The 57,671-nt window shown below is 64.8% G+C and carries 44 protein-coding genes, 1 pseudogene and 1 riboswitch (1 of these 46 running past the window's edge); of the genes and pseudogenes, 24 read left to right on the forward strand and 21 right to left on the reverse strand.

Annotation, left to right across the window (positions count from 1 at the left end; translation table 11 throughout):
- Nucleotides 1-86 precede the first annotated feature (86 nt).
- The 12 genes from dcd to FB389_RS07225 all read left to right on the forward strand — a co-directional run bounded on the left by dcd (nucleotide 87) and on the right by FB389_RS07225 (nucleotide 14,009).
- Nucleotides 87-662, forward strand: coding sequence for a dCTP deaminase (dcd, locus tag FB389_RS07170; protein WP_142112296.1), 576 nt, complete (start codon nucleotides 87-89; stop codon nucleotides 660-662).
- 45 nt (nucleotides 663-707) lie between these two features.
- Nucleotides 708-1,745: a hypothetical protein gene (locus FB389_RS07175; protein ID WP_142112298.1), complete on the forward strand. Its 1,038-nt coding sequence runs from the start codon at nucleotides 708-710 to the stop codon at nucleotides 1,743-1,745.
- Nucleotides 1,746-1,853: 108 nt separating this feature from the next.
- Nucleotides 1,854-4,817 (forward strand): Na+/H+ antiporter subunit A, encoded by a 2,964-nt coding sequence (locus FB389_RS07180; protein ID WP_246043576.1) that lies wholly within the window; start codon nucleotides 1,854-1,856, stop codon nucleotides 4,815-4,817.
- Complete coding sequence (locus FB389_RS07185; RefSeq protein ID WP_142112299.1) at nucleotides 4,814-5,326, forward strand: Na(+)/H(+) antiporter subunit C; 513 nt, start codon at nucleotides 4,814-4,816, stop codon at nucleotides 5,324-5,326. The genes FB389_RS07180 and FB389_RS07185 overlap by 4 nt, the downstream gene beginning before the upstream one ends.
- The gene (locus tag FB389_RS07190; protein ID WP_142112301.1) at nucleotides 5,323-6,822 is read left to right on the forward strand and encodes a Na+/H+ antiporter subunit D; all 1,500 of its coding nucleotides are present in this window, start codon (nucleotides 5,323-5,325) and stop codon (nucleotides 6,820-6,822) included. Before FB389_RS07185 ends, FB389_RS07190 begins: the two co-directional genes overlap by 4 nt.
- A complete protein-coding gene (locus FB389_RS07195) occupies nucleotides 6,822-7,376 on the forward strand; it encodes a Na+/H+ antiporter subunit E (RefSeq protein ID WP_142112303.1) in 555 nt (184 codons plus the stop codon). Before FB389_RS07190 ends, FB389_RS07195 begins: the two co-directional genes overlap by 1 nt.
- Complete coding sequence (locus tag FB389_RS07200) at nucleotides 7,373-7,756, forward strand: MrpF/PhaF family protein (protein WP_142112305.1); 384 nt, start codon at nucleotides 7,373-7,375, stop codon at nucleotides 7,754-7,756. Before FB389_RS07195 ends, FB389_RS07200 begins: the two co-directional genes overlap by 4 nt.
- The gene (gene mnhG, locus FB389_RS07205; protein WP_142112307.1) at nucleotides 7,753-8,136 is read left to right on the forward strand and encodes a monovalent cation/H(+) antiporter subunit G; all 384 of its coding nucleotides are present in this window, start codon (nucleotides 7,753-7,755) and stop codon (nucleotides 8,134-8,136) included. Before FB389_RS07200 ends, mnhG begins: the two co-directional genes overlap by 4 nt.
- Nucleotides 8,137-8,323: 187 nt before the next feature.
- Nucleotides 8,324-9,244 carry an ABC transporter ATP-binding protein gene (locus FB389_RS07210; protein WP_142112309.1) on the forward strand — a complete coding sequence of 307 codons (921 nt, stop codon included), beginning with the start codon at nucleotides 8,324-8,326 and terminating at the stop codon, nucleotides 9,242-9,244.
- The gene (locus FB389_RS07215; RefSeq protein ID WP_246043689.1) at nucleotides 9,244-11,814 is read left to right on the forward strand and encodes an ABC transporter permease; all 2,571 of its coding nucleotides are present in this window, start codon (nucleotides 9,244-9,246) and stop codon (nucleotides 11,812-11,814) included. The genes FB389_RS07210 and FB389_RS07215 overlap by 1 nt, the downstream gene beginning before the upstream one ends.
- A gap of 136 nt (nucleotides 11,815-11,950) precedes the next feature.
- Nucleotides 11,951-12,295, forward strand: a complete 345-nt coding sequence (locus tag FB389_RS07220; protein WP_142112312.1) for a hypothetical protein — start codon at nucleotides 11,951-11,953, stop codon at nucleotides 12,293-12,295.
- 223 nt (nucleotides 12,296-12,518) lie between these two features.
- Nucleotides 12,519-14,009 (forward strand): endonuclease/exonuclease/phosphatase family protein, encoded by a 1,491-nt coding sequence (locus FB389_RS07225; protein ID WP_142112314.1) that lies wholly within the window; start codon nucleotides 12,519-12,521, stop codon nucleotides 14,007-14,009.
- Nucleotides 14,010-14,175: 166 nt separating this feature from the next.
- On the opposite strand, the gene FB389_RS07230 is transcribed toward FB389_RS07225, so the two are convergent.
- Both FB389_RS07230 and FB389_RS07235 read right to left on the reverse strand, forming a co-directional pair.
- Nucleotides 14,176-15,156: an alpha/beta hydrolase gene (locus FB389_RS07230; RefSeq protein WP_170207920.1), complete on the reverse strand. Its 981-nt coding sequence runs from the start codon at nucleotides 15,154-15,156 to the stop codon at nucleotides 14,176-14,178.
- Between the two features lie 287 nt (nucleotides 15,157-15,443).
- A complete protein-coding gene (locus tag FB389_RS07235; protein WP_142112318.1) occupies nucleotides 15,444-17,204 on the reverse strand; it encodes a DUF222 domain-containing protein in 1,761 nt (586 codons plus the stop codon).
- Nucleotides 17,205-17,919: 715 nt separating this feature from the next.
- Between FB389_RS07235 and clpB the strand changes: the two genes are divergently transcribed.
- Nucleotides 17,920-20,511 (forward strand): ATP-dependent chaperone ClpB, encoded by a 2,592-nt coding sequence (clpB, locus tag FB389_RS07240; RefSeq protein WP_142112320.1) that lies wholly within the window; start codon nucleotides 17,920-17,922, stop codon nucleotides 20,509-20,511.
- Nucleotides 20,512-20,952: 441 nt separating this feature from the next.
- Here clpB and FB389_RS07245 read toward each other — a convergent pair whose 3' ends face one another.
- From FB389_RS07245 to FB389_RS07255, 3 genes are all read right to left on the reverse strand, one after another.
- Entirely contained in the window at nucleotides 20,953-22,107 is a 1,155-nt protein-coding gene (locus tag FB389_RS07245; RefSeq protein WP_142112322.1) for a hypothetical protein, read from the reverse strand.
- Nucleotides 22,108-22,300: 193 nt separating this feature from the next.
- Complete coding sequence (locus tag FB389_RS07250) at nucleotides 22,301-22,825, reverse strand: hypothetical protein (RefSeq protein ID WP_142112324.1); 525 nt, start codon at nucleotides 22,823-22,825, stop codon at nucleotides 22,301-22,303.
- Between the two features lie 181 nt (nucleotides 22,826-23,006).
- Nucleotides 23,007-25,535, reverse strand: a complete 2,529-nt coding sequence (locus FB389_RS07255; protein WP_142112326.1) for an Ig-like domain-containing protein — start codon at nucleotides 25,533-25,535, stop codon at nucleotides 23,007-23,009.
- Nucleotides 25,536-26,063: 528 nt separating this feature from the next.
- Between FB389_RS07255 and FB389_RS07260 the strand changes: the two genes are divergently transcribed.
- Complete coding sequence (locus tag FB389_RS07260) at nucleotides 26,064-28,475, forward strand: ATP-binding cassette domain-containing protein (protein ID WP_142113657.1); 2,412 nt, start codon at nucleotides 26,064-26,066, stop codon at nucleotides 28,473-28,475.
- On the opposite strand, the gene FB389_RS07265 is transcribed toward FB389_RS07260, so the two are convergent.
- Entirely contained in the window at nucleotides 28,476-28,919 is a 444-nt protein-coding gene (locus tag FB389_RS07265) for a pyrimidine dimer DNA glycosylase/endonuclease V (protein WP_142112328.1), read from the reverse strand.
- Nucleotides 28,920-29,185: 266 nt separating this feature from the next.
- Between FB389_RS07265 and FB389_RS07270 the strand changes: the two genes are divergently transcribed.
- The 4 genes from FB389_RS07270 (at nucleotide 29,186) to FB389_RS10505 (ending at nucleotide 30,665) form a co-directional block, all read left to right on the forward strand.
- Complete coding sequence (locus FB389_RS07270) at nucleotides 29,186-29,449, forward strand: hypothetical protein (RefSeq protein ID WP_142112330.1); 264 nt, start codon at nucleotides 29,186-29,188, stop codon at nucleotides 29,447-29,449.
- Nucleotides 29,450-29,690: 241 nt separating this feature from the next.
- Nucleotides 29,691-29,993, forward strand: coding sequence for an MTH1187 family thiamine-binding protein (locus tag FB389_RS07275; RefSeq protein ID WP_142112332.1), 303 nt, complete (start codon nucleotides 29,691-29,693; stop codon nucleotides 29,991-29,993).
- 184 nt (nucleotides 29,994-30,177) lie between these two features.
- Nucleotides 30,178-30,363: a hypothetical protein gene (locus FB389_RS10500; RefSeq protein ID WP_170207921.1), complete on the forward strand. Its 186-nt coding sequence runs from the start codon at nucleotides 30,178-30,180 to the stop codon at nucleotides 30,361-30,363.
- A 104-nt stretch (nucleotides 30,364-30,467) separates the two neighbouring features.
- On the forward strand, nucleotides 30,468-30,665 hold the full coding sequence (locus FB389_RS10505) for a hypothetical protein (RefSeq protein ID WP_170207922.1): 198 nt from the start codon (nucleotides 30,468-30,470) through the stop codon (nucleotides 30,663-30,665).
- Between the two features lie 370 nt (nucleotides 30,666-31,035).
- On the opposite strand, the pseudogene FB389_RS07295 reads toward FB389_RS10505, so the two are convergent.
- A pseudogene (locus FB389_RS07295) lies at nucleotides 31,036-31,185 on the reverse strand (transposase); the annotation flags it as partial.
- 81 nt (nucleotides 31,186-31,266) lie between these two features.
- Between FB389_RS07295 and FB389_RS07300 the strand changes: the two are divergent.
- Complete coding sequence (locus tag FB389_RS07300; RefSeq protein ID WP_142112338.1) at nucleotides 31,267-31,659, forward strand: hypothetical protein; 393 nt, start codon at nucleotides 31,267-31,269, stop codon at nucleotides 31,657-31,659.
- Nucleotides 31,660-31,917: 258 nt separating this feature from the next.
- On the opposite strand, the gene FB389_RS07305 is transcribed toward FB389_RS07300, so the two are convergent.
- Nucleotides 31,918-34,806, reverse strand: a complete 2,889-nt coding sequence (locus FB389_RS07305) for a family 49 glycosyl hydrolase (protein WP_170207923.1) — start codon at nucleotides 34,804-34,806, stop codon at nucleotides 31,918-31,920.
- A gap of 182 nt (nucleotides 34,807-34,988) precedes the next feature.
- Between FB389_RS07305 and FB389_RS07310 the strand changes: the two genes are divergently transcribed.
- The 3 genes from FB389_RS07310 to FB389_RS07320 are packed head-to-tail and all read left to right on the forward strand — an operon-like array spanning nucleotide 34,989 to nucleotide 37,632.
- Nucleotides 34,989-35,933 carry an ABC transporter ATP-binding protein gene (locus tag FB389_RS07310; protein ID WP_170207924.1) on the forward strand — a complete coding sequence of 315 codons (945 nt, stop codon included), beginning with the start codon at nucleotides 34,989-34,991 and terminating at the stop codon, nucleotides 35,931-35,933.
- A complete protein-coding gene (locus FB389_RS07315) occupies nucleotides 35,930-36,805 on the forward strand; it encodes an ABC transporter permease (RefSeq protein WP_142112342.1) in 876 nt (291 codons plus the stop codon). The genes FB389_RS07310 and FB389_RS07315 overlap by 4 nt, the downstream gene beginning before the upstream one ends.
- A 2-nt stretch (nucleotides 36,806-36,807) precedes the next feature.
- Entirely contained in the window at nucleotides 36,808-37,632 is an 825-nt protein-coding gene (locus tag FB389_RS07320) for an ABC transporter permease (RefSeq protein ID WP_142113661.1), read from the forward strand.
- Between the two features lie 48 nt (nucleotides 37,633-37,680).
- Here the strand turns inward: FB389_RS07320 and FB389_RS07325 are convergent, their stop codons facing one another.
- Together FB389_RS07325 and FB389_RS07330 are read right to left on the reverse strand one after the other, a co-directional pair.
- Complete coding sequence (locus FB389_RS07325) at nucleotides 37,681-38,937, reverse strand: MFS transporter (protein ID WP_142112344.1); 1,257 nt, start codon at nucleotides 38,935-38,937, stop codon at nucleotides 37,681-37,683.
- Nucleotides 38,938-39,033: 96 nt separating this feature from the next.
- A complete protein-coding gene (locus FB389_RS07330; protein WP_246043577.1) occupies nucleotides 39,034-39,852 on the reverse strand; it encodes a C40 family peptidase in 819 nt (272 codons plus the stop codon).
- A gap of 2 nt (nucleotides 39,853-39,854) precedes the next feature.
- Nucleotides 39,855-39,991, reverse strand: a riboswitch (cyclic di-AMP (ydaO/yuaA leader).
- A 534-nt stretch (nucleotides 39,992-40,525) separates the two neighbouring features.
- On the opposite strand from FB389_RS07330, the gene FB389_RS07335 reads away from it, so the two are divergent.
- A complete protein-coding gene (locus tag FB389_RS07335) occupies nucleotides 40,526-41,821 on the forward strand; it encodes an ABC transporter substrate-binding protein (RefSeq protein ID WP_142112345.1) in 1,296 nt (431 codons plus the stop codon).
- Between the two features lie 1,141 nt (nucleotides 41,822-42,962).
- Here FB389_RS07335 and FB389_RS07340 read toward each other — a convergent pair.
- From FB389_RS07340 to FB389_RS07390, 11 genes are all read right to left on the reverse strand, one after another.
- On the reverse strand, nucleotides 42,963-43,457 hold the full coding sequence (locus FB389_RS07340) for a GNAT family N-acetyltransferase (RefSeq protein ID WP_142112347.1): 495 nt from the start codon (nucleotides 43,455-43,457) through the stop codon (nucleotides 42,963-42,965).
- A 68-nt stretch (nucleotides 43,458-43,525) separates the two neighbouring features.
- Nucleotides 43,526-44,371 carry an ABC transporter ATP-binding protein gene (locus FB389_RS07345; RefSeq protein WP_142112349.1) on the reverse strand — a complete coding sequence of 282 codons (846 nt, stop codon included), beginning with the start codon at nucleotides 44,369-44,371 and terminating at the stop codon, nucleotides 43,526-43,528.
- 9 nt (nucleotides 44,372-44,380) lie between these two features.
- Complete coding sequence (locus FB389_RS07350) at nucleotides 44,381-45,343, reverse strand: ABC transporter ATP-binding protein (protein ID WP_142112351.1); 963 nt, start codon at nucleotides 45,341-45,343, stop codon at nucleotides 44,381-44,383.
- Complete coding sequence (locus tag FB389_RS07355; protein ID WP_142112353.1) at nucleotides 45,333-46,319, reverse strand: branched-chain amino acid ABC transporter permease; 987 nt, start codon at nucleotides 46,317-46,319, stop codon at nucleotides 45,333-45,335. The genes FB389_RS07350 and FB389_RS07355 overlap by 11 nt, the downstream gene beginning before the upstream one ends.
- Nucleotides 46,320-46,335: 16 nt before the next feature.
- Entirely contained in the window at nucleotides 46,336-47,754 is a 1,419-nt protein-coding gene (locus tag FB389_RS07360) for a branched-chain amino acid ABC transporter permease (protein ID WP_246043578.1), read from the reverse strand.
- A 1,276-nt stretch (nucleotides 47,755-49,030) separates the two neighbouring features.
- The gene (locus tag FB389_RS07365) at nucleotides 49,031-49,570 is read right to left on the reverse strand and encodes a septum formation family protein (RefSeq protein WP_142112355.1); all 540 of its coding nucleotides are present in this window, start codon (nucleotides 49,568-49,570) and stop codon (nucleotides 49,031-49,033) included.
- Nucleotides 49,567-51,891: a transglutaminase-like domain-containing protein gene (locus FB389_RS07370; protein ID WP_170207925.1), complete on the reverse strand. Its 2,325-nt coding sequence runs from the start codon at nucleotides 51,889-51,891 to the stop codon at nucleotides 49,567-49,569. Before FB389_RS07370 ends, FB389_RS07365 begins: the two co-directional genes overlap by 4 nt.
- On the reverse strand, nucleotides 51,888-53,129 hold the full coding sequence (locus FB389_RS07375) for a DUF58 domain-containing protein (RefSeq protein ID WP_170207926.1): 1,242 nt from the start codon (nucleotides 53,127-53,129) through the stop codon (nucleotides 51,888-51,890). Before FB389_RS07375 ends, FB389_RS07370 begins: the two co-directional genes overlap by 4 nt.
- A gap of 36 nt (nucleotides 53,130-53,165) precedes the next feature.
- Nucleotides 53,166-54,194 carry an AAA family ATPase gene (locus FB389_RS07380; protein ID WP_246043579.1) on the reverse strand — a complete coding sequence of 343 codons (1,029 nt, stop codon included), beginning with the start codon at nucleotides 54,192-54,194 and terminating at the stop codon, nucleotides 53,166-53,168.
- A 65-nt stretch (nucleotides 54,195-54,259) separates the two neighbouring features.
- Nucleotides 54,260-55,546 (reverse strand): uracil-xanthine permease family protein, encoded by a 1,287-nt coding sequence (locus tag FB389_RS07385; protein WP_142112361.1) that lies wholly within the window; start codon nucleotides 55,544-55,546, stop codon nucleotides 54,260-54,262.
- 63 nt (nucleotides 55,547-55,609) lie between these two features.
- A complete protein-coding gene (locus FB389_RS07390) occupies nucleotides 55,610-56,401 on the reverse strand; it encodes an exodeoxyribonuclease III (protein WP_142112363.1) in 792 nt (263 codons plus the stop codon).
- A gap of 732 nt (nucleotides 56,402-57,133) precedes the next feature.
- Between FB389_RS07390 and FB389_RS07395 the strand changes: the two genes are divergently transcribed.
- Nucleotides 57,134-57,671 carry the 5' portion of an MFS transporter gene (locus FB389_RS07395; RefSeq protein WP_142112365.1) on the forward strand. It continues 842 nt past the right edge of the window, so only the first 538 of its 1,380 coding nucleotides appear in the window; the start codon lies at nucleotides 57,134-57,136; its stop codon lies beyond the right edge, outside the window.

A 57,671-nucleotide genomic window follows, 5' to 3' on the forward strand; every position in this document is an offset into this window, starting at 1 on the left:
GACGACCCCGCCGTGCATAGGGCCCGCCCGCCCGTCCGGGCCGCGTAGCGTTGCCCGCCGCGCCGGGCGCGACTACCGTGTAACGCGTGCTGCTATCTGATCGCGACATCCTTGCCGAAATCCAAGCGAACCGCGTGCGCCTCGACCCATACGATCCGACGATGATCCAACCGTCGAGCATCGATGTGCGCCTCGACAAGTTCTTCCGGCTGTTCGACAACCACAAGTACCCGTTCATCGACCCGGCCCAGGAGCAGCCGGAGCTCACCCGGATGGTGGAAGTCGGCGAGGGGGACTCGTTCATATTGCACCCCGGGGAATTTGTACTTGCTTCGACCTACGAACAGGTTTCGCTCCCCGACGACGTGGCGGCGCGCCTGGAAGGCAAATCGTCGCTGGGGCGGCTGGGATTGCTGACGCACTCGACCGCCGGATTCATCGACCCCGGATTCACCGGGCACGTCACGCTGGAGCTTTCCAACGTCGCGACCCTCCCGATAACGCTGTGGCCGGGAATGAAGATCGGGCAAATGTGCTTCTTCCGCCTCTCGTCCGCCGCCGCACATCCGTACGGGTCCAGCGAGTACGGCTCGCGCTATCAGGGGCAGCGCGGTCCCACGGCCTCGCGGTCGTGGCAGAACTTCCACCGCACCGAGGTCTAGGTGTCGCCGCGGCGGGCACTGCACGTCCTGGCTACCCCCCAGGCGGTGACGCCCAGGGACGTCGCCAGGCTCGCCCAGGCCCTCCTGGTGGGAACGCGGAAATCCGCCACGTGGGCGCAGGCGCGCGCGGCCACCGGTGCTATCGCGCGGGTCGCCCCGCAGTGGCAGGCCGTCGCCAGCAGGCACAGCGCCCTGGCGTGGGTGGAGCCCGCGAGCATAGCGGATCAGGATTTGCTCGCAACATTGAGGGACGAGTTCCCCGCCTCCCACGGCGCGCTGATTCTCGACACCGAGTGGGACCGCGAACCCGGGCCGGGCTTTCCCCTGCCCGATCCGGACGGGGTGCGCGCGGCGTTGGGGAATACCGACGCGTGCCGCGAGGAACGCCGGATGCTTGATTGGCTGCTCGGCGCGGCGCGCCACCTCGGACGGATGCCCGTGGTGGCGGGCGCCCCCTACGGCTTGCCCGCGTGGCTGCACGCGGAGCCCGCCACGGGCGAGGGGACGTGGGCGTCCCGGCCCACCGCGGTGCGGGTGGACCCTCTGCGGCACCTCGATAGGTGGATCTACACTCCCGTCTGGCTCACCCCGGCCGCCGCGTTGTCGGTTGCGCAGCAGGCCGCCGCGGATGCGGCACTCATGGTGACCGAACGCGAGTGGGGCTGGGTGGCGCCAGTCGCCGCCGCGCCGCACGCCCCGGGCATTCTCACCGCCAACCAGCGCGAGGCCATTCACCGGATCGTCGCCGCGCAGGATCGCCAGGTAGTGGCCGGCGGCGCGCGTTCGAACGGCTATGCGCTCGCGGTCCCGGTGGGGCGCGGCGGCGCGGTGATCGTCGAGGCGGGCGTCGTCGAGGTGATACCGCCCGCGCTGCGCGGAGCGCGCGAGCTATCGACGGGTTGCGTTTCGTACCGGTTGGCGTGGGAGTCTTCGGACCTCGAGGGCGTGCACGCGGGTACGCTGGACGCGAAACTCTTGGCCGAGCGCGCGGACGCGGATCGCGTAATCGCAGTGTTGGAGCAGGCCTTCACGGCCGCGGCGGGCGGATTTGTGCTCGATTACGACGGATTTCCGGTGGGTTAGCCCGCCTTTGATTGATAAACTTTGATCACCGCCGAGTTTGCCCGTATCCGGGGCAGGTTCACTTCGCGCCCGGTGCGCGTGACCTAGTTCAAAACTAACGACGGGAAGATGCCTGTGCTCTACGTGCTGACGTTCCACGTCGTGGTTGCGCTGCTCGCTCCCACCGTGATGCGTCGGTTCGGAAGGCGCGGTTTCACCGCCCTTGCGCTCGCCCCGGCGTCGACCGCCGCATACGCGGCCGCAATCGCCGCGCCGGTTCTGGCGGGGCGACAGGTGGTCTCGAGCGTGCGCTGGGTTCCGACTCTCGACCTTTCACTCACTTTCCGGATCGACACCCTTTCGTGGGTGATGCTGCTCATCGTGGGAGCCGTCGGCGCCCTGGTCTTGGTCTACTGCGCGGGCTATTTTTCCCCGAAGGCCGCAGGTAATGGCCGATTCGGCGCCGTGTTTGTGGCGTTCGCGGGCGCCATGGCCGGTTTGGTCGCGGCCGATAACACCCTGGTGATGTTCACGTTTTGGGAATTGACGACCGTCTTTTCCTACCTGCTGATCGGCCACTATTCGGACCGCAAGCCGTCGCGGCGAGCCGCCATGCAGGCGATCGTTGTCACCACGGCCGGCGGGCTGACGATGCTTGTCGGGCTGATTCTGTTCGGCGAATCGGTAGCGGGCGGCTACTCGTTCCAAACCCTGATCGCGGGCCATCCGCACACATCGGTCACCACGGCGGCGTTGGTATGTGTCATCGTCGGTGCCGCGAGCAAATCCGCGCTCATCCCCATGCACTTTTGGCTGCCAGCGGCGATGGCGGCGCCGACGCCCGTCAGTTCCTACCTGCACGCGGCCGCGATGGTTAAGGCGGGGGTCTACCTGCTGGCGCGCTTCGCTCCGGGGTATTCCGACAACCGCACCTGGCTCATTCTCACCCTCACCCTCGGGTCGGCAACCTTCCTCCTCGGTGGCTACCGGGCGCTGCGTCAACACGACCTGAAGCTGATCCTCGCTTACGGCACCGTGAGCCAGCTTGGCCTGCTGGTGCTTCTCCTGAGCGCGGGCAGTCGGGCCGCCGCCCTGGCGGGGCTGGCGCTGCTGTGCGCGCACGCCATGTTCAAGGCGACGCTGTTCCTGACAACGGGCGCAATCGATGTCGCCGCGGGCAGCCGCGATCTGCGCCGCCTAACCGGAGTGGGCAAGCGTGTCCCGGTGCTCGCCGTGGCGGCCGGCATCGCCATAGCCTCGATGGCGGGGGTGATCCCGACTGCGGGATACGTCGCCAAGGAAGCGGCGATGGACTCGTTCGCCCACGGCGGTGTCGCGGCGGGCGGTGCCGTGGCCGGATGGCTGTTGTTCGCGGTCGTAGTCGCCGGATCCATCCTGACCGTCGCCTACGGCCTACGGTTTTGGTGGGGCGCATTCGCGTCGAAGCCGGAGGGCGCAGGCAGGGCCGCGCAGGCGGCCGACCCGGATGAGGACCTGTCTTGCATCGACCCCGCGACGATCAAGAAGCCGGGCGCGCTCTTGGTGATCCCTCCCGCGATCCTCGCGGCCGCGAGCCTGCTGGTGGGCCTGCTTCCGCACGTCACCGAGCGAATCCTGGGCCCCTACGCAAACTCCTATCCCGCGGGGGACGGCGGCCACCTCACGTTATGGGGGGGCCTGACGCCCGCGCTGTTCGGGTCGATTGCGGCGCTGGGCGTCGGTGCGCTCTTGTTCGCGGCGCGTGCTCCCATCGAGGCGTTTCAACGACGTATCGGGTCCCCGGTCGAGGCCGACTACATCTACCGGCGCTTCATGCGCAAACTCGATGACTTCGCCGCCGACACGACAGCTTTCACGCAACGCGGCTCCCTGCCCTTCTACCTGGGCGTCATCTTCTCCGTGTTCGCGCTGGCAGGCGGATTCGCCCTGGCCCGGTCCCAGGGCATCGGACGAGTCCGCCTCTTCGATTCCTTCGCGCAGATAATGCCGGTGGTCGTCATTTGCATAGCGGTCGTGCTGGTGGTTCGTTCCCGCCGTCGCCTCAAGGCGGTGCTGCTCGCCGGGTTCGGCGGCTACGCCGTGGCGGCGCTGTTTATCCTGCACGGCGCGCCGGACCTGGCGCTCACGCAGGTCCTGGTCGAGACGATCACGCTGGTCGTGTTCGTGCTGGTGCTGCGCAAGCTGCCGCCGTATTTCTCGGACCGGCCCCTGGCGCGCAGCCGGTGGAGCCGCCTGGGGATCGCGGTCGCGGTGGGCGTTGTCGCGATGGGTTTGGCGCTGGTGGCGCCGGGCGCGCGGGTGGATCTGCCGGTGTCGAGCGGAATCGCCGACCAGATATACAGCTACGGGGGCGGCAAGAACATCGTCAACGTCATCCTCGTGGATACGCGTGCGTGGGACACCATGGGAGAAATCTCGGTGCTGCTGGCGGCGGCAACGGGCATAGCATCGCTGGTCTTCTTGCGGCGGCGCACCTCGCAGATCGAACGGGTCGAGGACCTGTCCGGCCCGGCGTCCAACGTGAATGTGTGGGGCGGAGCGGGGGTCAACGACAACGCAGCGGCCCTGCGGCGCCAAGACGCCGCGACCACGCGGGTCCCCGCGGGCAGCAAGCCGGCGTGGCTGCGCGCGGTCCCGACGCTCGCGCCTCTTAGGCGCTCGCTGATCTTCGAGGTCGTCACCCGGATCGTGTTCCATCCGCTGGTGGTTTTCGCCGCCTTCCTCCTGTTTTCCGGGCACAACAATCCCGGCGGCGGGTTCGCGGCGGGTCTGGTCGTGGGCATCGCGCTGGTGATCCGCTACCTGGCCGGGGGCCGCTACGAGCTGTCCGACGCGCTCCCGGTCCAGCCCGGTTTGCTGCTCGGAAGCGGTCTGGTGCTATCGGTTGGCACAGGCCTGGTGGCGCTGGTGACGGGGAACTCGATGCTCCAGTCCGTTATCTGGCACCTCACGGTGCCACTGGTCGGCGACGTCAAGATAGTGTCCTCGCTGTTCTTCGACGTGGGAGTGTTCTTGGTCGTCGTCGGATTGGTGTTGGACATCTTGCGCTCGCTCGGAGCGGAAATCGACAAGCAGGGGGAGGTACGGTCGTGATCGACACGGCTCCATCCTTAGCACTGGTGATCGCGGTCGGGGCGTTTGTCATCGGCGGGGTCTACCTCATGCTGGAGCGCAGCCTCACGCGCGTGCTCGTCGGGTTCATTTTGGTTGGGAACGGCATCAACCTGCTATTCCTCATATCCAGCGGGCGCGCCGCCAAGGCGCCGATCATCGGCAACGGGACCGAATCGGAGTGGAGCGATCCGCTGCCGCAGGCGATGGTGTTGACGGCGATCGTGATCACGCTGGGCATGGTCGGGTTCGTCCTTGCGATGGCCTACCGGTCGTGGCAATTGCACGGACACGACGAGGTGCAGGACGACCTGGAGGACCGAAGAATCGCACGCTTGGCGGCCAAGAACGCTCCCAGCGTCTACGACGAGGACACCGACACCGCGGACCGGACTCTCCTGGATGACCAGGCCCGAGACGTGCGCGACGAGACCGCCGACGACGGCACGGGACAGGGCCCGGGCGCAGGGCAGAAGGGTGACGAGCGGTGAACGCCATTTCGCTAGTTCCCTTGCCGGTCGTGATTCCCCTGCTGACAGCGGGGTTGACGCTCGCCCTGTGGAAGGTCCCCAAGCTCCAACGCCTGCTCGCCGTCACGGCGCTGATCGCGATGGTCGTGGTCGGCGTGCTCCTCGTCATCGGCGCGGATCGGGGCGCGCTGGTCATGCACGTCGGGGGGTGGCAGGCACCGCTTGGAATCGCCCTGGTAGCCGACCGCCTCTCGGCGCTGATGCTGACAGTGTCAGCATTCGTATTACTGTGCGTCCTGCTTTACTCCCTGGGGCAAGATATCGCCGACGGCACCGCCGAAGCGCCCATAACGATCTACTACCCGACGTACCTTGTCCTGGCCGCCGGAGTATCGAACGCCTTCTTGGCGGGCGACCTTTTCAACCTCTACGTCGGATTCGAAATCCTGCTCGTCGCCAGCTACGTCCTGCTCACCTTGGGTGGCACCGGAGAACGCATCCGCGCTGGCGCGATCTACGTCGTGGTGGCGTTGGCCTCGTCCATTGTCTTTTTGGCGGCGCTGGCGGTGACCTATGCGGCGACCGGCACGGTCAACCTCGCCCAACTCGCGCAGCGCTTGGGGCAGATCGACCCGGGCGTGGCGCTCGCGATCCAGCTTCTTCTGCTGCTCGCCTTCGGGATCAAGGCCGCCATCTTCCCGCTTTCGGCGTGGCTTCCGGACTCCTATCCGACGGCCCCCGCGCCGGTGACGGCGGTCTTCGCGGGGCTCCTGACGAAGGTCGGCGTGTACGCGATCATGCGCACGCAGACGCTGCTGTTCCCCGACGGGCGGCTGGACACGATGCTGATGATCCTGGCGCTATTGACCATGGTGCTCGGAATTCTGGGGGCGGTCGCCCAGTCGGACATCAAACGACTGCTGTCTTTCACGCTGGTCAGCCACATCGGCTACCTGCTGTTCGGAATCGCGCTGTCGTCGCAGCTCGGCGTGGCGGGCTCGGTTTTCTATATCGTCCACCACATCACCGTCCAAACCAGCCTGTTCCTGGTCGTGGGGCTGATAGAGCGCCGCGGCGGCACCACGAACCTGGACAAGCTGGGAGGGCTAGCTAAGGCATCGCCGGGCTTGGCGATCCTGTTCTTTATCCCCGCGCTGGCGCTGGCGGGGATACCGCCGTTGTCGGGATTCTTGGGGAAGCTGGGGTTGTTGCAGGCGGGCGTCGCGGCCGGGACGCCGATTGCGATGGTGCTGGTGGTGGGGTCCGTCGTGACCTCACTGCTCACGCTGTATGCGCTTGTCAAGGCCTGGAATAAGGCATTTTGGCAGGCCCCCACCATCGAACTGCCCACGGAACGGGTCCCGCGCACCATGGTCGTCCCCACGGGCCTGCTGCTGACGTTCGTGGTGGCGATCACGTTCGCGGCCGGTCCGCTCTACGACTACGCGGGCCGCACCGCGCAAGAACTCATTCACCGCGATACCTACGTCGCGAGCGTTCTTACGGGAGGTGCCTGATGCATGTGACCCCGCGCAGGCGAGGTGCGCGCGCCTCGATTGCCTCCGTTATCACGATCATCGTTCTGTGGACGCTGCTGTGGGGGGACCCGAGCGTCGGTAACCTCCTGGGCGGTGCGTTGATCGCCGCCGCGGTCCTGTTCGCGCTCCCCATGACCCGCATTCGGTTTTCCGGAACCCTGCGTCCATGGCCCGCGCTGCAGCTCATAGCGCGATTCCACGTCGACCTGGTGCTCGCCTCCTGGCACGTTTCGGTGCTGGCGTTTCGCTGGCGGCACACGCCCAAGGGGGCGATCATCGGCGTCAAGTTGCGCTGCGCCAACGACCTGGTGCTGACCTCGGTCGCGCAGATTTGCGCGTTGGTTCCGGGCACGTTGGTCGTGGACGCGCACCGCCTCACGGGCACGCTCTATCTCCACGTTTTGGACCTGGCCGGGTCGGGCGGAGCGGAAAAGGTCCGCGCGGACACCTTGGAGTTGGAGGGACGAGTTCTGCGCGCGATCGGATCCCGCGCCGACTTGGAGCGAGCTGGATTGGTGGGTGAATCGCGATGACGGCCGTGTACATTGTGTGCGCCATTTCGCTGTTTGTGACGGCCATTTTGGCGATTGTGCGGGCGGAGCGGGGGCCCTCCATGCTCGATCGAACCGTTGCGCTGGACCTGTTCGCGACGGTGCTTGTGGGCGGGATCGCCGTTGAGGCCGCGTGGTCGCGGCGCGTCGATACCCTGCCGATCCTGGTGGCGCTGTCCGTCGTCGGGTTCGTTTCGTCCGTTGTGGTGGCCCGATTCGCGGCGGCCGAGCCGCCGGAATCCAAGAGGATTAAGACCGCCGCCGAGGTCGAACTGGAGCTTGCGCGCCAGCGCGCCGAGGAAGAAGCCGCCGATGAGCGCGAACGCCTGGAACGGCAGCGCCGGTTGGAGGGGGACCAGTGACTTTCGCAAGCTTTGCCGACGGGCTGGCCGCAGCTCTGCTGCTGGCAGGGTGCGTGCTGACGCTGGCCGCCGGGGTCGGTATCACGCGCTTTCCCGACCTGCTGGCGCGGATCCACGCGGCGGCGAAGCCGCAGGTGCTGGGGCTGCTTCTCGTGCTGAGTGCCGAGGCGCTGCGCGTGCGCTCGTGGCCGGTCTTGGGGATGCTGGTCGTGGTCGTCATTTTCCAGTTCTTGACCATTCCCGTCGCGGCCCACATGGTGGCGCGCGGCGGGTACCGCACGGAGCAATTAGATCGTTCCTTGTTGGTCGTCGATGATTTGCGGACGGATATGGAGGCCGCCGCGGCGGCCGAGAAGGCTCCAACCAACTACGACGATTAGGGACGAGCGCCCGCGGCGCCGCCCCGCCCGGCGCACCGCGGGGCGGGCGGGCCAGAACCAGGGATGCGTCAGGGTCATCCCCGATAGGCCCTGGCCGCGAACTGCTGACAGACTAGCTGTGGAAATCGAGAGTCAATTCTGCGTCGCCTGATCGCATACGGCGGTGCGCTCTATGAGGGAGAAACTAATGGCAGTATCGCACCAACGACCCGCGCACGTGGCCGGTTCGGCGGGTCCCGCGCACGCGGGCGGTTCGGCGGGGCCCGCGCCTGCGGATTCGATTGCCACGGCGACGGGGCTACGCAAGGTTTACGGCAGTGGCGACACCGAGGTCGTGGCGCTCGACAACGTGGATGTTTCGATCCAGCGGGGAACATTCACCGCCATCATGGGTCCGTCGGGTTCCGGCAAGTCGACTCTGATGCACTGCATGGCCGGACTGGATCGTCCCACTGCCGGGACGGTCGTTGTCGACGGCGAGACGATCTCGTCCCTCAACGAGCGGCAACTGACCAAGCTGCGGCGCACTCGCCTGGGCTTCGTCTTTCAGGCCTTCAACCTCATCCCTACCCTGACGGCCAAGGAGAACATCACGCTGCCCGTTGATCTGGCGCGCGGGCACGTGAACCAGGGATGGTTCGAACGCGTGGTCGACGCCGTCGGGTTGCGGGACCACTTGGGGCACCGGCCCGCGGAGCTTTCTGGCGGGCAGCAGCAGCGCGTAGCCTGCGCCAGGGCTCTGATCACCCAGCCCTCCGTCGTATTCGCGGACGAGCCCACCGGGAACCTCGACTCCGTCTCCTCGCGGGAAGTGCTGACGTTCCTGCGCCAATCGGTCGACGAGTTGGGGCAGAGCGTCGTGGTCGTAACCCACGACCCGGGAACGGCGGCGTTTGCTGACCGGGTCCTCTTCTTGGCGGACGGTGCGATCGTGGGCGACCTGCCGTCACCGAGCGTCGACTCGGTCATCGAGGCACTGCGCACCTTCTCGGAGCGCTCCAGGGCGCGCGCAAGTGCGGGCGGCGCGTCCGGCGGCGCGTCCGGCGGTGCGGGCGGCGCGTCCGGCGCGGCTTCCGCCGCCGCCCGGGGTGCGGGTGATGCCCGGTGATGGGCAAGATCGCCTGGCGCTCGGTGCGCGACCACCCGGTACGGTTCGGCATGTCGGTGTTGGTCGTTGTGCTGGGCGTGGCATTCGTGAGCGGGACGTTCCTGCTGCGGTCAATGATGTCCACGACGTTCGACAACATCGTCGACTCGGCCTACATAGCCCAGGCCTACGTGCGCGGCGAGGCGGCCGACAACGCGCAGGCAACCCAATCGGGCAACTCGCAGCAGGGGACGGGGGCCTCGTCCTCGCGTGCATCGATCAAGGCCGACCTGGCTGAAAACCTGACACAGCTGCCCGGCGTCCGCGCCGCAATTCCCAACATCGCCGGCACGCTGGTGCTCGTCAAGGCGGATGGGACCGCGGCGGCGCGCGGGGGTTCGCCGACGATCGCTTACGGCGTGGATCCCGCGGATCCCTCCATGACGGCCGAGGCGGGTCGTTTGCCGACCGCGCCGGGAGAAATCATGCTCGAGTCGACCACCATGGCTGCTGCCTCACTGGCCGTCGGCGACAGCACGACGATCATTCTTGGCGGGACGATCACCAAGGTCGAGGTCGTCGGCGAATGGAAGTTTCCGGCGGCGGTTGCCGGTGCGAACATCGTTGGACTGGACCTGAAGACCGCGACCGCCGCGTTCGCCCCGGACGGCCTAGTGGCCGATATCGCGGTCTACGGCGCGGCCGGTGCGAGTGAGCAGAGCGTGCGCGACGAGGTGGCGGATGCCCTAGCGGGCGATGGCGTGCAGGTGGTAACGGGCCAAGAGCTGCGCGATGAGACGAGCGCCCAGATCGAATCCGCCCTGGGGTTCATCTCGACCTTCCTCATCGTCTTCGCGGCAGTGGCGCTGGTCGTTGGCGGCTTCATCATTGCGAATACGTTCACCATGGTTGTGCGCCAGCGGTTGCGGGAAATCGCGGTGCTGCGGGCGGTCGGGGCCTCCCCGCGGCAGGTCTTCGGGTCGGTCGTGGGGCAGGCGGCAATCATCGGCGCGATCGGCTCGGCTTTCGGCATCGGTGGCGGAGTGGGAATCGTGTATGGGCTGCGCGCGGTCATGGCCACCATGGGCATGGAGATGTCGTCTCGGGTCCCGTTGGACACCACGACGGTTGCGGTCTCCGTGGCAACGGGGGTGTTGGTCTGCGTTGTCTCGGCGGCCATCCCCGCGCGCCAGGCTGCCCGCGTTGCGCCCGTCGACGCGATGCGCGAGGTGGTTTCCATCAAGGAATCGGGTCTTATCTTGCGCGGTGTCGTAGGTGCGGTTCTGGTGGCGGGCGGCGTGGGTGGCGTCGCCTACGCGACGACCCGCTCCAGTGGCGGTGGTCCGTGGCTAGGATTTGGTGGCGCGGCTATCTTGGTTGGAATGCTGGTTATGGCACCGGCAGTGACCAGGCCCATAGTCGCCGTTCTGTCGTTTCCCTGGCGCAGGATGCTGCGGCCCGTCGGGGGGTTGGCCGCGGATAACGTTGCGCGCAATCCGCGGCGATCGGCCGCGACCTCCGGGGCGCTGATGATTGGGATGGCTCTGGTGGGGGCCGCCTCGGTGTTGGCGGCGTCCGTCCAAGCCTCGGTGGGCTCTCTTATCGATGATTCGCTGCGGGCTAACTTTGTCGTGACTAGTGCTGACTACACCACGGGGGTTCCCAGCGCCGTGGTCCCGGAACTGCGCGAGCTGCCGGATGTCGGGGCCGTTGACGCCGTTTGGTACATCACGGGGACCATCGCGGGCAAAGAAGGCGGAATCGTCGCCATCGATCGCGATGTCATACCCAACAGCGTGGACGCTGACGTCGTTTCGGGATCCCTGGCGGGATTTGCGGGCGAGAACATTGTGGCCAACAAGGCGGCAGCGGAACTCAACGGTTGGGAGCCGGGGTCGGTCATTTCCGTCGGGTTGGCGGCCGCGGACGGCACCGTGGAAACGTACCGGTTGACGGTCGCCGCGGTCGTAGATCTGCGGGTCGTGAATGCGGCGATCATCGTTCCCGAACAGTGGTATCAGGAGCACGTGCCTACCGGGTCTAGGTACATCGATTCGTTGTTTGTGCGGACGGTCGACGGCGCGGGGCAGGACGAGGCGCGAGCGCAGATTGCCGGGGTGCTCAAACCCTACGTCGTGCTGTCGGTGATGGACAAGGACGAATACAGCACGTCGCTGGCCAATCAAGTACAACAGATGCTAACGGTTTTGTACGCACTGTTGGCGTTGTCGATCATCATTGCGATCCTGGGGATCGTGAACACGCTGGCGTTGTCGATCATGGAGCGTACGCGGGAAATCGGGTTGCTGCGAGCCGTTGGAATGGGGCGGCTGCAACTGTCGGGGGTCGTGGTCCTGGAATCGGTCCTGATTGCGGTTTTCGGGGCCGTCGGCGGTTTGGCCGTCGGGGTCGGAGTGGCGGCCGCCATGCCGAGTGTCTTCGAGTCATCCGGCTTCACGGATTTGTCGATCCCGTGGCTCAACCTGGCGTGGATGATCCTATTCGCCGCGCTGGTTGGTTTGGTCGCGGCCGTGTGGCCGGCGATCCGGGCCGCGCGAATGCCGGTGTTGCGGGCGTTGGCGACCGAGTAGGGTGGAGATGCAGCGGCGGCAACATTCGCGTTAGCGTTGGCGTTGGTGTCGCCGCCGCTGCTCCTATTTCTTTTGCTTGCTTGTTATGCGCACGGTTGTGTGATCCGGATCCATCGACCACGACTATGGAGGGACCTTGGCGAAGTTCGACCAGATCGAGACAGGCCTGGAGCCCCTTGCAGCCCGGGATGCGATTCACGACTACCTGTGGGGGCAGGGTTGGACGGTGACCCAGAACGGCCCGTGGGAGGCCGATGTGGAGCGCGGGTCGCTGGGAGCGACGGCGTTGTTGGGGCCGTTCGCGGGTGCTGGTAAGCACCACGTGAAGTTCCGGATGCAGGTGTTTGCGACGCCGGGTGGCGTCGCCGCCGTGCGTTTCCAGCGTTTCACGGGCGGGGACATCGGGAATAAGGGCGCTGGCCGGGCGGCCGAGATTTTCGCGGAAACTGTAACGGAGATAGCGAAACAGTTCGGGGCGTGACGACGGTGCTTCGTGCGCTGTTGGGGACCGCGCCGGCGCGGAGGAACTGTTTGCCTAGCGCGCCGTGCAGCGGCGGGCTCCTTACGGGACATTGAACCGGGGTCCCGGGTGTGGTGTCCGGTGGCGGCGCGGGGTTCCGGGTGTGGTGTCCGGTGGCGGAACGCCCATCCAGTATTCGATCGACGCCCTATACCCCGAGCGAACTTGTCTATATGATCCCTCTATGTCTTTGTCTTTCTCGGATTCTCCCGCTTTGCGTAGCTTTGCGCCGGTGCGTTTGTTGGTGGCACTTGTCGCGGTATCAGTAATAGTGACCGGCGCGGGCGTGGCCGCGGTGAGCCAGCCGTCCGCCGCCGCGGCCGCGAGCTGGAAGACGGAAGCGAAGAAGGTCAAGAAATCGCAGTGGCCCGCGCGGATAACCACACTGAAGGCGAAACCGGGAAAGAAGCCGGGGACCGTCACCTTCACCTGGAAAACTTCCAGCCAGACGACGTCGTATTTCCAACTCGAACTGGCGAGCACTAGCTTCTCGCCGAACGTTAAGACCCTCCCCAAGAAGGGCCGCAACTACAAGCTGGTGAAGATCGCGCGGAGTGCTCGATCGTTCACTGTGTCCGCCAAGCTTGCCGCGCGGGTCGGCGCGCCCCTGGGCAGCGGAAATCACATCTACTACCGTTTTTCCGCTGTCAACTCCGCCGGCAAGAAGAAGATCACGCGCGTATACCCCGGCCTGCACACGGTGTCAGTGGCGCCGGCGACGGCCAAGTCTGGTACGCAACTGATAGTCGCGTCGTACAACATAGCCTCCGTGAAGGCGCGTTCGAAGAACAAGGCTGTGGGTAAGTGGACGACTCGCCGGAGCAAACTCGCTGCGACGATCATCGCGTCGAAGGCCGGCATCATTGCTCTGCAGGAACTAGGACCAGGCAATATTGTCGACGGGGGCGCGGTGAAAGCCACCGGTATTCCGAGGCAGACGGACGACTTGCTGAGCACTGTGCGGGGGAAGGCGGGGGGCTCGTCCTACGCTCTTGTGCAGACGACCCCGTATGTGCGCGCTGGAACCTCGCACGGAACCCAGGGCACCCGGATCATGTACGACACGGCGAAGTATCGCCTGCTGTCCCACTGCCCCTCGGAGACCGATGGGAGTTCGTTCAGTTCTCGCTGTGCTTTCGATCTGCCGACTCTTGGCAGCGACTCCGCCGCGGATCGTCGATCGGCTGCCTTCGCGCTGTTCCAGGACATTTCGAGCGGCAAGAAGTTCTGGGTCGTGTCGGTGCACCTAGATTCGCGGGCGAGCACTAGCAAGAAGACGAGCGCCAAATATTCCGCCCTGCGGGTGAAGCAAGCAAAGTACGTTATGGCGAAAATGGATGCGCTCAACGAGGGCGGATATCCGATCATCGTGGCCGGTGACTTCAACGCTTGGCAGAACGACCAAGTGTCTGGCGCCGCACCTCACCGGGCGTTCGTTGCAGCGGGATACTACGACGCATCAGCGACCAAGAACCGCGTGCGCCCGACGTGGCCGACGACTTCCCAGTGGGCAACGAAGGTCAGCGTCCCAGCCAGTGGCTTCGGGGCACGATTGGACTACATCCTGGGCAAGGGGATTGCCGGATCGGTCAAATACGTCAACACGATGGTGCCCAACGATGCGAAACGCGCATCCGATCACGCGTTGATCTGGGCGTCCCTGCGACTCGCGTAGCGGTTACGGACGGTACCGTTTTCTGGCAGTTTGCACTCGCGGCCCCGGGCTGGGGCGGCGTTCCTGGGCTGGGTCGGTTGGCTGGGTGGCTGGGCTGGGCTGGATCGGTTGGCTGGCGGAAGCTCGGTCCGTGGTGGTGGTTGTGGTTGTGGGGCGTGCGCGCCTCCTAGTTTTGTGGCAAGTTGTCCACCGCCTTTTCAATCCACTTCGCGACCGTATCGATGTACTCAGTGCGAATAGGTTCGGGCGACAGCGCCAAGTCGTGGGCCCCCGCGAAACGAACCAGATCGACGCGCGGGCCAAGCTTGAGCGATGCGGCCGCGATGCGGTCGGCATCCAAGACGCTATCGCTGGTCAGGAGTCGTTCGTGGTTTCCCGACCGGGGCCCATTCTCGGTAGAGCACGCCACCAACACGGGTACGGGGAGTGCAAGGCCTCGCTGAACGGCGCGGTGCCCACGGCGGATGGCAGCGAGCCAGGCGGCCCGAGCGGGAAAGCCCTTCTCGGGACGCATCGATAGATCGAAGGCCCATTCACCTCCCGTTGTGAGGTGCAGCGCGCGCCGGTAGCTCACATCCATCGAGCTGAGTGGCAGGCGCGGCGCGATAGGAGAAAGTAGACGCGACGCCACGGCGCCAAGGGCTCGCCACCAAGCAGGGCCCTGCATAGCGATCCAAGGGCTATTGAGGACGAGGGCCGCGATCGGCCCCGCCGGTGGTGTGGTTTGCGTGTGGTGGTTGGTTTCCGTGGGTGTGGTTTGCGTGTGGTGGTTGGTTTCCGTGGGTGTGGTGGTGCTTTTGATGGGCGCAGTTTGCCTCTTGGCAGAGGCGGATCGCTTGCCGCCTTCGCGCGGCGTTCGGGCGTGCGCTCGAGCGGAGATCCACAGTGGCGCGATCAACCCGCCTGTCGAATGGCCCATGACGACGACCTTCGAGTACCCCAACTCGGTCGTGATGATGCGGATGGCGGCATCGAGCTCTTCGAAATACTCGCTGAGGTCATCCGTGTAGTTCGCGGTCTGCCCCGAACGCAGCGATCGGCCGTACCTGCGTAGGTCGATAGCGAAGAAACCGTATCCCGCTGCAGTGATGCGCTTGCCAAGGTGCGCTTGGAAGAAGTAATCAGCGAACCCGTGGATGTAGAGCACAGCCGTAGCGCATCCGCGTGAACGCTCCGGTTTTGAACCGCTATTGTTGCGCGCCAAATCACCAGAAACCTCGTCATAAACGCGGCCGCTCGACTCTGGTCGGGGAGCGCGGTCGTCGATTAGCGACTGATTGGCCTGATCAGGACTGCCTCCTGGCGAATAGGCGACGAGGGTCGCAACCGGGGGGTCTGGGCACAAGTTTGATCCCTTGGCACTGGTGAGCTCTATTGTTGTCCGGGCCCATCCGGATCCGAGTTGATCTGGGTGCCATCGTGTCGGCATGCGGATCACTCTATCGGCTGCCACTGTGCGGTGGGGCTGTAGCTCCCCGGCGGACCGAAGTGCCATGCTCCGTTGATGCGCCGCATGGCTATGTTGTTGCGGTCGCAGTGGTTGTGATGCCAGTAGCACAGGAGCGCTCCGGTGAGCGTTGAGGTGTGGCCGCCGTCTGCCCAATGAACGGTGGCATGGTGTACTTCGCATAGTTGCGGTGGCGCGTCGCAGGTCGGCCACACGCAGGTGCGGTCACGCGCGATGATGGCTCGGCGTCTGTTGCCGGTCAGGACGCGAGCGGATCTGCCGAGGTTGAGGATTTGGCTGTCGGGACCAAAGATGACTCGGTTGATGGTGCCGGTGGTAGCTATCCAGCGCAGGACGCTGTGCGGTATCGGCCCGGTTCCGTCGGCCCAATGTGCGGGTGGGCGCGAGATCAGTGTGTGGAGGTCCTGGGGGAGGGGACGTGATTGGCCGCCCGCGCTGCCCGGGAGTGGCGGCCCGTTGTGGTCGAACAAGGTCTGGGCCCGTTGGTCTGCTATGGGTGGCGAAGCGCCGTGCCTGGAGACTTTCCCCGTGCTCTCTGCGGCCATGAGGTCTTCGTAGCCTCGCATCACGTGACAGAGTTCGGTGTAGGACACGGTCACTGTCAAGTGCGTTTGTACTCGTCGGTCGGCACTAGACGATGTGTCTTGACCGCTCGGCATGTCCGTGCCGACTGCTGCGGGTGTAGGGGTTTTGTTCTCAAGGATGGGACGCCCTGCGGCGAGATGCGCCATCGCCGTTAGGGCGATTGCGTTGCGTTGCCCGGCGGTGAAGAGGGGCTTCGTCCCGAGCGGGTCGGGTTCCTCAGCGCCCAAGACCGAAGCCGTCTGTCGGCCATTGTTGGCATTCGAGACGGCAACGGGGCTTGATTCGCTGCTGCTGCTATCGGCAAGGCCGCCGCTGTCTGCGGTACTGCTCGGGGTGGTGGCAATCAGGGTGTTATTGATCGCGGTCAGGGTTGCTTTGATCAGTTGCCCGTTGGCGTGGGTGAGGAATCCGGTGAGGTGATATCCATCGAGGGTGTGGGAGATCTCGAGATACTCGCGTCGGGTGCGCTCGCGGTATGCGCGGTCGGCTTGGTCTGGGTCGGCTACCAAAGCGAAGTGCTCAGTAATCCGGCGCATCACTTGCGGCTCGAAGAGGGAGGCCATGGCGATGAGTTGTTCCTCGCATGTCGACGGCGGATCAGCCACGCTGGTGGTCGCAGCCTGGTCAGTGTCGCTCGTGGGGTCTGCGAGCGGTTCGGGGGCTGGGAGAGTCGAATCTGCGCCTTCGGAGGTTGCGTGGAGTGCGGCGACCCGCGCGCTTGTGTTTGCCGTGTTCGCGATCAAGTACGCGTTTGTCAGGGGAATGGTCCCTGCGCGGGCGGCGTCAGCAGTAGCGGGCAAAACGGATCGCAAGGTGCGTGCCGTGTTGACCTGACGGCGAGCGTCACGGTAGGTGATGTGGTCTTGGCGTGCGAGCCAGGCGGCCGCAGATCGCGACCCGTCGCCGGCCCAACCGTTTTGCGCGTCAATGATCCCTAACCAGTCCAAATTCAAAGCCGATAGACGTTCGGTCACCCGACTACAACTGGCGCGAGCCCGGAGCGCGAATTCCATGTCGTCATCACGCGCCGATCTGGCCGCCAGCGCAGCGCACGCTGCACCCAGGAGATCGACAAGATCCGCACGCGAAAGATCGCTGAGATCACCGACGGGGGACTGTGTGTCCCACGAGTTTGAGCCCATCGAATTGTCCTTTCCGCGAATCGTCGATACCTGTAGCACCGCCAGTGCCTGTGCTGTGCCTGTTCCGCTGCCAGTGCCTGTGCCTGCTTCGTGTCGAACAACGACATCTGCCGGGCCGTCGCCGCAGAAACAGTTCGCCGTAGATTTGATGCGGTCGTATCCGCGTCGGAAAACCTGTATCTGCTATGACGCCAGTAGGGCGTGCACATGTGTTTTCTAGCTACCTGTCAACCGCCGACGCCGTGATCGCAACATCGCCCTGATGGGCGGGCGCGCACGACGCGCATGGCGGGAATCACGGCGTATAAGGCAAAGAATCAATCCGTCTGACCGATTCATGCCAACCGGGCAATGCCCTTGCCGCTTCCGCTCCGTACGAACAAGCATATCACACATCGTACGCATGTACTACGGGCTGGAGTGTGCGCCATGGGAATTGAATGCGCTGGAGCGCGAGAGCGGGTTTTGTGCCGACGCGCGTGCTGCGCACTGTCCGGTTGGAGGGCGGTCTCCACACGCGTGCTGCGCACTGTCCGGTTGACGTGTGGTCTCGACCCACGAAGCTGCGCGCAACGCGACCGGCAAAACCCCGCCCCACTTCCCAATTCACCTTGAGCGGAATAGACTCAACTTTGGTGGCGTTGTGACTCATAGAAAATACACATCCCGATCTCTACGAGCCGCAACCCGGTGAGAAACGGGGCCAGGAGGATTCATGGAAACGAAATTCACAACACTCTCGCAAGAGGCAATCGGCGACGCACTGCAGGCTGCCACGGCGGCATCAAATCCCTACGCCGAACCCGTCCACCTGCTCAGCGCGCTGATCGAGCACGGCGGCATGGCCAGCGCCCTGCTCGAAGCGGCGAACGTCGACCCGCAGGTCGTGGGCCGCAACGCGCGCGCCGCACTCATGCAATTGCCGCAGGTCAGCGGTTCGTCGGTCGCTGAGGCGCGGCCGTCGGGCGCGCTGGGACGGGCGATCGAGGCGGCAAAGAAGGCGGCGGAAGAACAAGGGGACGAGTTCATCTCCGCCGAAATGCTCGTTCTCGGAATAGCGGCAGGCACCGATGCGGGCGCCAAGGCGCTGCACTCTGCGGGAGCAACCGCCGAAGCGCTGCGCAAGGCGCTGCCGTTGGTGCGCACGAGCGGGCCGGTGACATCGGCAAACCCGGAAGGCACCTACAAGTCGCTCGAACAGTACGGCGTGGACCTGACCGCGGCGGCGCGCGAAGGCAAACTCGACCCCGTCATCGGGCGCGATGCGGAAATACGCCGCGTCGTGCAGGTGCTTTCGCGCCGCACCAAGAACAACCCGGTGCTGATCGGCGAACCCGGGGTCGGAAAGACCGCCGTTGTGGAGGGACTTGCCCAGCGCATCGTCGCGGGCGACGTGCCCGACTCGCTGAAGAACCGCAAACTGGTCTCGCTCGACCTGGCAGCGATGGTGGCCGGTGCCAAATACCGCGGCGAATTCGAGGAACGCCTGAAGGCCGTCCTGGAGGAAATCAAGAAGTCCGAAGGCGAAGTCATCACCTTCATCGACGAGATTCACACGGTCGTCGGTGCGGGCGCAGGCGGCGAGGGCGCTATGGACGCGGGCAACATGCTCAAGCCCATGCTGGCGCGCGGCGAGTTGCGCCTGGTGGGCGCGACGACTCTTGACGAATACCGCGAACACATCGAGAAGGACCCCGCCTTGGAGCGGCGGTTCCAGCAGGTATTTGTCGGCGAGCCGTCCGTCGAGGACACCGTCGCGATTCTGCGCGGGCTCAAGGGCCGCTACGAGGCGCACCACGGGGTCACTATCGATGACTCCGCGTTGGTTGCCGCCGCCACCTTGTCGAACCGGTACATTTCCGGGCGCCAGTTGCCGGATAAGGCGATCGACCTGGTCGATGAGGCAGCGAGCCGGCTGCGAATGGAGATGGATTCCTCGCCCGTCGAGATCGACGAGTTGCAGCGCCAGGTCACGCGCCTGGAGATGGAGGCGACCGTCCTGGCCAAATCCGAGGATGAGGGATCGCGTGAACGCCTGGATCACCTCAACGCGGAACTGGCCGACAAGAAGGAGCAGCTCGGCGCGCTCAATGCGCGGTGGGAGAAGGAGAAGAGCGGGCTCAACGTCGTCGGTGACCTGAAAAAGAAGCTGGACGAGCTCAACACGGCCGCGGAACGCGCGGAGCGGGAAGGCGATCTGGAGGCCGCGGGACGCATCAGGTATGGCGAAATCCCGGAAATCAACAGGCAGATTGCCGATGCCGAGGCCCGCGAGGCCGCCGGCGAGAAGACCGAGTCGCCGCTGGTCGGCGACCACGTCGGCGCCGACGAAATTGCCGAGGTCGTTTCCGCCTGGACCGGGATACCTGCAGGCCGGATGCTCCAGGGTGAATCCGAAAAGCTGCTGCACATGGAGGACTTCATCGGCAAGCGGCTGATCGGACAGGCGGCCGCCGTGCACTCGGTGGCGGACGCCGTGCGCCGCACGCGCGCCGGCATTGCCGACCCGAACCGACCTACCGGATCGTTCCTGTTCCTGGGACCGACCGGCGTCGGCAAGACCGAGCTGGCGAAGGCTCTGGCCGAATTCCTCTTCGACGATGAGCGCGCCATGGTCCGCATCGACATGTCGGAATACGGCGAGAAGCACTCCGTGGCGCGCCTGGTCGGCGCCCCCCCGGGGTACGTCGGCTACGAGGAGGGCGGCCAGCTGACGGAGGCCGTGCGGCGGCGCCCATATTCGGTGGTGCTGCTCGACGAGGTGGAAAAGGCGCACCCCGACGTCTTCGACATCCTGTTGCAGGTACTGGACGACGGGCGCCTGACCGACGGACAGGGGCGGACCGTTGATTTCCGCAACGTGATCTTGATCCTGACGTCGAACCTCGGGTCGCAATTCTTGGTCGATCCCACCCTCGATGAAGCCACGAAGCGAGAGTCGGTAATGACGGCGGTGCGCTCGTCCTTCAAGCCTGAGTTCTTGAACCGGCTCGATGACGTGATCGTATTCGATCCGCTGACGCTCGACCAGCTGGGCGGAATCGTGGACATTCAGGTCGCGGGGTTGGCGAAGCGACTGGTCGACCGCCGATTGTCGCTGGATGTGACGCCCGCCGCGCGCGAGTGGCTGGCGATGGAGGGCTTCGATCCGGCTTATGGTGCCCGGCCGCTGCGGCGACTGGTGCAGCGTGAGATAGGCGACAAGTTGGCGCGTGAAATCCTGTCCGGGGCTGTTACCGACGGCGACACGGTTGTGGTGGACCGCTCAGATGAATCCGCGGACGGGCTGAGCGTGACCAAGGCGTAGCGGAGCGAAGTGAGCGTTTCCGGGGCGTAGCGGCGGGCTTTGGGCGATAAGGGACGAGGCCACCTCCCCCTTATCGCCCGCCGCCGGTCAGCGCCCGCCCGCCGGTTGAGGCCGTGGCGAATTAGCGTTTCCTGGGCCGCGGCCAGGTGAGAGGCTCACGGCTCCTGCGGCGCAGGGTCAGTCCGATGCACAGTGGAACGACGATCACGATCACATAGGAAAGCCACACCGGCCCGGGTAGCGGCAGTCGCCAGAGCGATCCGAGTGCGAACGCCGTGATGACTGTGGCCGTTCTCCGTGCGTCGCGGAGTGTCGGCCCGTCGCGCTCGGTCGAGCGGTGCGGCTTTGGCAGCGGTCTCGCCCAGAGGAACGCTGCGCACCCACTGCCCGCCGCGAACAGAATGCTGAGTGCCGTCAAAGCACACGTCGACAGCACTATACTCATCGGGCGACTTCAAGAACGATCGCGACACAACTCCCAATTCCAAGTATTTCGCCGAGCAACTTGCCGCCCCCACCGATGAGGTCCCCAACCGCGTCGATCTGGTCTTTGGTGAGGTTCTTTCGTGACTTTACGTACTTCTTGATCTTGTCGATTACTGTTTCCCACCGCGCACCCAATTTGTTGTACGCGCGAATGAGTCTAGTGGATCCCTTAATGACTTTGTCCGCCTTAGCAAACGCGCGCACCACTTTCGCCCCCACGACCGTGAATGAAGCGAGTTGGCCGATGCATGCAGCCGTAGTTGCGGTCCACCACCACCAACTCGGGTCAGCCACGATGGGATACTCGGCCTCGGCGGAAGGCTCGATGATTTGAGTGAGGGTGCCGTCGTTGAGTTCGTAGCGGGTGGGGACGGGATTGCCGTTTGCATCTGTAGCCCAAGGGGCAGCGATTTCGGCGACTTTCTCGGTCTTGGTCACAGTGGTGGTTTCGGCTTCTGGGATGGCTGCGAGTTGGTCGATTTGTTTGTCGGTGAGTTTGTCGAGAGAGTCGAGGGACAGCGAGTTTTCGCCGAGGATACTGGTCACGGCGGCGTTGATCCGAGCATCTTCGCCGGGTAGCGGAACTTCAGTCTCAGTTCGTGCGAAGACCGAAATTGATTCGTCCGTGTTCTCCGCGAGGGTGGCGCCATCTGGCAAATCGATTTTGTAGTCAAAGGCTGTGGGAGATTCGCTGCTTTCGATGACTGTAAGGACGCGCACGCCACCCGCAAGCGGTTGAACCGCGACGGTGGTGTCTTGCGCGGTCGGGTAAGTGATAGTGCCGTCATCGCTTCGCTTGGCAGTCTGGGCCCCAGTAAGTTCTGGTAACGATAGTTGAATGGTTTCCTGCGTCCCTGGGGTTTGGAATTCCACCGCATCATTGGGGTCGTTAGGTACTTCGACAACGCCACCAGGATCCTGCGCAACGTACCCATCGCCGACAGATAATACTTCGGTGACCGGGATGGAATCGGGGGCGGCCGCAGCAATAATTCCAGCGGTGACAGTCGCCTCGCTTATGGGGTCCGCCGCTTGGGCTGTGCCAGCCGCAGCCGTTAGGAGACTGGTGGCAGTGAGCATCGTAATCACGATACGAGCAGGGGTCTTCATCTCTCTCTCTCTCGCTTGTGGGGCGTGGATGCGTGCCCGCGACACCGACGGTACCCGGGCCCTGAGGTTGGCGATAAGACGTTAGGCCTATAGGTGAAAATGGTCGAGTATCGCCACCACCGCTGGGCTCGCGGCGCAGCGTCCGCCCCGGCACCGCGAGGGCGATCCGCCAGGGCAGGCGCGGCTCATTGCCCTAGCCTGGGAACGACAGGGTGATGCGGCGGGTCTTCTTCTTGCCATACACGTAGATCGTTCCGGCGTCGTCGCCATGCACGATGGTGGCTCCTGCTGTGGTGCGGGACGTGGACTTGATCGTGCGGACCTTCTTGACCAGCCGGGTGCCATCAGCTTTGCCCGTGAGCTTGACGCGGTCCCCGCGTTTAGCCGTCCACAGCCGCTTGCCGGCCTTGCTCGACTTCTTTGTGAGGATGTCGGGTGCCCCCGGGTAATCGATCAAGAGCACGCCGTTCTTGGGGTCTAGCTTGGCGCCCACGGAGGCGGAGGAAGTGTAATACTTGATCACCTTCACGTTGATCGTCTTGCGCTTCTCGCTCTTTGCCGCCATGGTCGGGGCCGCCAACCACGCGGTGTTGCCGGCCGCCGCGTAGCCATGAGTGTCGCGGGAGATATCGGCGAGTGGTGGCGCTGCGTGCGCGGTGGGCGCCAGGAGCGCGCAGGCGGCGACGCACGCCGGGAGCAGAGTCTTGAATGCCTTCATTGAGCAGCTTTTGGACGAGAACGACTAGAACAGCGTACTCAAAATCTTATATGTGCGGATGTGGCCGGGTAGGCGGCACGGAAGCGGCCCCGCCCGGAAATTCTCCGGACGGGGCCGCTTCCCATCAACCAGTTAGTGTGCGCCCCTCGGGTGGTCCCTCCGTGCAGGCGCGGGTCGGGCCTTACTTGCGCTTGACCTTCACCTTGGCCGACTTCTTCGCCTTCACGCTCGCGGAATCCTGCGGCGTGAACTTGACGCTGATCTTTGCCTTCTTCGAGTAGCTCTTCGTCAATGTGACGGTGACTTTGCCCGCGTTCTTCTTGCGGAGCTTGACCGTCTTGACGGTCTTCTTCCCGACCTTGATCGCGACTTTACCCGTGGCAACCGAACCGTTGGTCAACTTGCCAACGACGACCTTGACCTTGGTCTTCTTGCCCTTCTTCGTCTTCGTTGCCTTGACCTCGATGGACGATACGGCGGCCTTTGTCACCTTGAGGGTCGTCACCCCGAACGACTGGGTGTAGTTGTCGGACCCGGTGAAGGTAGCCGACAGAACGTGGCTGCCCACGCTCAGCCCAATCGCGGAAATCTGTGCCTTGCCGCCTGTCAGATCGACGGTTCCGGCCGGCTGGCCGTCGATCGTGAAGTCAACGGAGCCGGTGGCAGCGGGCGAGACCGCCGCCACAACAGTTGCCGAATTGCCGTACACGGTGGTCGGAGCGCTGAGCGAGGTGACGGTCCCGGCCTTGGTGATCGCAACCGCGCTGAGGCCCTGCGCCGCTTCGTAGAAATCCGAACCCGAGTACGAGGCCTGGACCGGGTATGCACCGACCCCAAGATCAGCAAGGACGAGTTCCGCCTTCCCCCCGGCGACCGGGACGTTCTTGAACTCATCGCCGTTGACCAGGAAATCGACCGTGCCCGTTGCGTCATCCGCCAGCGAAACTACGGCCGTCGGGGAAGACCCAAACTCCGCACCCGTCACGGTGAGAGCGAATTTGGGGTCGCCCTTGGCGACCTCGAGGCTCTGGGCTGACGAAGAGGACGTGAACGTCGATGAATCGCCCTCGTACTTGGCAACGAGTGTGCTGGTTCCCGGCTTGGGTTCGTAGGTGAAAGTCACCTTGCCCTCCGCGTCGGTGGTGCCGGACTTTACCAGCGTGTCGCCGTCGTACAGGTCAACGGTTGCACCGCTCGCAGCGCCATCCACTGTCGCGGTAGCCGTCACGGTTTGCGGGTAGGTTATCGAATCGGCCGAAAGGGCGAGCGCCGTCTTGGTGGTTGCCTTCGCGGGCTCTGTTCCGCGGGCCTTGATGGCCGCATCAATCTTCCCGGCCATGATTGGCAGCTTCTCCGTGTAGCAGAAGCTCGATTCGTTGCTGAGGCAGGCGTTGCCGGTCGCTGCGAGCGCCGCGTCACCGTATCGGTAGCCGATGTTTGTCATCACGGAGATGATGTAGTGGCGGTACGGCTTGCCCGGAAGCGCCTTCACGATTCCCGCGTCCGCCCCGGCGTTGTAGGTCAGGCCGTACTTGTTGTAGTAGGTGACCTCGGCCTTCTCGTTGCACGGGCGCACGTCGATTGATGCGAATGGCGAGCCTGCCCAAGCGATCTTCGAGGTGCCGTTCGCGTTCAGCGTGGATTCCGGGACCACGGCGGGGATACCGGTAGAGGGGTACTGGCTTTCGCCCGTGTAGGGCGTGGTCCAGTTGCAGAAGTTTCCGGTGTCGAGCATCCAGTGGTACGCAGTGCCGGACCAGATGTCCAGGAGCCACTGGCGGCCCTCGTCGCTCAAAATGCTAGAAGTCACGTCCAGCCCATCGGGGGTGGTCCACAGAACCCCGGTGCCGCCGCCATCGAGCAGCAGGTCAAGTCGCGCGGTGTCGAACGAAGTCATGGTGACCCCGCCGTTCGACCAGCCACCGCCGGTGCTGGCGCTGGTGCCCTTGAGTTGCAGGGTCGACAGGCCAAGCTTTGCCAACTCGCTGTTCAGGAAGTCGATGCCGCTTTGGTCGTTGTATTGGACCTCGTGCAGCATCTTGATCATCGCGGATGCGGAGGTGTTGTTCGAGTACTGAATCATTTCCGAGGTCCACTGCGTGATCGACTTCGTGACGCCGTTGTAGGTGTAGGTGTCGGAGAAGTTGATGACATCGTGGTCCGCGAGGAATACCATGCCGAACGCGACCATCGACTTCAAAAGCGATGCCGGGTAGCTGGACATGTAACGCAGCGGGGCGTCCTCGCGTCCTTCGACGATCGAGGTGCCGGTGCCGTAGTTGGTGCCATCGAACTTGGATTGATCCCACTTAATCCAGTTCACGGAGCTAGACGACATGGTCGAATCGATGGGGGCAACGACACCGTTCGGGTAATCGCGCGAGACGATGATGTTGGCGCGGTCGCGGATCTTGCCCTGTTCGTCAAGTTCGATCACAGCAACGTCCACCTGCGGGGTGTACTTGGAGATCGTCTCGGTGTCGAAGTCGTAGGTCGAGCTGAAGTCGGCCTCCTCGACGGCCTTGAGGATGTCCGATTCGAGCGGAGTGTCGGTGCCGTCGGTTGCGGGGAACGTGACATCGGCGGGTGCGGCCTGGGCGGCCGCAGGGACCGTCAGTCCGACCCCGGCGATCGCTGTCGCGCAGCCGATCGCTAGGAGGCGTTGCCAACGCGGGAGCGTCGGTAGGCCGGTGCGGGTGGTTCGTGACACGGGTGTGCTCACTTTCGCTGATACACAAGGGCGGTGAATATACGCGGCGAATTGGGCAAATGGAGACCTAATGTCTGATTAGAGGCCCTTTTGAGGATCGCCAAGTAGACCCTACGGCCGTGAAGTGGGGTGTTTGACGGCGGAAAAAGTTCCTTTACCGGCTGTTTACAGGCCCGCAATAAAACATCCTATGTTTGCTCAGGATGTGGATATTCATCTCGAATCGGTCACGTTTGGGAGGGTGAGCGCCGTGCCCCGCCGGTCGGGTGCGCGCTCGGCGCGTGCGGGGTGCGTGTGACTGGAAGGGGCGCGGTCGGCGCTTGCGAGGGTGCCTGGGGTCGTCGAGTGCGGGGTTTTGGTTCGAGTGCGCCGGTTTGTGCAGGGGTTGTGACTGAAAGGGGCGCGGTCGGCGCGTGTGGGGGTGCCCGGGGACGCCGAGTACGGGCGTCCGGGATGCTCGGCCGGCGAAGTGAGGCGCGGTGACATACTGTGATCCCGACTATTCGGACACTGAAAGTGAGCGCCACCATGGTTCCGCCCCCCGCCAACGCCAACGCCAGCGCCCACCCGGCACAGGGCCTTGCTGCCGAAACGGATGCAGCGGACCTGCACGATCACATTCGGGTCGTGGGCGCGCGCGAAAACAACCTACGAAACGTTGCCGTCAGTATCCCGAAGCGTCGGTTGACGGTCTTCACGGGCGTGTCCGGGTCGGGCAAGAGCTCGCTCGTTTTCGATACGATCGCGGCGGAATCGCAGCGACTCATCAACGAAACATACTCGGCCTTCTTGCAGGGGTTCATGGGGGCATCCGCGCGCCCAGACGTCGACGTCCTGGAGGGCCTGACAACCGCCATAGTCGTGGACCAAGAACGCATGGGAGCCAACGCCCGTTCGACCGTCGGCACCGCAACCGACGCCGGGGCCCTGCTTCGCATCGTGTTTTCGCGCCTGGGCACACCCCACATCGGGCCGCCCAATGCGTTCTCCTTCAATGTCGCGTCCGTATCAGGGCAAGGCGCGGTAACTGTCGAAAAGGGCACCAAGGCCACAAAGGAAGTGCGCCGGTTCCAGATCCTGGGCGGAATGTGCCCGCGGTGTGAGGGTATGGGGACGGTCAACGACATCGACTTGACCCAGATTTTCGACGAAAACAAGTCGCTTTCGCAGGGGGCGATCACGGTTCCCAATTACACCCAAGACGGCTGGTACGTGCGCCAATACATGGAGTCTGGCCTGCTCGACCCCGACAAGGCGATCAAGGACTATTCGCCGAAGGAGTTGGACAACTTCTTGTATCACGCCCCGACAAAGCTACGCATCGGCGGCATGAACCTCACCTACGAAGGGCTGATCCCCAAGATCACGAAGTCCTATCTGTCGAAAGATCTAGATGCCGTCCAGCCGCACATTCGCGCCTTTGTCGAGCGCGCGGTCGTGTTCAAGCAATGCCCCGACTGCGGCGGCAGCCGGCTGAGTGAAGCGGCGCGCTCGGTCAAGGTTGCCGGGCTGAACATCGCGCAGGTGTGCGCAATGCCCATCACCGATGTTGCCGACTGGCTGCGGACCGTCCAGGACCGGGCCGCCGCACCACTGATCGATGCTCTCCAGGCGTTGCTTGACTCGTTTGTGCGTATCGGTCTTGGCTACCTGAGCCTAGATCGCGCCAGCGGGACCCTGTCGGGCGGGGAGGCGCAGCGAACCAAGGTAGTGCGTCACTTGGGTTCGGCGCTCACCGACATCACCTACGTTTTCGACGAGCCAACCGTCGGGCTCCACCCGCACGACATCGAGAGGATGAACGAGGTGCTGCTTCAACTGCGCGACAAGGGCAACACCGTGTTGGTCGTCGAGCACAAACCCGAAACGATTGCGATTGCGGATCACATTGTTGACATCGGCCCCGGCGCCGGCACCGCTGGCGGACAGATCTGCTTCGAGGGTACGGTCGCGGAACTTCGTGCATCCGACACCCTAACGGGGCGCCATTTTGGTGACAGGGCAAGCATTAAGGAGGAGTTCCGCGTCCCCGCCGGCAACATCGCCGTCCGCGGCGCTGATTTGCATAACCTCCGCGGTGTCGACGTTGACATCCCGCTCGGTGTGCTGACTGTTATTACGGGGGTTGCGGGTTCGGGGAAAAGCTCATTGATCGAGGGATACGTCGCCGGACGCGACGGCGTGGAGTGGGTTGACCAGAGCGCGATCAAGGGTTCGCGGCGCTCGAACCCAGCCACCTATACGGGCTTGTTGGAACCGGTTCGCAAGGCATTCGCGAAGGCGAATGCGGTCAAGCCTGCTCTCTTTAGCGCCAATTCGAGCGGGGCCTGCCCCGCGTGCAAGGGAGCGGGGGTCATCTTCCAGGACCTGGGGATCGTCGCGACTACAGCAACGGTGTGTGAGGCCTGCGAGGGCCGCAGGTTCGATCCGTCCGTCCTGGAGTACAAATTCGGTGGGAAGGATATCGCGCAGGTTCTGGAGATGCCGGTCGCGCAAGCGGTCGAATTCTTTGGCGGCGAAGGCAAACTAGCCGCGGCGCACGCCATCGCTTCGCGGCTAGAGCGGGTCGGTTTGGGGTACGTTTCTTTGGGGCAACCGCTCACCACGCTGTCGGGAGGCGAGCGCCAACGATTGAAGCTCGCGACGCACCTGGGCGCCAAGGGCGGAACCCTGATACTCGACGAGCCGACGACCGGGTTGCACCTGGCCGACGTCGACGCGCTGCTGGCGCTGTTGGATGGTTTGATCGGCGAGGGCAAGTCGTTGATCGTGATCGAACACCACCAGGCGGTCATGGCGCATGCGGATTGGATCATCGATCTGGGCCCCGGGGCGGGCGCCGACGGCGGGAGCGTCGTGTTCAGCGGGACCCCGCGCGACATGGTGCGCGAACGCGCGACCTTGACGGCTAAACACCTCGCCGACTACGTCGGGGCGTGATCACGAAGAGTGCGTGATCTCCCACGCCGCGACCGGCCCCGGTACGACGCGGAACAGCGGATGCGGTGCGGGGTGAGCGAGGCAGCGGGCGCGCAGCGACTCCAGCCATTGCGGTGAACGCAGCGTCAGTTTGCGCTGCAAGTGGTCCCATTCGAAGTCGAGCTGCCCTTGGGATACGGTCATGGTTGGGGAGACGGGGTGCTCGTCGATCCTCGAACGGTTGAACGAATACCCGCGCGAATCGGCCTCGGTTGCGACGGCGCCGAGGTAGGTGGCGATCGCCGCAGCGGGGTCGGGCTGCTCGCGGAAGCGGAGCAACTGCGGGTGGCGCGTGTATCCGCGCGTGCGGCCTGTCAGGACCGCCTGCGCCAGCAACGCTTCGCGCCAGCAAGCGAGCAAGCCCTGCCGGTCAAGCAGTGCAGGATCGAGACTCCAGACTCGCAAGTGGGGGCTCCTTCATTCCAGGCGCACGGGAAGCGGGCGCCCGCGAGAGAGAACTTACAGCATGGCAGCCCTTCCGGGCGTGAGCGAGCTGCCTGGCCCTTTCGCGCGTGAGCGCCAGGGCGAACGGGAACCTCGCGAACCCGGTGCATCCCGCAACCGATTGGGATTGCTCGAGCAACGGCGCTAGGGTACGAGGGCTTCATCGATGAGGGCACCGGGAATTCCTCGGGCGGCTCGATAGGAACCAGGCGGGGACGAACGGAACCATGTACGCAATCGCATTCGTTGCAAGTTTGGTCGCCGCGGCATGGCTTGGCTTCGAAGTGCGAGCGTGGAACTCCGACCGCTCCAAGCGGCCGGTGCGGATGGTTGCCGCCGCCATCGCGCTCTTCGTTGCTTCGAGCGTCGCGGGTGCAGACAACGCAGGGGTGTCGCTCGCCATGCGGGCACTTGGCCTGGGGGCCATGTTCGCGGCGGTCGCCGGGGGCTGGGTGGTGCGCGGACTGATCGCGGGCCGTTCAGATTCATGATCATTTATCGACGAGGCCATCCCTTCCCGGCGCACCTTGCCGTAAAGGCGCACGCCAAAAATGAAGCTGTGACGATGGGTGGGTAACTCATAGCCCGACGCTAACCGCATGCTCTGACATCGCGCGGCAGTGGGGGATCCACGTCCCGATATGGCCAGGTGAGATGCCAAGCGTGTGGGGCTGGGGGGAGTGGCCGGGTGTGTGGGGCCCGGCAGATCTGGGGTAGTGAAACAATGGGCGCATGATTGTGGCATTTTCAGTCGCGCCCATGGGCGCGGGGGATTCCGTCGCCGAAGCGGTGGCCGCGGCCGTGCGCGTCGTGCGGGAATCGGGCCTTGCGAATCGCACGTCCTCGATGTTCACCGAGATAGAGGGCGAATGGGACGAAGTGATGGACGTTGTCAAGCGAGCGACTGCGGCGGTCGGCGCCTATGGTCCGCGGGTATCGCTTGTTTTGAAGGCCGACATTCGCCCCGGTCACGTGGGCGAAATCCAGGGCAAGGTGGAACGTGTGGAGCGTGCGCTCGCGGCGGCCGCCGACTAGCTTTCTGCGCCACCCGCGGCGGCCGCGTAAGGACAATTGCGGGCTTGCCGATGCCCGGCCGGGTAACGCGGATCGCGGGCTCGCCGGGGTCTGGCCTTTAACTCACATCCCGCATATATTCTTAGGTAGAGAAACCGAACTTTGTCTGCGAACGGTCACAAGGTCGTGTCTGTTCGATCCGTTTATGACCGTAGGAGACGAAAAGCTGGGAGTGAGAGGGTTTCGTGTGTTGTCGCGCCCGACCATCCGCAATGCCCTGGCCGTCTTGGCGACTTTGTCGCTCGTGATAGTTGCAGGAGTCGGCGGGCCCGCGCCGGTGGCAAGCGCCGCCGCTGCCTCATCGGTGGATACCGCAGCATCGCCACCCTAACCGCAGTCACGGCGCAGGGCACGACCGCGATCGCCACTCAGAGTGTTGCAGATGTCCGCACGGCGGATTCAGACACGTTGAAGACCTGGTGGCACGAAAACGGCGTGAAGAACGCTTTCGACAAAACCCTGGTCAACGACACAACGATTCGAATCAAGGTTCCGTTCGCGGAAACGGGCTACCGATTCTCCGTCGAATTCTCACCGGAGGTATACGGCGTCACGCAGAAATCACTGTGGCTCAGTGACCAGGACTTGCAGGCCGACGGCGTCGCAGAGAGTGCCGAACCACAAGACTCATGATGATCTTCGCGGAGCCACTCATCACGCGCGACAGCGACGAAGGCGAGTACAACAGGCTTGTGCCCGGCGCCAACTCCGGCTCCATCAAGTATGTCACCCCGGGAAACATTGAAGACCTCGACTCCATCGGCGACGCCGATGTCCTCGACTTTGGCTCGGGAACGTATGACATGGGTGCCAAGCATCGCGCGCTCCTCAATAAAAGGGTCAGCTGGGTCTACTTGGCCCCGGCGCCTACGTCAAGGAGCTGCGGTTCGCCTCCGCCGGGGGAACCCAGCAGTTCCTGGAGCTCGATGGCGTGACGGTTGCGAACCCGTCGTATCACTCGTTCGTCGTCTACGGCGACAGCGGTGTCGCCGGTGAACAGGGTCTGCTGTTGGACCCGTCGGCGGCACTCATCGAGTCCCTCCGGGGCCAAGCGCACCACATGGAACGGATTCATGACCGTGACCGCGGTGGGCAGTTCCTCAGCTGCGGCGGTCTTGAACCCGGCAAAGCCGTCCACCCCGACGACCTCGACACCTACCGATTCACCGACAGGCCACAGCGCCAACACCCACCCCTGCACCCTCAACCGGGAAGAGCTCGATTAGGAGAAAAAATGAAGTCCCACGAGATTGCACTCAGTTCGGTTGCACTCGGCAGGCTGCTGGTCACGGTCGCTGGATGTGGGACCGAACCGGAGGGATCGAATGCCAGCGCAGGATTCCCGCATACTGGTTCACTCGCAGAGGATTATCCGTTCGCTTCACTCGACGGCAAGTTGAGCATTGAAGCAAGCGAAAGTGGTTACTACCCCCGGCTCGTGTCTGAGCACAGGATCAGCTACCTCCTCGTCCTGCCACCAAATGCCGAAGTCGGTGCAAATACGGTCAAAATTGGTGATAGGACTTTGACCGTCGGTGATATCTCAGTCGGTGGTGGGGAGATGGCCACGGATGTTGATGGTGCCGGGTGCAGCTCACAGTCCCCGGCGTGGCTCGTCGCGCCATAGCCTAGATCTGACCAGTACCGCCGATGGCACCCCCTTGTGTGGGCGGCATCGGTCTTTGTTCGGTCCATCTAGTGGTCCAACCCCCAACGAAACCCGCCTGGACGCGAGGTCGCACGAAGAGCTCGGCCGCGGGACTGTCGGCCAGCACCTCGACGTGGATCGTGTCGTGATCGGGTGCCGCTTCGTTGATGACGATCCATGGTGCCGCAAGTGCGGTGCCGGGGGCACGGGACACTGTGACCCACCGCAGGTGCGCAGCTAGCTAATCCGGGCGCGCTTGCTCGCCGCCTTCAGCAAATACCGCTTTGCCTTACCGGACGGCTTGAAGGTGGCCTGCACCCGCATGCCCTTGGTGACGGACCCGGGAAGCTTCACCGTGATCTTGCCGCGTTGCTTTGCTCTGACCTTCACGCGCACGACCGTGCGGCCCACGCGCACCACCAAGCGGCCGGTTGGCTTGCCGGTGGCGGCGGTCGTGACTGCGACCCGTAACCGTATTTTGCCGCCGGTCCTCTTCGCCTTCTTGCGAACGACCACCTTCACCTTGGCCTTCGCCGCTGTCTTTTTCACCGACGAGGCCCGCGCCAACGCAAACCCGCTCTTGCGCGCGGTGACCTTCACCCAGATCTGCTTTCCGACGTCGGCCGTGCGGATCTTGTAGCGCGCACCGGTAGCGCCGCTGGCGGCGGCGTTGCCCACATACCACTGGTATGTCGCTGTCACGCCCGACTGCGACCAGGCGCCGGAGGTCGCCGATACGTTCGCTCCGACTCTAAAGGTGCCCTGGAGCCGTGGGGCGGAGGTGGCGACCATGACGCGCGAAGAGCCGTCGCCGGGGTTGGCTGTGCCGCCACCATCGCCGGGGTTGGCTGTGCCGCCACCATCGCCGGGGTTGGTTGTGCCGCCGTCGCCACCATCGCCACCATCGCCGGGGTTGGTTGTGCCGCCGTCGCCACCATCGCCACCATCGCCGGGGTTGGTTGTGCCGCCGTCGCCACCATCGCCACCATCGCCGGGCGCGGGGCACTCCAATCCGTCCTTGTTCGCCCCGGCTTCCTCGCAGGGAAAGTCCACGCCCCCAACCGCACTCGACGCGAAGGGCTGATCCGGCGCCGAAGCCGATCTGACGATCTCCCACGTGCCCCACGGGAACCACCCGGACACCCGCCCCAGCTTCGAGTCGTGCCAGTTGTCCGCGGCGAAGCTCACGTAGGTATTGCCGACGGTGAAGTCCTGGATGCTAACCCCGATCGAATTCTGCCCGATTGCCACCTGCGCGCCGCCGCTGTCGGCGTCGTAGTCGGCGTACAGCTGGTTGTCCAGGTTGGTTGCGCTATCGGCGGGAACCGCCCACCCGTCCACATGCAGGCCTTTGACAACGAAGTTGTAGGTATTCGCAAGTGCGTAGATCCGGAAGGCGCAACCGGTGGCGCCCTCGACGTAGGTGTCTTCGATGCGGATATCGCGAATGGTCGCACCGGTCGAAGCTCGATCGTTGCGGCCGTCAAAATCCCAGTGGCGCGATGAATTCAGCACACAGGTATTAATCGTGTCCCACTGCAACTGGTTGTGTATCACGTATGTGCGCGAGATCTCGACATTCGAGACGTTCCGCGGGACCCATCCCCACTGGATTACGGGCCCGTTGGGCCCCTTCCACACCACCGTGTTATCGATCGTGACGTTCGAATGATAGATCTTGAGGGCATCGTCGTTCGCTTGCAGGAACGAATTCTTCATCGTTGATCCCGCATACAGTTCCAGGCCGTCCGTCTGCCAGTACCACGCGCCGACCTGGTGATAGTTGCGAACCCGCATGGTGAAGGAATCGTAGTCCCCATAGACGACAAATGAATGGTACGAGGGCTCCGCGATGGTCACGCCCTGCAAATCCAGGGTCTGCGCAACTCCCTGCGCCGAGTCGAAGCGCAGCGGTTTGACGCAGTCCGCATGGCAGTTGTCGTACTTCGCCGGGTCCCGGCGCGTGTAGCCATCGTTGCGGGTATCCGCTTCGTAGACGTATTGCTCCCCGGAAAGCACCCCGAACCCGGTCACCTTGTAGTTCGTGATGGATGCATTCGCGGAAAAATCGAAGGCGCCTTTGACGTATGCCCCCGGCGCCAGGTAGACCCAGCGCACGCGCGGGTTCAATTGGGCACGATAGGCGGCACCCATCGAATAGGTGCCCGGTTCGAAGTAGATGATGTCGGCGTCGACGGTATCTAAATTGGTCACGGAACCCTGGGCAGGACGGTAGATCGTGCCATCCGCGTCAGTTGGTACGGTTCCGGAATCCTGCTGCGCATCCGGTTCGGCAAACACCATCATCGCGTTCCTCGGTTCGACCATGGCCGCCACGGATGCATCGATGGCGGTGGAGGCGGCCTCGTTCATATAATCGCGGTTGGGCCCGGAAACCTGCGTCAGCTCGGGTGAGAACTCGACGGAGAATCTGTACCCGTCGGGGGAATACGGGATCTTGATGCGAACGGTGTGATCGTTCACCAGGAAGCGGGTGAACCCGAGCTGGCGCGGCTTGATCTGCACCTGATCAATCGAGCTAACGGTGGCGCCCGTATCCAACGCGACGTCTATCCACACGTCGCGCGAAAACTCGAACGTGGTCCAGCTCATCGTTTGGTGACCGTCTTCTACGCCTTGTTCGGCGGCGATCGCCTCGGCATCCTCCCACGCGTTTTCGGCACCGTCGTTCTGGTAGCCGTCCGTCGCGGTGCCGTACCCGGGCTTGCCCTTGCCGGAACGCGGGATCGTCAAGTACGTGAACGAATCGAACCACTCGTCCTGCGCATCGTCCGTGGCGACCTGCACCGTGTAGAACGGTGACTGGCGCACTGCACCGTCGGCGACGGGCGTATCGGAATTCTTCTCGCCGTTGGCGTGCCACCAGGTGACCAGCCCCTCCGATTGGGAAGTGGCGGGGGTCGATTCCCGGGCCGCGGTCGATGCTTGGAGATTGCGGTTCGTCGCCGCCGATTGCGTGGTCGTAGCCGATGCGGCCGGGCCGGCAGAGGTCGCCGCGCTCGGGGTTGGCGCGGCGAGCGGTGGCACCAATGCAAGTGGGATGGCCAGGACTAGGGCCGCGGCGAAAGGCAGGCCCTTGCGGAGGATTGTGCTGCGAAGGTGCATCCGGGCGTCATCCTTGACTAATTGAGGCGGTGAGGGTCGTAATCGTCTTCGATTCACGAGCGTATGTGACATTCTAGCGGCTAAATGGCCCGGCTGTCTGGGGATTTGTGACCGTAGGGGCCGTTGTTTTGTGCGGCGGAAAATAATTCGCTTCAGCGCGCCGCGGTTCCTACACTGATCGAGTGAATTCAATCAGCACCGTCCGCCCCGCGGTAATCCGCGCCGAGGGCCTGGTCAAGACCTACGGCGACAAGCGCGCGGTCGACGGCCTATCGTTCGTGGTCCCGGCCGGCGAATGCTTCGGGCTGCTAGGCCCCAATGGTGCGGGTAAATCGACGACCATGCGCATGATCGGCGCGGTGAGCTCCAGAACGGCCGGCGAACTGGAGATCGTCGGGTTGGACCCCAACAAATACGGGCCCGAAATCCGTTCGCAATTGGGCGTGGTTCCCCAGGCCGATAACCTCGACACCGAACTGCGCGTGCGCGACAACCTTATGGTCTACGGCCGCTACTTCGGCCTGGACCGCAAACTCGTCGCCCGCCGCGCGGACGAACTGCTGCAATTCGCGCAACTATCCGATCGCCAAACCGCGCGGATAGACGACCTATCGGGCGGGATGAAGCGGCGCCTGACGATCGCCCGGGCCCTGATCAATGACCCGCAGATGTTACTGCTTGACGAGCCAACCACCGGCTTGGACCCCCAGGCTCGCCACATCCTGTGGGACCGCCTATTCCAGCTCAAGGAGCAAGGCATCACCCTCATCTTGACCACCCATTACATGGATGAAGCCGAGCAGCTTTGCGATCGCCTCATCGTTGTCGACCACGGCAGGATCATGGCCGAAGGCACCCCCGCGGACCTGATCCGCGCCCACTCGTCCAGGGAAGTCGTCGAACTGCGCTTCGGTACCGACCGCAACCGCCTGGCAGCGCAACAGCTTTCGGACGTGGGGGACAGGCAGGAACTGTTGCCCGATCGGGTCCTGATATACGCTGCGGACGGCGAAGCCGCGCTGCGGCAGGTCACCGCGCGCGGGCTGGAGCCGATCACCTCGCTGGTGCGCCGCAGTTCCCTAGAAGACGTCTTCTTGCGCCTCACCGGGCGGAGCCTGATCGAATGAGGGCGGACGTTGGGGGAGGGGCGGCCTCGTCGATCAATAAGGCATTGACCGCGGACCAGATGCGCGCACGCGCCCTGGCGGGGGCCCGCAAACCCCGCGCATACGGCACTTGGTACGTTGCCTGCGGCCGGTTCGCGAACATGCGGGCGTACCTCCAGACCATCGTGTGGACGGCTATCGGGACGCCGGTTCTTTACCTCTTCGCCATGGGTATCGGGCTGGGATCGCTGGTCTCCCGCGGGACCGGCACCATCGACGGCGTCCGCTACGTGCAGTTCGTCGCGCCCGCACTCATCGTCGCGGCGGCGGTGCAGGTGGCGAGCGAGGAAATGACGTACCCGGTGATGCTCGGATTCAAGTGGAATCCGACCTTCTTCGCGACCAACGCCGCCCCCATACAACCCGCGCAGATCATCAACGGGCTGATCGTCTCGGTGATCGGGCGGCTGGCGTTCGCCTCCGCCATCTATTACGCGTGCGCGGTGGCGTTCGGCGCCCACGGCTCCGGATGGGGATGGCTGGCGATACCGATTGCGGTATTGGCAGCGTTAGCGTTCACGACTCCGGTCATGGCCTACGTCGCAACCCTGGAGCAAGACAGCGGCCAGATCGCGATGATAATGCGATTCGTGGTCATGCCGCTGACTCTCTTCTCGGGCACCTTCTTTGACCTTGCATCGATGCCGATCTACCTGCAACCGATCGGCTGGCTCTCCCCGATCTGGCACGGTGCGCAACTGGCCCGGGCCGCCTCGTACGGGCTGGGGGAACCGGCCTGGGTCACCGCCATCCGCGTTGCCTACCTCATCGCGTTGACCGCGGGCGGCTGGATCGCGGGGCAACGGATCGCGGCTAGGAGGCTGAACCGATGACGATGACGCAGGTGGCAGTGGCAACGCATCGGCGCCGGTTTGGCATCGATGGGGCGCTGTACTCCGCAAACGCGCGTGCGGTCCTGTGGCGCGGGTGGCGAGCCGCATCGCATGCGAACCTTGCGGTGATGATCTCAGGTTTCTTCGAGCCGGTGTTCTACCTACTTTCGTTCGGGGTCGGGTTGGGTGGGTTGATCGGCTCGGTGGCGGGTGATGACGGACGAGTTCTCCCCTACGCCGCATACATCGCCCCCGCCCTGCTCGCCACATCCGCGATGAATGGCGCCATCTACGATTCGACCTGGAACGTGTTCTTCAAGCTCAATCAGTCGAAGCTGTACGACGGGATGCTGGCGACCCGTCTCGGTCCGCTAGATGTTGCCCTGGGGGAGATTGGGGTGGCCCTGATCCGCGGCGCTGTTTACGCTGCGGGCTTCATGGTTGTGATGACCGCGCTGGGCCTGACGCTTTCGTGGTGGGCGCTCGCGGCGCTGCCCGCCACGGTGCTGATTGCGTTCGGGTTCGCCTCGTTGGGCATGGCGGTCACCAGTTACATGAAGACGTTCCAGCAGATGGACTGGATCAACTTCGTGCTCCTGCCGATGTTCCTCCTGTCGGCGACGTTCTACCCGCTGAGCGTCTACCCGTCCGCGGTGCAGGTATTCATTCAGGCCATGCCGCTGTGGCATGCGGTGGAACTGGTGCGATCGCTCACAACGGGGAACGTCGGCTGGTCGCTGCTGTGGCACGTCGCATACTTCGCGGTGATGTCGGTGGTGGGGATTCGTTTCACGACGGTGCGCCTGCGCGCGCTATTCCTGCGCTAGCTTGTTTCTGCTTGTTCCTGCGGTAGGTGCGCCCGCCGCGGGCGGCACCTACTTGAAGGCGCGGATCCGGTAAACCGTAAGTCCAACCAGCAGGCATGCCGCGGAACCGAGCAGGAACCACAGGGTGTATCCGCCGATCCCCATGGCGGTTCCCGCCGCCAGAATTCCCGGCCCGAAGGCGGGCGCTAGGATCTGCGGCAGGACGGCGGCGACGTTGAGGACGCCAAGGTCCTTGGCGGATTCCTCCGGATTAGGCAGCACCTGGCTGCCCAATGCTAGATCCACGGCGAAGTAGATGCCGACGCCCAGCCCGAGCGTGCCCTGGGCGACAACGACCACGGCGACGCTCGGTGCTGCCGCCATGCCCGCCAATCCCGCCGCCATGATGACCCCGGCGAGCAGTAGGAACGGTCGCCTCTTGCCGAACCGGTCCGACAGGGCACCCGCTATTGGGCTTGCGATGATCATCGCGATGGCCGCCGCGATATTGGATATGAGCATCGTGCGAGCGACACCCGATTCGTCCAAGTGCAGCGAGTTTTCCAGAAAATACGGGACATAGGCGGCGATGCCGTAATACCCGAACATTGCGAGGAAGCGCGTTGCCCACATCCACGCGAAGTCGGGCGACTTGCGGGGGTTGAACACGAAGCTGCCGGCAAAGTCCTTGATGCTGAATGTCCCCGCAGGCGCGGTCCGTCGCGGCCGATCGTTGAGGCGAGTGGCGAACCAGCCCGTGAGTCCAACCGCGACGATGCCGGGGACGATGAAGCGCCACGGGTCCGCGGCGATGAGGTTGACAATGAGCGTCCCGCCAAGAATGGCGAGCGGGCTGGTCATGCCGACCATCCCCGTCACCTTGCCGCGGCTGGCACCGGGAACCTGGTCGGCAAGAGTCGCATTCGTGGCTGCCAGGCCCGCGTTGACGGCGAATTGGGTGCATCCCCACGCCACCGCAAGCACTACGGGCGACGTGGTCGTACCGCATACCGCGAGGGCGGCGAGTGCCGCAATCGCGCCGCCAAGGATCCAAGGCCGTCGGCGGCCGTAGTGCGACATGGTTCGGTCCGAGAGGCGCCCCACCAGCGGGCTGGCGACCAGGGCGGCGAAGGCTCCCACCGAGAGGATGGCCGAGAGCGTGGACGTTGCCTGGTCGGCGGGCACGATGTGCTTGACCTTGAAGGACAACGCCACCATTGATGGCGTGAATACCGCGAGATACAGCCCGAAACTCGATGCGAAGTAGCCGCGCGCGTAGCGCCCCAGTGAAAGCGGCGTGAGGGACTGGGGGGCCTCGTCGATCATTGCGGTTCCTTACGATGGGCGTTTATCAAAGACTAAAGCCGCCCCAGGGCCACAAAGTGGGCCCAAGGGCGGCCGCCGGTCACAATCCGCGAAGGATTAGATGACGCGGATGAATGTCGGGTTCTTCTGATACATGGTGCGCACGTGAATCGACTTGCCCGGACGCGGCGAATCGATGATCTTGTTTCCGCCCAGGTAGATTGCGACGTGGCCGGGAGTCCAAATGATGTCGCCCGCCTTCGCCTTGGCGCGGCTGATTTTCTTACCCGCGGTGCGCTGCGCCGACGACGTGCGCGGCAGGGAGACCTTGACTGAATGGCTGAAGACGTACTTCGTGAAGCCCGCGCAATCGAAGCCCTTGGGCGTCGTGCCGCCGTAGCGGTAGGGCGTGCCGATGTGCTTCTTGGCCGCGGCGACGATCGCCTGGCGTTCGGTGAGCACCTTCACCGTGACGCGCTTCTTGGCGGAACGGTAGCCGTTTGCCGCACCGCGCGCGTTGGGGGTGACCCGAACGGTGAGCTTGGTCTTTCCCGAGCGCAGGTTCTTTGGGAGGCGCACGCGAGTGCGCGTTGACTTCACCTTGGCCCGGGCAATGGTCTTGCCCCGAGCGATCACGGCGATGGTGAAGCCGCGGGCAGCTTTGCGGGTCTTGACGGTGAGAACGATCCTGTCGGACTTGCGTGCGCCATTGATCTGGGTCTTTGCGGACTTCTTGACGGTGAAGGGGATCGCCTTGGTGGCCTTTGCGGTCGGGGCCGCGGGCGTTGCGGTCGGGGTCGCGGTCGCCGCTTGCGCGGCAGTCGTGGCCACAATGGGAGTTGCTAGTGCCGTAGCGAATGCAACGGCGAGAGCCAGGCGGCGCGGCGCGCGGCTGTTGCGGCGCGCTTGGGCGCGCCCGTGGACGGATGTCGTCACAGGTAACCTCTCGTCGCCTACGAAGTTAGCTGTCGGGTTCGGGCTCAAGGTCTGCCCGGCCGATTTCTCGGCTTCACCCCTGACGCGGCACGTGCCGCGTCGTTGGGTCCCCCGTCGCCGCCATGGGTTCTATGGACTCGTTGCCGGTGGCGGCGCTAGGCGCTGGCAGCGAGGTCTGGAACAAGTCCAGAGCAAACCCCATTACGGTAGGTGTTCGCACTTGGAATGACCAGAATTTGGGTCGAATCGGCGTAAATTCGGGTTACGCCCGACGCAAAGAACTGTTCAAACATGCAGGTCAAGGCGCTAATGTGACGCCTGTCACAGTGGCGGTGGGGTGTCTGGAATGTGCGCATCCGCTTCGCGGCGGCCCGCGGCCTGGCGGCACTTCCGCACCGGCGAGAACCCCACTGTGTCGCGCGCGTAACGTGGGCGACAGAAATGAGACGACTCTTTCACCGATCTGAAACGAAGAGCAACGGAACCTGAAATCCGCGACCAATAGCGTGCTAGGTGTCGATAACAAGACGAAGTGCGACCGCTGGGCCCCGTCGGGACCAGCGCGGGCGCAGCGTCCACACTTCGCCTTGTTGTTGATACTTCGTTCGAACGCCGCATGGGTGTTTGAGCCGCCCGATCCTCGGGCAACTTCATTCGAAGCCTCGGAGGAATAATGAGTACTAGCAAACTAAAGCTCTCGACCGGAATCGCGGTCGTCACGGCTGCGGCACTGATCATGGCCGGATGCGGGTCTTCCGGTAGCTCTTCATCGACGTCCGCCTCCACACAGACGTCCGCCGCCGCCAGCGGCGACCCGCTCGTTGTCGGCACGTTGCTTCCCGTCACCGGAACGCTTGCGTTCCTGGGCCCGCCTGAGGTCGCGGGCGTCGGCCTTGCCGTCGACGACATCAACGCGGCCGGCGGTGTCAACGGCCAGGACGCGTCCGTCGTGGCAGCCGACTCAGGCGACTCGACGGACCTCAACGTCTCGACCCAGGGCGCGACGGAGCTCATCAGCAAGAAGGCGAACGTGGTCATTGGCGCGGCGTCCTCGTCCGTGTCTTTGAACGTTGTCAACCAGATCACAGAGGCCGGAATCATGATGATTTCACCGGCCAACACCTCGACCACCTTGTCCGGCTACTCGCCGCTCTACTCGCGCACGGCGCCGCCGGACACCGTCCAGGGTGCCGCCCTCGGGTCCGCGGTCCTTGACGCCGGGCACACCAAGGTTGCCATGCTGGTCCAGAACGAGGACTACGGAACCGGTCTGCGCGACAACGTGCAGAAGGCCGTCGAGGCTGGCGGCGGCGAGGTTGTCTACGGCGGAACAGGCGACGGGCAGGAATTCCCTCCCGGCGAGTCGAACTTCGCGTCCTACGTGACCGAGCTGCTGGCGACCAAGCCCGACACCATCGTCATCATCGCATTCGAAGAGACGGTCGCGATCGTGCAGGCCCTGCTTGCGGCCGGTTGGGACACCTCGAACCTGTTCATGTGCGACGGTAACACCGCCGACTACTCCTCCAACTTCGACAAGGGCACCCTGAAGGGTGCGCTCGGTACCATCCCCGGCGCTCAGGCGTCCGACGACTTCCGCACGAAGCTGTCCGAGTGGTACAAGGCGAAGGAAGGTTCCGAGCTGACCGACTTCTCATACGGTCCCGAGTCGTACGACGCGACCGTGCTGGCGGCACTGGCCGCAGTGCGCGGCAAGGCGAACGATGGCAAGACCATCGCCGACAACCTGCGCGCCGTATCTGGCTCCGAAGAAGGATCGGTTGAGGTCACATCATTCGCGGATGGCGTCAAGGCGCTGGCCGAGGGCAAGGAAATCCACTACAAGGGCGTTTCGGGCATCGGCCCGCTGAACGACAAGATGGACCCGTCCTCCGCATACATCGGCGTCTACAAGTTCGACGAGGACAACAAGCCCGTATTCGACCACGCGGTCGAGGGCAAGATCTGATAGACCAGGAGCCATAGTCTCCTACGGTTGGATCGGCGGGGGCCGCTGCTTTCGGGCAGCGGCCCCCGCTTTTGCGTTGTTCGGTGCTAGCGCCGCCGCCCGGCTTTCGTTCGGTCTTCGCCCGGCTTCCGCCCGTCGAGTGCGGTGTTTTGACTAAAACGGGCGCGCTCGGCGCGTGTGGGGGTGCATGTACTCGTCGAGTGCGGGGTTTTGGTCCGAGTGCGGTGGTTTGTGCAGGGGTTGTGACTGAAAGGGGCGCGGTCGGCGTCTGCGGGGGTGCGCGAACTCGCCGAGCGCGGGGTTTCGGTTCGAGCGCACCCGTTTAGTTCGAGTGCGCGGGGTTTCCCGCGGGGGCGAGTGGCTGAAAGGGGCGCGGTCGGCGTTTGCGGGAGTGCGCGGGGACGCCGAGCGCTGGGCTTTGGTCCGAGTGCGCCCGTTTAGTTCGAGTGCGCGGGGTTTCCCGCGGGGGCGAGTGGCTGAAAGGGGCGCGGTCGGCGCGCGCGGGGGCGCGCGGGGACGCCGAGTGCGGGGCTTTGGTTCGAGTGCGGTGGTTTGTGCAGGGGTTTTGACTGGAAGGGGCGCGGTCGGCGCTTGCGGGGGTGCGCGGGGTCGTCGAGTGCGGGGTTTTGGTTCGAGTGCGGTGGTTTGTGCAGGGGTTTTGACTGGAAGGGGCGCGCTCGGCGCTTGCGGGGGTGCGCGGGGACGTCGAGTGCGGGGTTTTGGTTCGAGTGCGCGGGCGGCTCGACCCGCGAAGGTTGCTGTTCTTGGCCGGCCCTGACTGAAAGGGGCGCGGTCGGCGCGCGCGGGGGCGCGCGGGGACGTCGAGTGCGGGGTTTTGGTTCGAGTGCGGTGGTTTGTGCAGGGGTTTTGACTGGAAGGGGCGCGGTCGGCGCGCGCGGGGGTGCGCGGGGTCGTCGAGTGCGGGGTTTTGGTTCGAGTGCGCGGGGTTTCCCGCGGGGGCGAGTGACTGAAAGGGGCGTGGTCGGCGCGCGCGGGGGTGCGCATACTCGTCGAGTGCGGGGTTTTGGTTCGAGTGCGCGGGGTTTCCCGCGGGGGCGAGTGACTGAAAGGGGCGCGGTCGGCGCGCGCGGGGGTGCGCGGGGTCGTCGAGTGCGGGGTTTTGGTCCGCGTGCGGTGCGGGCTAGCTCAACGGCCGGTACATCACGTGCAGCGGGACAAGCCCGGCCGCCGGGTGCTCGAACGCGCGCGGAATCGTTGCGACAATGACGAAGCCCAAGGAGCGCCACAGCGCCAGCGCACGGTGGTTCGTAGAAACCACGGCATTGAACTGCATTCCGGTATACCCGTCCGCGCGGCACTGCCGCAGCACCGCCAGCCCCAGAGTGCGCCCAATGCCGCGCCCCGAAAACATCGGTGAAACCGCGAAGCCGGCGTTCGCCACCATGGAACCTTGCGCGAACTGGTTGGGGTGGAACTCGGCCGTACCGAGCACGGTTTCGTCCTCATCGACAGCGACAAGCACTCGGCCGCCGGCCTTATCCAACCACCAATCAAGAACCTCGGTGCGCGACGCGTCGCGCGGGAAGCAATAGGTTTCGCCGGCGCGGATGGCGGGCTCCAGGGCACCCCAGATTCCCGATTCATCGGCCACGATCGCTTCGCGAATGAATACCAACGCTGTCTCCTTAGTGCGCGGCCCGCCAGCGGCACCGCCGAATCTGCCCCAGGCGGTCGCCGCGCCGCCTACTTCAGGCGGCGTCGCGACTTGCTTTCGTTTTCGACATCGGTTGCCAGGGTGCCCAGATACAAGCCGATGACCTTCGGATCGTTCAACAGCTCGCGCCCCGGCCCGACGTGTGCGTCTTTGCCCTGGTCAAGGACGTATCCGCGGTCGCAGATTTGCAGGCATCGCCGGGCATTCTGTTCGACCATGATGATCGAAACTCCGGTCTTGTTGATCATGCGGGTACGGATGAAGGCCTCGTCCTGCAGGGCGGGCGACAGCCCCGCGGACGGCTCGTCCAAGAGCAACACGGAAGGGCGCATCATGAGCGCGCGCCCCATCGCCACCATCTGCCGCTCGCCGCCGGACAATTGCCCGGCGCGCTGATTGCGCCTGTCCGCCAGCTTCGGGAAAACATCGACCACGTATTCCCACCGCTCTTCGAACAGCTGGGGCTTGAGGAAAACGCCCATGCGCATGTTTTCCTCGATGGTGAGCGAGGGGAACACGTTGTTGTTTTGCGGCACAAATCCCACACCGCGCGCCACCAGGTGGTTCGCCTTCATGTTCGTGATGTCCTCGCCGCCGAGGGTGACCGTCCCGGATCGCACATTGACCAGGCCGAACAGCGATTTCAGCAGCGTGGATTTGCCGGCACCGTTGGGGCCAATAATTCCGACGAGTTCCCCCTCTCCCACGGTCAGGTTGCACCCATTGAGGATGTTGACCCCGGGCAGGTACCCGGCGACCAGGTAATCGGCCACCAGGATCGGGTTCGCGGGTCCTGCGGGCGGTTCTGGCGCTGTCGCGACAGGTGCGGCGCTCGCTCGCGCCAACTCGTTGGCGTCCTTGATTTGCTCACTCATCGTCGTCTCCTACTGCTCCTGCGCTGCGAGGTCCTGCTGGCGGATCGCCACGAGCTTGGCCAATTGTGCGGGGTCGATCAAGGAATCGTCGCCCAGGTCCACGTCATGGCGAGCCCCGAGATAGGCGTCGACCACCGCCTGGTTTTCCATGATCGATGCTGCTGGCCCCTCGGCCACGACGCGGCCTTCGGCCATAACGACGACCCACTCAGAGATGTGTCGGACAGCATGCATGTCGTGCTCGACGAAAATTATTGTCATTCCCTCGTCGCGGAGCGCCTCGATGTGGCCCAGCAACGATTGGACGAGAGCCGGGTTCACGCCCGCCATCGGCTCGTCGAGCATGATGATCTTGGGGTTTGTCATGAGCGCGCGCGCCATTTCGAGCAGCTTTCGCTGCCCTCCCGACAGCGATCCCGCGAAGTCCGCGGCCTTCGCGTCGAGCTTGAAGCGGGACAGGATTTCCATGGCCCGCTCGGTGTTCGCCTTTTCTTGACCTCGCCACAGCGGTTTGAGGAGTGAGGGGACGAACCGTTCGCCGAGCTGATCGGTGGCGGCCAGGAGCATGTTGTCCAGAACCGTCAGACGCGAGAGGGCCTTGGTGAGCTGGAACGTGCGGACCATCCCGTGCCTGGCCACCCAGGCGGCGCTCTTGTTGGCCATGTCCGTGTTTTCGAACGTCCAGGTCCCCGAGTCAGCCTTGTCGAACCCCGTCAGCAGGTTGAAGAACGTGGTCTTGCCGGCTCCGTTGGGCCCGATCAGGGCAGTTATCGCGCCGCGCTGGAACTCGACGTAGTCGACGTCCACCGCCTTGATTCCGCCGAAGCTTCGGGTGACATCGCGCACGGTCAGGATCGAGTCGGGTTTGGCGACTCCCACCTCAGGCTTGACGAAAGAAAGGTCATGGGCGGTCTCGTCATCCGGAATTTCAATCGAGAGGGTCCGGTCGACCTCAACTCCCTCAGTGTCCATCGAACGCCAACTCCTTCTTATTCCCGAAAATTCCTTGCGGTCTAAAGATCACCAACGCCATCAAGACAATGCCGACGAGCATCCCGCCGAACTGCTCCACCTGTGTAGAGGACATGGCCGCTTCGGGAATCGCGGCGCGCATTCCCGAACGGACCAGCATGTACAGGGCGAAGAAGATCATCGATCCAGCAACGGGGCCGAACACCGTTGCGGCCCCGCCGAGTAGCAGTACCGTCCACACCCAGAACGTCATGGTGCGGCCCATGGAGTCGGGCTGGACGGCCCGGGGTAGGACGTAGAGCACGCCCGCCAGCGCCCCGAAGACGCCGCCGGTGACCAGGGCCTGCATCTTGTAGCCGAACACGTTCTTGCCGAGGGCCCGCACGGCGTCCTCGTCTTCGCGGATGCCTTTGAGGACGCGGCCCCACGGGCTGCGCGTCAGGAGCCACACGAACAACACCGCAAGCAACACGACGGACCACGACACCACGCGCAACCACCACGAATCGGAGCCGTTATTCACGTACGTCCACGGCCCGATAGTGGTCGAGCCCTCCGGCAGGAACGACAACGATTGGAAGCCGTCCTTGAACGAGTTCCCGGTCAGGCCGGACGAACCGCCGGTGTAGTCATCGAAAATTGTTGAGCGGCCCAGCATGCGAATGATCTCTGCCGCCGAAATGGTGACGATCGCCAGGTAGTCTCCGCGCAGTTTCAGCGTGGGAATTCCCAGCACGAGCGCGAATGCAGCCCCGCACAACGCGGCGATGAGGAGGGCGAGCCAGAACGACGCCCCTTGGATGGTCGCGATCGCGAACCCGTAGGCGCCGAGCAGCATGAAGCCGGCCTGGCCCATGTTCAGCAGACCCGTGAAGCCGAAGTGAACATTCAGCCCGATTGCCGCGAGCGCGTAGGCCGCCGTGGTGGGAGCTATGAGCTCCCCCGCCGCCTGCGATAAGACTCGTGTCCAGTCCATTGTCGATACCTACCTTTCAGCCGATTCGATCGCGCAGACCGAGGATGCCTTGCGGTCGAACTAGCAGGGCGAGGATAAGAATGAAGAGCGCGGTTGCGTACCGCAGGTCGGAGGGTAGGAACAGGCTGGAAAGCTCAACCGCGAACCCGATGACCAAGGATCCGACCAGGGCGCCGTTCGCGGTTCCCAGGCCGCCCAGGGTGATCGCTGCGAACATCAGCAGCAGCATCTGCATGCCCATGTTCCAGTTGGCGGCGCCGAACATCAGCGCGAACAACAGCCCCGAAAGGCCCGCCAGCCCGGCCGAGAGCGTCCACACCAACCGGATAACGCCGTTCGTGTTGATGCCCGTTGCGGACGCGAGCGCGGGATTGTCCGAGACCGCACGCGTTGCGCGCCCAAGTCGGGTCCGGGTCAGAAACCATGCGACCGCAACCAGCGCGACGATCGAGATCAACATTGCTATGAACGAGATCTTCGTCATGGTGATCGGCCCGACCGTCCAGGTGGTCGGGTTGCCGCTGACAACCTGGAATGTCCCGGTGCCGACCATGAACTGGATCAGGAACTGGAGCGCTATGGACAGCCCGATCGTGACGATCATGACCTGCGTGATCGGGGTGCCGCGTTTGCGAAGCGGCTTCCAAATCCCAACGTCTTGGAGCCATCCGGTTGCGGCGGAGATGGCGACGGACAGGATCGCCGCCAGCCACAGCGGGGCGCCGATACTCACGAAGAGGTAGGCGATAACTGCACCGAGCGTTACCTGCTCGCCGTGGGCGAAGTTCGACAGCTTGGTTGTCCCGTAGATCAGGTTGGCGCCTAGCGAGGCGAGAGCCAGCATCAGCCCGAACCTGAGGCCGGAAGCAAGCTGTTGCCAGACACGGTCAGCGCTAAGTCCGGTGCCGGCGCTGTCGGTGCTGGTGGCCGCCTTGGTCGTGTTGGAGCCCGCGGTGGGGGTAGAACCGCTGGTGGCCGCCGGGGCGGTCGCGGCGGGGGCGGTGAGGTCGAAGGTGGCCCGCGCCGTGGCGCCGAACTGGACCGTCACCGTGACGTCCGCGGGGGCGGCGTCGGCGAACTCGTCGGGAAGTGACGCGGGGTCCAAGGACACCGAATACGCGTCGGCGGTGGTCGCCTCGAAGGACGTTGCGCCCTTGTCCGTCGAAGTGGCCGTCGCGGACGCGCCGTCGGGTGCCTTCAGGGTGATCTTCACGCCACCGACTGGTTCGCGGTCTTTGCCGAAGACGTTGACCATGACGCAGCCGGTTGTGGCGTCCTTGGTGCATTTTTCAGATGCCGTGACATCCGCGTTCGCGACGCTGGGAAGCATCATCCAGACTGCGCCGATGAGTGCGAACAGCATCGCTATCGCGCGCAGCCGGTGGGGCCGAAACGGCCGGTACGTACGTTCCGGCATAGTTCTCAAAATCGCCATGAGCCGTCCTTTTGTCAGTGCGACGCTCGGATAAATGCGCGGCGCCCTGGATGCTAGGTGTGCGCTCGCAGGCCGCTGCGCTCGTTGTCAATGCGACGTTAGGCGGCGAATGTATCGGTGCGGTTTCGAATCAGTCACAGGCGCGTGCCGACCCGCAGATCGAGTGGCGTCCGCGCCGATCGAGTGCGCCTCCCCCCGCAGATCGAGTGCGGTGTCCGCGCTGATCGAGTGCGCCGTAGGCGTGTATCGAGATCAAGAACTGGGTGGTCTCGATATGCCCGCTGCGCGGGCTACTCGACCAGCGGGGTGTGCTTCGTTGATCGAGGGGGTGTGCTTCGTTGATCGAGTGCGCCGTAGGCGTGTATCGAGATCAAGAACTGGGTGGTCTCGATATGCCCGCTGTGCGGGCTGCTCGACCGGCGGGGTGTGCTTCGTTGATCGAGGGGGTGTGCTTCGTTGATCGAGTGCGCCGTAGGCGTGTATCGAGATCAAGAACTGGGTGGTCTCGATATGCCCGCTGCGCGGGCAACTCGACCGGCGGGGTGTGCTTCGTTGATCGAGGGGGGTGTGCTTCGTTGATCGAGTGCGCCGTAGGCGTGTATCGAGATCAAGAACTGGGCGGTCTCGATATGCCCGCTGTGCGGGCTACTCGACCAGCGGGGTGTGCTTCGTTGATCGAGGGGGGTGTGCTTCGTTGATCGAGTGCGCCGTAGGCGTGTATCGAGATCAAGAACTGGGCGGTCTCGATATGCCCGCTGTGCGGGCTACTCGACCAGCGGGGTGTGCTTCGTTGATCGAGGGGGTGTGCTTCGTTGATCGAGTGCGCCGTAGGCGTGTATCGAGATCAAGAACTGGGCGGTCTCGATATGCCCGCTGTGCGGGCTACTCGACCAGCGGGGTGTGCTTCGTTGATCGAGCGGGGTGTGCTTCGTTGATCGAGTGCGCCGTAGGCGTGTATCGAGATCAAGAACTGGGCGGTCTCGATATGCCCGCTGTGCGGGCTACTCGACCAGCGGGGTGTGCTTCGTTGATCGAGCGGGGTGTGCTTCGTTGATCGAGTGCGCCGTAGGCGTGTATCGAGATCAAGAACTGGGCGGTCTCGATATGCCCGCTGTGCGGGCTACTCGACCAGCGGGGTGTGCTTCGTTGATCGAGCGGGGTGTGCTTCGTTGATCGAGTGCGCCGTAGGCGTGTATCGAGATCAAGAACTGGGCGGTCTCGATATGCCCGCTGTGCGGGCTACTCGACCGGCGGGGTGTGCGGGCGACCGGGCCGGCTAGTTGCCGGGAACAACGGATGACGTGAGCGTCGCCGCTTGGGCCAAGCACAGCGCGCGGCGGTCCCCGGCCGCCCACCCGGCTTCGGTTGGCAACCACAGGACGAACTGCGCGGATCGTGGGCGGGGAGAGAGCGTGCTCGAGGTGCAGCGCTCTTGGGCGGCCGCTTGAAGTTCATTGAGGGCCGGGCGCACCGCGCTACTGGAGACGCCCGCCATGTCCCAGGCGCCCACCACCTGCGCCTTATGCGGCGTGTTGCACGGGACCGCCACCACCGTGTCAACTTGCCCGTCGACCGGCAGCGCCTTGAGGCAGTGGCCCACCTGGAGTTGATCGACCCGCGCGTGCGAGGCCGACGTGACAGTCAGCGCAAGACCCGGGGACCTGGAGATGAAACCGCCAATGGCGAGCACGACCGCAACGCCCACCAAGATGAGCGCAATCAGCACGAAGACGAGCGTCATGACGGACGTCTGGTCGGCGGCGAAACGCTCTATGAGCGAGCGCCTGCGAGGTTCTGGGTGGGGTAGGTGCGTCATCGGTGTTCGCGTCTGGTGGTTCGTCGATTGGCGCGGATGTCGGTGAGTGCGGCCAGTATGGTCGCGAGATTGCGGGCACGCCTATCGTAATGCGGATCCCCACTGGTCTCGCGGATTCGCGAGGTTTGGTCGGCGTAGCGGGTCAACTCCAGTTCGGCCAAGAGTTGGCTCAGAGCGCTATCCAAGTCGTCCTGTTCAATCCCGCCCGCGGTCGTTTCGCGTTCGCGGTGTGCGGCGCTGATGCTTGCCGCAAGTTGCCGGGGGGTCGTGTGCGGCAGCGAAGTGAAGCCCGCGCGCCGCGCGCGTCGGGTGACTCTTGCCCACTGCTTTTCGATGTCGTGGCGCAGAGCGGCTGCCCGCGCCCTGCGCCAGGCCAACATCCCCCACGCGACAAGCGCCAGCACCAGGGCCGCTCCCACGGCCGTCAGCAGGGCGGGCAGGCCTCGCAGGCCGCCGCGGCCGCCCATCGATCCGGTCGGCACGGCCGGTGATGCGCTCGAGGTAGGTGTCGGCGCCGAAGGGCTTGGCGAAGTGGAGGCGGTCGGCGTGGGAGTCGTGGGAGTTGCGCTAGGCGTCGGGGTCGCGGATTGATCGGTCACAGTCCACGACGGTGCCTGGTTGGTTTGCGTGCTGGGGGTCGGTTCAAAGCGGACCCATCCGATCCCATCGAAGTACGCTTCGGGCCACGCGTGCGCGCGCTTCCCGGTCACCTCGATGTTGCCTTGCGCGTTCGTGGTTCCGGGCAGGAATCCCTGCGCGAACCGGACCGGGATCCCGAGGCCGCGAGCCATTACCGTCATCGCGGTCGCGAACTGCACGCAGTAGCCCTTGCCGGACTCCAGGAAACTCCACACGGGGTCGGCGTCTTGAATCGGGTCCAGCTTCGTTGAGTACGTGAAATTCCCCGGGGACCGAAAATACTCTTGGAGGGCGACGAGTTTGTCGTATGAGGTCCGTGCGCCAGCGGTGATGCTCTGGGCGAGGGCATTGATCTGCGCCAGGTGGGGAAGCGACGGAACCGTGAGGTAGGCCGAATCGACGGCTCCGCGCGAACGCGAATCCGAGGCGGCCCGCAGCGATTTGGCGGTTGCGTCCGATACGTAGGCGATGACCGAGTAGGTGGTGACATTCGGATCGCTGAGGGAAACCGCGCCCGATCCTTCATCCTGCGTGCCTGCCTGTCCCACCAGCGAAACCGGCCCCGTGGGAAGCGGGATCGCATCGGGGACAAGGTTCACGAGTGTGATGCTGCGCTCGATTAGCGCGGTGAGGTCGGCGGGGTCCTCGTCCGTGCCAATAACATTGGGGCCGAGCGCCGCGGTGTCGGCGGACGACGCGGTCCACCGCAATCCATCGAATGTGCTGGCCGTGAACAGGCGCATCGGCGAGTTGGCGATGTCTTTGGCGGCCGCCGCTTGGGCGTCGGTCTGCGTGCGCGGCAACTTGCTGGTGTCGCGGTAGGTGTAGGCGACCGCATCGCTGCGTTCGGTCAGGCTCGTGCCGATATCGACCGTCGATGCGAGCGAGAATTTACCTTCGCCGCCGCCGCTGCCGGTGCCCGGGATGTACCGCGGATCCTTGCCGCTGGTGAGCGCGATCGCGCCCCCGCCGCCGGCGCCCATGAGGAGGCAGGACACCACGGCGGCGACCACGAGCCGTCGCGGCCCGGTTTGGGGGGCGCCCGTCCCGGTTGCGAGCAGGAACACCAGGGATGCTCCGCCGACCACCCACGCGATCGGGGGGAGGTTTGTGATGAATGACAGCGGCGCTGCCCACAGCGCGGCCAGCACGACGGCGGTCGCCCAGCTGTACCCGGCGCCGATCACCAGAGGTTCCACGATCAGATAGAGCAGCACGACGCCGACCACAAGCGCCGCGGCCAGCGCCTCGGTCACCTCCATGGGGCGCGTGCTGGCGGCGATCTGCGTGCCGACCGGGGTGATGATGTCGATCGTCGCCGTCACCCGGTCGGTTAGGGGCGATGCGATTGCGCGCAGCAGCGTGACAAGACCGGGGGACGAGTTCCGGGCCTGCGGCCCGGATGCCGCACCGAACAGCGTCAGCGGGAGCGCGATAACGCTGACGGCAAGCACGCCCAGCGGGGTTACGGCGGCTGCGACGCGGTGGGAAGCGGCGCGTGGCACCAGGAAAATCAGGCGCGTGGCGAGCGCCGGGGTGGCCGCTATGGCGAGCGCGATCATGGTGGATCGCTGCCACTCGCCGGGTACCAGCACGGCGGTCAGGCCCGCCAGGCCGGCCGCGAAGGCGGCCCACAGCGCGAGCGTGCGCGCGACGAGCATGAGCGCGGTGCGGCCGGTCACGATCGCACCGCGCTTGTAACCAGTGCGGTGATGTCGCTGGAGCCGACTTCGGACGGGTGAACCACCCAGCCGCACTCGACCAGCTGCGCGATCGCCTCTGCGGGTGCGGGGCCGCAGATGATCGCCTCGCGGCGCGCCCCGCGGGCGTCGTTCGCCGCCAGGCGCAGCGCCTGGAGCAGTTCCGCATCGGGTGCGGGTATCACCACGAAGACCTGGTCGCCGTGCACCGAGCCGAGGGCCTGCTCCAGTTGCGCGCGCCAGGCAAAAGACGTTAGGTCCGGCAAATCCGCAAGGGCTGCGCCGACGTTCGTCGTTTCCAGCGGCTGCGGCGGAAGCGGTTGGGAGCACACTATCGTGGACACCTCCCGGCCGTGCCCGCGCAGCGCGTTGTCCAGGGTCGCCACCAGATCGGTGGGCCAGTGCGCGCGGGCGCGCCACTGCGCGGACGCCGGGGCCGCGCCCCGGCGGCGCACGGGGGGAGTCGTTGTTCCCAGCAACTCTCCGGCCACGCATACGGTTGCCCGGACAATCGGAGCGCTTTCTTCCGTGCGTACCATGAGCGTGCGGCGGCGGGCGGAACTGGGCCAGTGGACCCTTCTGACATCGTCGCCCGGCGCGTATTCACGCAGCAGGGAATCGTCCATTTCCGCGCCGCGCGCTCCGCGTGTGCGGCCGGCGGCCAGCAGCGCGGCCGGGCTCGCTGGGGGCGTGCCCTGAGCCGGCCCTGCGAGTATCCGCGGGACGACGATCAGGTGCGTGTCGTCCGCGAAGTCGGCGCTGACCGCGATGAGCCCGAGCGGATCCTCGAACCGAAGCCTTAGATTCCCCAATGGCCACGTGCCCAACTCGGTGGGGGCGACGTGGTAGGTCGTTTGCCACCCTCCCGCGCGGGCGGGGACGCTGACGGTCCCGCGATACCCGGCAAGGTGCGCGTGGACTTCTTCGTGGGCGGTCGCGTTCGTGAGTAGGCGCAGTGGTCGCGGAAGCGAGCGGCCATCGATTGCCACAGTGATCGCCACGGTGGTACCCCATGCGGGCTGGGACGGCTGCGCCCGGTGCGCCGCCCGCAGCGCCCCGTGCGCGACTGCGTGCCGCATCGACAACGCGACTGTCCACGCCACCAGGGTCCCTGCGGCAAGCATGAGCCCGATCGCCAGCGGCGCGACCAGGTGCGTGAGCGCGCCCAGCGCGATTGAGGCGGCGGCCAAAACGATGACAATTGCACCCCGGACCGTCATGCGAAGGCGGGCCCTGTAGGTGGCGGATCCCATGTCTCAGGCGGGGCGGGGGACGGGGATTGAAGTGACGACTTGCCGCACTATTTCGGCAGGATCGACGCCTTCCGCGCGCGCCTGCGGGGCGAGCACCAGCCTGTGCGCAAGCACCGGGCCGACCATTTCTTGCACGTCGTCGGGGATAACGAAGTTTCGCGTATGCAGCACGGCGAGGGCCCGGCAGGCCGCCGCAAGCTGCAACGTCGCGCGCGGGGAGGCGCCGACCCGCACCGCGGGGTGCGCGCGCGTTCCTGCAACGATAGCGACCAGGTATTCCTTGATCACGGGCGAAATGTAGACGGTGTGGACGAACCGGGTCAGGGCGGCGATCTCGGTCGCCTGCACGACGGGACGCAGCGCGTCCAACGGGTCCTCGCCGTCGCGCTGATCGAGCATGAGCAACTCCGCCTGGGCGCTGGGGTACCCGACTTCGAGTTTGGCCATGAACCGGTCCCGCTGGGCTTCGGGGAGCGGGTACGTGCCCTCCATCTCGATCGGGTTTTGTGTTGCGACGACAAGGAAAGGGTCGGGTAGCCGGTATGTTCGCCCGCCGACGGTGACCTGACGCTCCGCCATGCATTCCAGCAGCGCCGATTGCGCTTTGGGGGATGCGCGGTTGATTTCATCTGCGATAACGATGTTGGCGAACACGGGGCCAGGGCGAAAGGACGAGCGCCCCTCGACATCGTGCAACAGCGTCACGCCCGTGACGTCGCTGGGGAGCAGGTCGGGGGTGAACTGGATGCGCCCGGTTCGGGTATCGATCAGGGCTGCCAGCGCCTTCGCAAGGGTAGTTTTACCGACCCCCGGCACGTCCTCAATAAGGATGTGCCCGCGCGCGAGCAGGACCGCGATCGTGGTCCGGATGAGGGCATCGTGGCCCGTTATGACGCTGGCCATGCCGGCGTGCAGGTCGGCGATGATCGATTGCGCGCGCATGAGTTCGGTGCCGGTGGATGCCGACTCCGTGTGGTTACCTGGTTGATTCAACGAAACCCCCACGATTCGGCCGCCCGGGCCTGACGTCATTGCTGACGCTACCGTAACAGGTCATGGTGTTCGGTGGCACCGGGCGGCGCGAAGGCGACGACGCCTTAGATGGTCTGGCGGGCGCGCCCGATGGCGGTCATTGCGTGGTAAATGACGATGGTGGCAATCGTCGCCATCGCTATGCCGCCGAGGCTGAAGCTGCCGACCGTCCAGGTGAGGTCAGCGATCGCCACGACCAGGCCCACCGCTGCGCTCATCAGGTTGGGGGAGTGCGCGAAGCTGACCTTGTTGTCGACCCAGATCCGCACGCCCATCATCCCGATCATTCCGTAGAGCACCACGCCCGCCCCACCCAGTACGCCTGTTGGGATCGCCTGAATGACGGCTCCCACCTTCGGCGAGAAAGCGAGGAGGACAGCGGTGGCACCCGCAACCCAGTACGCGGCGGTCGAATACACGCGAGTGGAGGCCATCACGCCGATGTTCTCGCCGTAGGTCGTGGTGGCGGAACCGCCCGCGCTTCCGGCGATCATGGTGGAAAGGCCGTCCGCCATCAGGGCGCGGCCGGTCATCGGGTCCAAGTTCTTCCCCGTCATCTGCGCCACCGTCTTGACGTGCCCGACGTTCTCCGCGATCAGCACCAGGACGACCGGCAAGAACAGTCCCAGGGTGGCTGCGTGGAACTGCGGCGAGTGGAACGTGGGAAGGCCGATCCAGGCAAAGTCGCCGAAGCGCTTGCCGTCACCGAGCAGGTCGTAGTTGATCGATCCGCGCAGCGCGCCGACGACATAACCGACCACGACACCGAGCATGACTGACAGTCGGCCCAAGATCCCTCGGAACAGCACGCCGGTCAGGACTATGACGACGACTGTGACGGTGGCCTCGACGGGGCCGACGCCGAAGCTACTGCCGGCGGTTGGTGCGAGGTTGAGGCCGATCAGGGCGACGATCGCACCTGTGACGGCGGGAGGCATCAGGACCTCGATCCAGCGGGTACCGGCCTTTTGGACGACAACGCCGACCAGGAACAGGACGAATCCGGCGGCAATGACGCCGCCCAGCGCGCCCGCCATCCCGAACTGCTGCTGGGTCGCCGTGATGGGCGCAATGAACGCGAAGCTGGAACCGAGGTAGCTGGGAACTCGTCCGCGCGTCAAGAACAGGAAAAGGAACGTTCCGATTCCCGAAAACAGAAGCGTCGTGCTGGGTGGGAAGCCCGTCAGTGCGGGGACCAGCAGCGTGGCGCCGGCCATCGCCAGGACGTGCTGAATGCCGATGCCGATAGTGCGCGGCCAGGTGAGGCGCTCGGTGGGGGAGACGACCGCGCCCGGCGCGATCGATTTGCCGTCGCCGTGCAGGGTCCATGAAAAAGCTGAGGGGAGTTTCATGGCTCCCAGTATCGCCCACCGGTGGGGTTCGCCGCAGTGAGGTATGTCCTAGTTGGTGAAATCTCAGTCTTGAATGTCGAGAATGACGGGGACGTGGTCGGAGGCGCCCTTTCCCTTTCGCTCGTCGCGCAGGATCGTGACGCCCGCGGTTTGCTGGGCGAGTGCGGGGGAAACGTAGGCGAAATCGATGCGCATACCCGAGTTCTTCGGGAAGCTCAGGCGCTGGTAGTCCCAGTATGTGTAGGTGTGTTCCGCCGGGAGGAAGCGGCGGGTGATTTCCTGGTAGCCGCCGCGCTCGATCGCGGCGAAGGCGTCGCGTTCGGGTGCGGTCAGGTGCGTCTTGCCGGTGAAGAAGCTGGGGTCCCAGACATCAGTGTCGAGTGGGGCGACGTTCCAGTCGCCCATCAGCGCGATCCGGGCCGACGGGTCGGCGGCGAGCCACCCGGCGGATGCCGCCTGCAACTGGCTGAGCCACTCCAGTTTGTATGCGTAGTGCGGGTCGGTGACCTCGCGGCCGTTGGGAACGTAAAGGCTCCACACGCGGATCCCTGCGCATGTCGCGCCGAGCGCGCGCGCCTCGATAGCCGCGGGGTCGCCGAAGGGCGGCTGCCCCGCGAAGTGCGTTTCCACGTCGGCAATCCCCACGCGGGAGATTACCGCGACTCCGTTCCACTGGCTGTGACCGGTGTGCGCGACCTGGTAGCCGGCCTCCAGGAAGGGCGCGGTCGGGAACGCGGCGTCCTTCACTTTGGTTTCCTGCAACGCCAGGACGTCCAGGTCTTCCCTCTCCAGCAGCGCCAGCGCGCGATCGATGCGGGAGCGGACGGAGTTGATGTTCCAGGTGGCGATGCGCATGGAAACCAGCCTATCGAACGAGGCCGCCCCTCCCGCTGGCCGAGTGCGGTGAAGGTGCATATCGAGACCGCCCGGCTTCGCCCGGCTTCGCCTTGGCGCGCGGGGGGCCCGGGAACGTCGAGTGCGGGGTTTTGGTTCGAGTGCGGTGGTTTGTGCAGGGGTTTTGACTGGAAGGGGCGCACTCGGCGCGCGCGGGGGTAGCCGGGGTCGTCGAGTGCGGGGTTTTGGTTCGAGTGCGGTGGTTTGTGCAGGGGTTTTGACTGGAAGGGGCGCACTCGGCGCGCGCGGGGGTGCCCGTACTCATCGAGTGCGGTGGTTTGGTTCGAGTGCGCGGGCGGCTCGACCCGCGAAGGTCGTCGTTCTTGGCCGGCCCTGACTGGAAGGGGCGCACTCGGCGCGCGCGGGGGTAGCCGGGGTCGTCGAGTGCGGGGTTTTGGTTCGAGTGCGGTGGTTTGTGCAGGGGTTTTGACTGGAAGGGGCGCACTCGGCGCGCGCGGGGGTGCCCGTACTCGTCGAGTGCGGGGTTTTCTGGGGGGCGCGTGACTGGAAAGCGAACCCCAGGGAAACCCGACGCGTCTCACATCGTAAACATAGGATGTTTGCATTGTGGAATCGCGTTACGGTTGACATGACAGTTCATCAATCATGTGAAAAACTTCGCGGCGCAGCCGCGGCGGAGCGCCTGCGTTCCACCCGCGCGCCGGCCGCCGCGCACCAGTAAGAGGTTCTTCAATGACGGCATCCTCGGCTGCGCCGACCGCCACGACAGCTCAAGTTCTCAACTCGCCAGCGCGGGTGATTACCGCGAGCCTAGTCGGCACGACGATCGAGTTTTACGACTTCTACGTGTATGCGACCGCGGCCGTCTTGGTGTTCCCATCGCTGTTCTTTCCTTCGAACAACCCGACCACGGCGCTGCTTGCCTCGTTCGCGGTGTTCGGCGCGGCAATGGTTGCTCGTCCCATCGGCGCGATCGTGTTCGGGCACTTGGGCGACAAGAAGGGCCGCAAGACGACCCTCGTGATCTCGCTGCTCACCATGGGGATCGCGACGTTCCTGATCGGATTCTTGCCCACCTATCACTCGATAGGAGTGCTGGCTCCCACGCTGCTGCTCATCTTGCGCCTCACCCAGGGTTTCGCGTTGGGCGGCGAATGGTCGGGCGCCGCACTGGTCGCGACGGAGAATGCCCCCGCAGGCAAGCGCGCCTGGTACGGGACGTTTCCGCAGCTCGGAGCGCCGATCGGATTCATCATCGCCAACGGCCTGT

The organism is Rarobacter incanus (assembly GCF_006715765.1).
GTDB classification, from domain to species: Bacteria; Actinomycetota; Actinomycetes; order Actinomycetales; family Cellulomonadaceae; genus Rarobacter; species Rarobacter incanus.

Bases quoted from the DNA above. Each gene is read 5' to 3' on its own strand.
- FB389_RS07180 (WP_246043576.1), top strand. From the start codon at position 1,854: ATGCCTGTGCTCTACGTGCTGACGTTCCACGTCGTGGTTGCGCTGCTC.
- FB389_RS07195 (WP_142112303.1), top strand. From the start codon at position 6,822: ATGCATGTGACCCCGCGCAGGCGAGGTGCGCGCGCCTCGATTGCCTCC.
- FB389_RS07200 (WP_142112305.1), top strand. From the start codon at position 7,373: ATGACGGCCGTGTACATTGTGTGCGCCATTTCGCTGTTTGTGACGGCC.
- FB389_RS07210 (WP_142112309.1), top strand. From the start codon at position 8,324: ATGGCAGTATCGCACCAACGACCCGCGCACGTGGCCGGTTCGGCGGGT.
- FB389_RS07215 (WP_246043689.1), top strand. From the start codon at position 9,244: ATGGGCAAGATCGCCTGGCGCTCGGTGCGCGACCACCCGGTACGGTTC.
- FB389_RS07225 (WP_142112314.1), top strand. From the start codon at position 12,519: ATGTCTTTGTCTTTCTCGGATTCTCCCGCTTTGCGTAGCTTTGCGCCG.
- FB389_RS07235 (WP_142112318.1), bottom strand. From the start codon at position 17,204: ATGGGCTCAAACTCGTGGGACACACAGTCCCCCGTCGGTGATCTCAGC.
- clpB (WP_142112320.1), top strand. From the start codon at position 17,920: ATGGAAACGAAATTCACAACACTCTCGCAAGAGGCAATCGGCGACGCA.
- FB389_RS07245 (WP_142112322.1), bottom strand. From the start codon at position 22,107: ATGAAGACCCCTGCTCGTATCGTGATTACGATGCTCACTGCCACCAGT.
- FB389_RS07250 (WP_142112324.1), bottom strand. From the start codon at position 22,825: ATGAAGGCATTCAAGACTCTGCTCCCGGCGTGCGTCGCCGCCTGCGCG.
- FB389_RS07260 (WP_142113657.1), top strand. From the start codon at position 26,064: ATGGTTCCGCCCCCCGCCAACGCCAACGCCAGCGCCCACCCGGCACAG.
- FB389_RS07270 (WP_142112330.1), top strand. From the start codon at position 29,186: ATGTACGCAATCGCATTCGTTGCAAGTTTGGTCGCCGCGGCATGGCTT.
- FB389_RS07275 (WP_142112332.1), top strand. From the start codon at position 29,691: ATGATTGTGGCATTTTCAGTCGCGCCCATGGGCGCGGGGGATTCCGTC.
- FB389_RS10500 (WP_170207921.1), top strand. From the start codon at position 30,178: ATGACCGTAGGAGACGAAAAGCTGGGAGTGAGAGGGTTTCGTGTGTTG.
- FB389_RS07300 (WP_142112338.1), top strand. From the start codon at position 31,267: ATGAAGTCCCACGAGATTGCACTCAGTTCGGTTGCACTCGGCAGGCTG.
- FB389_RS07305 (WP_170207923.1), bottom strand. From the start codon at position 34,806: ATGCACCTTCGCAGCACAATCCTCCGCAAGGGCCTGCCTTTCGCCGCG.
- FB389_RS07315 (WP_142112342.1), top strand. From the start codon at position 35,930: ATGAGGGCGGACGTTGGGGGAGGGGCGGCCTCGTCGATCAATAAGGCA.
- FB389_RS07320 (WP_142113661.1), top strand. From the start codon at position 36,808: ATGACGCAGGTGGCAGTGGCAACGCATCGGCGCCGGTTTGGCATCGAT.
- FB389_RS07325 (WP_142112344.1), bottom strand. From the start codon at position 38,937: ATGATCGACGAGGCCCCCCAGTCCCTCACGCCGCTTTCACTGGGGCGC.
- FB389_RS07335 (WP_142112345.1), top strand. From the start codon at position 40,526: ATGAGTACTAGCAAACTAAAGCTCTCGACCGGAATCGCGGTCGTCACG.
- FB389_RS07345 (WP_142112349.1), bottom strand. From the start codon at position 44,371: ATGAGTGAGCAAATCAAGGACGCCAACGAGTTGGCGCGAGCGAGCGCC.
- FB389_RS07350 (WP_142112351.1), bottom strand. From the start codon at position 45,343: ATGGACACTGAGGGAGTTGAGGTCGACCGGACCCTCTCGATTGAAATT.
- FB389_RS07355 (WP_142112353.1), bottom strand. From the start codon at position 46,319: ATGGACTGGACACGAGTCTTATCGCAGGCGGCGGGGGAGCTCATAGCT.
- FB389_RS07360 (WP_246043578.1), bottom strand. From the start codon at position 47,754: ATGGCGATTTTGAGAACTATGCCGGAACGTACGTACCGGCCGTTTCGG.
- FB389_RS07365 (WP_142112355.1), bottom strand. From the start codon at position 49,570: ATGACGCACCTACCCCACCCAGAACCTCGCAGGCGCTCGCTCATAGAG.
- FB389_RS07375 (WP_170207926.1), bottom strand. From the start codon at position 53,129: ATGACGGTCCGGGGTGCAATTGTCATCGTTTTGGCCGCCGCCTCAATC.
- FB389_RS07380 (WP_246043579.1), bottom strand. From the start codon at position 54,194: ATGACGTCAGGCCCGGGCGGCCGAATCGTGGGGGTTTCGTTGAATCAA.
- FB389_RS07385 (WP_142112361.1), bottom strand. From the start codon at position 55,546: ATGAAACTCCCCTCAGCTTTTTCATGGACCCTGCACGGCGACGGCAAA.
- FB389_RS07390 (WP_142112363.1), bottom strand. From the start codon at position 56,401: ATGCGCATCGCCACCTGGAACATCAACTCCGTCCGCTCCCGCATCGAT.